The organism is bacterium (assembly GCA_022763185.1).
Taxonomy (GTDB): domain Bacteria; phylum Bdellovibrionota_G; class JALEGL01; order JALEGL01; family JALEGL01; genus JALEGL01.
In genome coordinates, this window is record JALEGL010000010.1 from 1 (window position 1) to 52652 (window position 52652).

Annotated in this window: 47 protein-coding genes and 3 tRNA genes; 28 read left to right on the forward strand and 22 right to left on the reverse strand. The window is 36.6% G+C overall.

What is annotated here, in order from left to right; all coding sequences use genetic code 11:
• The first annotated feature begins 1107 nt into the window (after window positions 1-1107).
• The 7 genes from MRY82_06615 to MRY82_06645 all read left to right on the forward strand — a co-directional run bounded on the left by MRY82_06615 (window position 1108) and on the right by MRY82_06645 (window position 6943).
• Window positions 1108-1560: a hypothetical protein gene (locus MRY82_06615; GenBank protein MCI5072594.1), complete on the forward strand. Its 453-nt coding sequence runs from the start codon at window positions 1108-1110 to the stop codon at window positions 1558-1560.
• Between the two features lie 805 nt (window positions 1561-2365).
• Complete coding sequence (locus tag MRY82_06620; protein ID MCI5072595.1) at window positions 2366-2836, forward strand: hypothetical protein; 471 nt, start codon at window positions 2366-2368, stop codon at window positions 2834-2836.
• Complete coding sequence (locus tag MRY82_06625) at window positions 2812-3558, forward strand: hypothetical protein (protein MCI5072596.1); 747 nt, start codon at window positions 2812-2814, stop codon at window positions 3556-3558. The genes MRY82_06620 and MRY82_06625 overlap by 25 nt, the downstream gene beginning before the upstream one ends.
• A 392-nt stretch (window positions 3559-3950) precedes the next feature.
• Window positions 3951-4457 (forward strand): hypothetical protein, encoded by a 507-nt coding sequence (locus MRY82_06630; GenBank protein ID MCI5072597.1) that lies wholly within the window; start codon window positions 3951-3953, stop codon window positions 4455-4457.
• A 374-nt stretch (window positions 4458-4831) separates the two neighbouring features.
• On the forward strand, window positions 4832-5476 hold the full coding sequence (locus MRY82_06635; protein MCI5072598.1) for a DUF5343 domain-containing protein: 645 nt from the start codon (window positions 4832-4834) through the stop codon (window positions 5474-5476).
• A 9-nt stretch (window positions 5477-5485) separates the two neighbouring features.
• Window positions 5486-6064 carry a Swt1 family HEPN domain-containing protein gene (locus MRY82_06640; GenBank protein ID MCI5072599.1) on the forward strand — a complete coding sequence of 193 codons (579 nt, stop codon included), beginning with the start codon at window positions 5486-5488 and terminating at the stop codon, window positions 6062-6064.
• Between the two features lie 207 nt (window positions 6065-6271).
• The gene (locus MRY82_06645; protein ID MCI5072600.1) at window positions 6272-6943 is read left to right on the forward strand and encodes a HEPN domain-containing protein; all 672 of its coding nucleotides are present in this window, start codon (window positions 6272-6274) and stop codon (window positions 6941-6943) included.
• 152 nt (window positions 6944-7095) lie between these two features.
• On the opposite strand, the gene MRY82_06650 is transcribed toward MRY82_06645, so the two are convergent.
• The 3 genes from MRY82_06650 to MRY82_06660 all read right to left on the reverse strand — a co-directional run bounded on the left by MRY82_06650 (window position 7096) and on the right by MRY82_06660 (window position 10523).
• Window positions 7096-7545 carry a hypothetical protein gene (locus tag MRY82_06650; protein MCI5072601.1) on the reverse strand — a complete coding sequence of 150 codons (450 nt, stop codon included), beginning with the start codon at window positions 7543-7545 and terminating at the stop codon, window positions 7096-7098.
• Window positions 7546-7655: 110 nt separating this feature from the next.
• Entirely contained in the window at window positions 7656-9476 is a 1821-nt protein-coding gene (gene glmS, locus MRY82_06655; GenBank protein MCI5072602.1) for a glutamine--fructose-6-phosphate transaminase (isomerizing), read from the reverse strand.
• Between the two features lie 3 nt (window positions 9477-9479).
• Window positions 9480-10523 carry an NTP transferase domain-containing protein gene (locus MRY82_06660; GenBank protein ID MCI5072603.1) on the reverse strand — a complete coding sequence of 348 codons (1044 nt, stop codon included), beginning with the start codon at window positions 10521-10523 and terminating at the stop codon, window positions 9480-9482.
• Window positions 10524-10616: 93 nt separating this feature from the next.
• Here MRY82_06660 and MRY82_06665 point away from each other — a divergent pair, with 93 nt between their 5' ends.
• The 5 genes from MRY82_06665 (at window position 10617) to MRY82_06685 (ending at window position 18869) form a co-directional block, all read left to right on the forward strand.
• Window positions 10617-12854 carry a protein kinase gene (locus MRY82_06665; protein ID MCI5072604.1) on the forward strand — a complete coding sequence of 746 codons (2238 nt, stop codon included), beginning with the start codon at window positions 10617-10619 and terminating at the stop codon, window positions 12852-12854.
• A gap of 95 nt (window positions 12855-12949) precedes the next feature.
• Window positions 12950-13873 (forward strand): hypothetical protein, encoded by a 924-nt coding sequence (locus MRY82_06670; GenBank protein ID MCI5072605.1) that lies wholly within the window; start codon window positions 12950-12952, stop codon window positions 13871-13873.
• A 91-nt stretch (window positions 13874-13964) separates the two neighbouring features.
• Window positions 13965-15272: a glycine--tRNA ligase gene (locus MRY82_06675; protein ID MCI5072606.1), complete on the forward strand. Its 1308-nt coding sequence runs from the start codon at window positions 13965-13967 to the stop codon at window positions 15270-15272.
• A gap of 61 nt (window positions 15273-15333) precedes the next feature.
• Window positions 15334-16719, forward strand: coding sequence for a serine/threonine protein kinase (locus MRY82_06680; GenBank protein MCI5072607.1), 1386 nt, complete (start codon window positions 15334-15336; stop codon window positions 16717-16719).
• Window positions 16704-18869 (forward strand): hypothetical protein, encoded by a 2166-nt coding sequence (locus tag MRY82_06685; protein MCI5072608.1) that lies wholly within the window; start codon window positions 16704-16706, stop codon window positions 18867-18869. The genes MRY82_06680 and MRY82_06685 overlap by 16 nt, the downstream gene beginning before the upstream one ends.
• Here the strand turns inward: MRY82_06685 and lspA are convergent.
• Window positions 18866-19354, reverse strand: coding sequence for a signal peptidase II (gene lspA / locus MRY82_06690; protein ID MCI5072609.1), 489 nt, complete (start codon window positions 19352-19354; stop codon window positions 18866-18868). The genes MRY82_06685 and lspA overlap by 4 nt on opposite strands.
• On the opposite strand from lspA, the gene MRY82_06695 reads away from it, so the two are divergent.
• Together MRY82_06695 and dusB are read left to right on the forward strand one after the other, a co-directional pair.
• Entirely contained in the window at window positions 19353-20081 is a 729-nt protein-coding gene (locus tag MRY82_06695; protein MCI5072610.1) for a hypothetical protein, read from the forward strand. The genes lspA and MRY82_06695 overlap by 2 nt on opposite strands.
• A 24-nt stretch (window positions 20082-20105) precedes the next feature.
• Window positions 20106-21119 carry a tRNA dihydrouridine synthase DusB gene (gene dusB / locus MRY82_06700; GenBank protein ID MCI5072611.1) on the forward strand — a complete coding sequence of 338 codons (1014 nt, stop codon included), beginning with the start codon at window positions 20106-20108 and terminating at the stop codon, window positions 21117-21119.
• Between the two features lie 70 nt (window positions 21120-21189).
• Here dusB and dnaB read toward each other — a convergent pair whose 3' ends face one another.
• From dnaB to MRY82_06730, 6 genes are all read right to left on the reverse strand, one after another.
• Window positions 21190-22515 carry a replicative DNA helicase gene (gene dnaB, locus MRY82_06705; protein MCI5072612.1) on the reverse strand — a complete coding sequence of 442 codons (1326 nt, stop codon included), beginning with the start codon at window positions 22513-22515 and terminating at the stop codon, window positions 21190-21192.
• Between the two features lie 216 nt (window positions 22516-22731).
• On the reverse strand, window positions 22732-23196 hold the full coding sequence (gene rplI / locus MRY82_06710; GenBank protein ID MCI5072613.1) for a 50S ribosomal protein L9: 465 nt from the start codon (window positions 23194-23196) through the stop codon (window positions 22732-22734).
• Window positions 23193-23837 carry a 30S ribosomal protein S18 gene (gene rpsR, locus MRY82_06715; GenBank protein MCI5072614.1) on the reverse strand — a complete coding sequence of 215 codons (645 nt, stop codon included), beginning with the start codon at window positions 23835-23837 and terminating at the stop codon, window positions 23193-23195. The genes rplI and rpsR overlap by 4 nt, the downstream gene beginning before the upstream one ends.
• 106 nt (window positions 23838-23943) lie before the next feature.
• Window positions 23944-24513, reverse strand: a complete 570-nt coding sequence (gene pth / locus MRY82_06720) for an aminoacyl-tRNA hydrolase (protein ID MCI5072615.1) — start codon at window positions 24511-24513, stop codon at window positions 23944-23946.
• A 39-nt stretch (window positions 24514-24552) separates the two neighbouring features.
• Window positions 24553-25224, reverse strand: coding sequence for a 50S ribosomal protein L25 (locus tag MRY82_06725; protein ID MCI5072616.1), 672 nt, complete (start codon window positions 25222-25224; stop codon window positions 24553-24555).
• 179 nt (window positions 25225-25403) lie between these two features.
• The gene (locus tag MRY82_06730) at window positions 25404-26339 is read right to left on the reverse strand and encodes a ribose-phosphate pyrophosphokinase (protein ID MCI5072617.1); all 936 of its coding nucleotides are present in this window, start codon (window positions 26337-26339) and stop codon (window positions 25404-25406) included.
• Window positions 26340-26469: 130 nt separating this feature from the next.
• On the opposite strand from MRY82_06730, the gene MRY82_06735 reads away from it, so the two are divergent.
• Complete coding sequence (locus MRY82_06735; protein ID MCI5072618.1) at window positions 26470-26631, forward strand: hypothetical protein; 162 nt, start codon at window positions 26470-26472, stop codon at window positions 26629-26631.
• Between the two features lie 11 nt (window positions 26632-26642).
• Here MRY82_06735 and MRY82_06740 read toward each other — a convergent pair whose 3' ends face one another.
• Together MRY82_06740 and MRY82_06745 are read right to left on the reverse strand one after the other, a co-directional pair.
• Window positions 26643-27992: a mechanosensitive ion channel gene (locus tag MRY82_06740; protein ID MCI5072619.1), complete on the reverse strand. Its 1350-nt coding sequence runs from the start codon at window positions 27990-27992 to the stop codon at window positions 26643-26645.
• 109 nt (window positions 27993-28101) lie between these two features.
• The gene (locus tag MRY82_06745) at window positions 28102-28542 is read right to left on the reverse strand and encodes a hemerythrin domain-containing protein (GenBank protein ID MCI5072620.1); all 441 of its coding nucleotides are present in this window, start codon (window positions 28540-28542) and stop codon (window positions 28102-28104) included.
• A gap of 230 nt (window positions 28543-28772) precedes the next feature.
• Between MRY82_06745 and MRY82_06750 the strand changes: the two genes are divergently transcribed.
• Window positions 28773-29828: an AI-2E family transporter gene (locus tag MRY82_06750; protein MCI5072621.1), complete on the forward strand. Its 1056-nt coding sequence runs from the start codon at window positions 28773-28775 to the stop codon at window positions 29826-29828.
• Between the two features lie 63 nt (window positions 29829-29891).
• On the opposite strand, the gene MRY82_06755 is transcribed toward MRY82_06750, so the two are convergent.
• The 4 genes from MRY82_06755 to ispE all read right to left on the reverse strand — a co-directional run bounded on the left by MRY82_06755 (window position 29892) and on the right by ispE (window position 32683).
• Window positions 29892-30602 carry a hypothetical protein gene (locus MRY82_06755; GenBank protein ID MCI5072622.1) on the reverse strand — a complete coding sequence of 237 codons (711 nt, stop codon included), beginning with the start codon at window positions 30600-30602 and terminating at the stop codon, window positions 29892-29894.
• Window positions 30603-30690: 88 nt separating this feature from the next.
• Window positions 30691-31575, reverse strand: a complete 885-nt coding sequence (locus MRY82_06760; GenBank protein ID MCI5072623.1) for a cupin-like domain-containing protein — start codon at window positions 31573-31575, stop codon at window positions 30691-30693.
• Window positions 31576-31733: 158 nt separating this feature from the next.
• Window positions 31734-31808 (reverse strand) — tRNA-Gln (locus MRY82_06765).
• 8 nt (window positions 31809-31816) lie between these two features.
• Window positions 31817-32683, reverse strand: coding sequence for a 4-(cytidine 5'-diphospho)-2-C-methyl-D-erythritol kinase (gene ispE, locus MRY82_06770; protein MCI5072624.1), 867 nt, complete (start codon window positions 32681-32683; stop codon window positions 31817-31819).
• A 120-nt stretch (window positions 32684-32803) separates the two neighbouring features.
• Between ispE and MRY82_06775 the strand changes: the two genes are divergently transcribed.
• The 4 genes from MRY82_06775 to ruvB all read left to right on the forward strand — a co-directional run bounded on the left by MRY82_06775 (window position 32804) and on the right by ruvB (window position 35812).
• Complete coding sequence (locus tag MRY82_06775; GenBank protein ID MCI5072625.1) at window positions 32804-33550, forward strand: YebC/PmpR family DNA-binding transcriptional regulator; 747 nt, start codon at window positions 32804-32806, stop codon at window positions 33548-33550.
• Window positions 33543-34094, forward strand: coding sequence for a crossover junction endodeoxyribonuclease RuvC (gene ruvC / locus MRY82_06780; protein ID MCI5072626.1), 552 nt, complete (start codon window positions 33543-33545; stop codon window positions 34092-34094). The genes MRY82_06775 and ruvC overlap by 8 nt, the downstream gene beginning before the upstream one ends.
• 63 nt (window positions 34095-34157) lie before the next feature.
• On the forward strand, window positions 34158-34769 hold the full coding sequence (gene ruvA, locus MRY82_06785) for a Holliday junction branch migration protein RuvA (GenBank protein ID MCI5072627.1): 612 nt from the start codon (window positions 34158-34160) through the stop codon (window positions 34767-34769).
• Entirely contained in the window at window positions 34745-35812 is a 1068-nt protein-coding gene (gene ruvB / locus MRY82_06790) for a Holliday junction branch migration DNA helicase RuvB (GenBank protein MCI5072628.1), read from the forward strand. The genes ruvA and ruvB overlap by 25 nt, the downstream gene beginning before the upstream one ends.
• 305 nt (window positions 35813-36117) lie before the next feature.
• On the opposite strand, the gene MRY82_06795 is transcribed toward ruvB, so the two are convergent.
• Window positions 36118-37104: a hypothetical protein gene (locus MRY82_06795; protein ID MCI5072629.1), complete on the reverse strand. Its 987-nt coding sequence runs from the start codon at window positions 37102-37104 to the stop codon at window positions 36118-36120.
• Window positions 37105-37151: 47 nt separating this feature from the next.
• A complete protein-coding gene (locus MRY82_06800; protein ID MCI5072630.1) occupies window positions 37152-38267 on the reverse strand; it encodes a cytochrome c in 1116 nt (371 codons plus the stop codon).
• A gap of 202 nt (window positions 38268-38469) precedes the next feature.
• Here MRY82_06800 and mgtE point away from each other — a divergent pair, with 202 nt between their 5' ends.
• Window positions 38470-39822, forward strand: coding sequence for a magnesium transporter (gene mgtE / locus MRY82_06805; protein ID MCI5072631.1), 1353 nt, complete (start codon window positions 38470-38472; stop codon window positions 39820-39822).
• 30 nt (window positions 39823-39852) lie between these two features.
• Window positions 39853-41430 (forward strand): N-acetylmuramic acid 6-phosphate etherase, encoded by a 1578-nt coding sequence (locus MRY82_06810; GenBank protein ID MCI5072632.1) that lies wholly within the window; start codon window positions 39853-39855, stop codon window positions 41428-41430.
• A 37-nt stretch (window positions 41431-41467) separates the two neighbouring features.
• On the opposite strand, the gene MRY82_06815 is transcribed toward MRY82_06810, so the two are convergent.
• Together MRY82_06815 and pepN are read right to left on the reverse strand one after the other, a co-directional pair.
• Window positions 41468-42910, reverse strand: a complete 1443-nt coding sequence (locus tag MRY82_06815) for an NADP-dependent isocitrate dehydrogenase (GenBank protein ID MCI5072633.1) — start codon at window positions 42908-42910, stop codon at window positions 41468-41470.
• A 357-nt stretch (window positions 42911-43267) separates the two neighbouring features.
• Entirely contained in the window at window positions 43268-45841 is a 2574-nt protein-coding gene (gene pepN / locus MRY82_06820) for an aminopeptidase N (protein MCI5072634.1), read from the reverse strand.
• Window positions 45842-46052: 211 nt separating this feature from the next.
• Between pepN and MRY82_06825 the strand changes: the two genes are divergently transcribed.
• The 5 genes from MRY82_06825 to MRY82_06845 all read left to right on the forward strand — a co-directional run bounded on the left by MRY82_06825 (window position 46053) and on the right by MRY82_06845 (window position 48081).
• Window positions 46053-46673 carry a hypothetical protein gene (locus MRY82_06825; GenBank protein ID MCI5072635.1) on the forward strand — a complete coding sequence of 207 codons (621 nt, stop codon included), beginning with the start codon at window positions 46053-46055 and terminating at the stop codon, window positions 46671-46673.
• A gap of 83 nt (window positions 46674-46756) precedes the next feature.
• Window positions 46757-46833, forward strand: a tRNA-Arg gene (locus tag MRY82_06830).
• Between the two features lie 48 nt (window positions 46834-46881).
• Window positions 46882-46957, forward strand: a tRNA-His gene (locus tag MRY82_06835).
• Window positions 46958-47158: 201 nt separating this feature from the next.
• On the forward strand, window positions 47159-47716 hold the full coding sequence (locus MRY82_06840) for a hypothetical protein (protein MCI5072636.1): 558 nt from the start codon (window positions 47159-47161) through the stop codon (window positions 47714-47716).
• 119 nt (window positions 47717-47835) lie between these two features.
• Window positions 47836-48081 carry a CPXCG motif-containing cysteine-rich protein gene (locus MRY82_06845; GenBank protein ID MCI5072637.1) on the forward strand — a complete coding sequence of 82 codons (246 nt, stop codon included), beginning with the start codon at window positions 47836-47838 and terminating at the stop codon, window positions 48079-48081.
• Between the two features lie 95 nt (window positions 48082-48176).
• On the opposite strand, the gene MRY82_06850 is transcribed toward MRY82_06845, so the two are convergent.
• Together MRY82_06850 and MRY82_06855 are read right to left on the reverse strand one after the other, a co-directional pair.
• A complete protein-coding gene (locus MRY82_06850; GenBank protein ID MCI5072638.1) occupies window positions 48177-49364 on the reverse strand; it encodes a hypothetical protein in 1188 nt (395 codons plus the stop codon).
• A 258-nt stretch (window positions 49365-49622) separates the two neighbouring features.
• Complete coding sequence (locus MRY82_06855; protein ID MCI5072639.1) at window positions 49623-50945, reverse strand: DEAD/DEAH box helicase; 1323 nt, start codon at window positions 50943-50945, stop codon at window positions 49623-49625.
• A gap of 181 nt (window positions 50946-51126) precedes the next feature.
• Here MRY82_06855 and MRY82_06860 point away from each other — a divergent pair, with 181 nt between their 5' ends.
• The gene (locus tag MRY82_06860; protein MCI5072640.1) at window positions 51127-52470 is read left to right on the forward strand and encodes a KAP family NTPase; all 1344 of its coding nucleotides are present in this window, start codon (window positions 51127-51129) and stop codon (window positions 52468-52470) included.
• Window positions 52471-52652 lie beyond the last annotated feature (182 nt).

Below are 52652 nucleotides of genomic sequence, written 5' to 3' on the forward strand. Positions count from 1 at the left end.
GCTCCAATTTGCTGGGGATCTTCTAAAAGAATAATATCTTCCATCATTTGTAATAAAACTTCGTCTCCTTCTTCCTTTGATCTATCACTATAAATTGAATTTCTGTATGGATAAGGATCCGGAACACGAATAACCCATGAGTCATCAGGAGAAAAAAATGTCTTCTTGGATCACCACTCACAGCCATCGCACCAAATGAACTACCATGATACGATCTGTAAATTCCAGTCACAATAAAGAGTGCTCCAAATAACTTCGTTGCTTTCAGTTCTCACGTTGCTAAAGGTTTAATTTTTATAAACTTCCCTAATTTTGATACCTTAGAAAACGCAGAAATATCTACATTTCAAATGGCTATTGATTTTTTCCATGAAATTGGACATCAGGTTCTCATGATTTATCTTTTATCTGATAAGATAATCACATAAGATCCTTCAATATTAGTATTTTCTGGAGCAAAAAACACACTGCGCCCATCATTTAGATCCTTGCATAGTGCTTTTGCCTTACTTTACATGTCAATAGCTGCAAGATCGCTATATGAATACTCGTACACTAACCTTAGCCAGTATTTAAAAACAGAAACTTCTTCATATTCTATAGCATTAAGAAAAAATATAGATGATATAAAGAAGAAGTGTTCATTCACTAAATTTGGTAAACTTATAATTGACGAAATAGACTACTTATGTGACGATCTATCTCATGAATAATAAAGAAAAAGACATTTTATCTAGCTTGCTTGAAAATCAAAAGATTTCTGATGAAGAATATTTACTGATTTCAATTGATACAACACCTAAACGCCCATAATAGATTTTAGTTGGATATTTTTCATCATCTTCAAGAATCTTTTTACCTAAGATCGATTTCTTCTGCGATAAAGATTGAAAAGCCTTTGTGCGCAGTAATTAATCCAGGAATATCTACCCAAAAACACTTTAATGTTGTCTTTCCTCAAAAAGACAAGCCATATAATAAAGAGATTATAGCTAGCTTTCGAGAAAAATATTTAAAAAAAATGTTGAAGGTTATTTTTATGCACTCGAATCAAAATTTGAAAAACTCGCCGATGAAGAGTTTCAGTATTTTTATGCGGAACCTTTTTTGAAAAACTTCAATGAAGAAATATCAAACCTTACTTATGAACAGTGTTATTCTGAAAGTGAATTTTCAAAAATATTAGGTGTAATTTTTTCTTTACCAAAAAATGAAGAAATAACATTTTCTAAAAAACTGGTTTCAGTGTCAAAAAAAATTCGTGTCCAACTTTTTATTGTTAAGCATAATAACAAAGTATGTGGTTGCTTTTCTTTATTTAAAACTAGAAAAAACTATTTTATTTTAGCGAATGCAGGATTAATACAATCTCACAGAAATTTAGGATTGGGTTACGAATTATTTAAAATAATCCGCTATGCATCTACACTTCCTATTGTTCTTGACTCAAAAGAACCTAAACTAACTAATACAATACTTCCAAAAAGTAATTACACCTTTTTGAGCAAAATTTACTTAGTAAGGCTTGAAAAATATTTCAATATCCTTAGCCAACTCTAAAAAATAGATTTATATTCATAAAAATATACTTTGTGATTTAAATAAATATGAATTCCGGGGACAGCTACCGTAATTCTTCTACTCACATAATACTAATTCAGTCAACTATCCCCGGAACTACCTGAATTACGAGAATATAAGGTACCTGGTTACTTTGAGAAGTTGTAAAAAATCCACATTATTTAAAATAAGCAGCTCCCTAAAAAATTATACCTAGAAAAGTTTTATTTTAAAGATTTATCTAGAAAAAACCTGCTCCCAAAAGTAACCGGGTACTTTTCACCTTTTCATTCTGTATTTTTAAGTTGGCCTTTCTTCAAGGCAACTAAATTTTTATTTGTTCTCCAGTACACCTGATCACATCATTGCATGTCTAATTTTTGTACATATATGTATCAATTCTAAACATCTGTTTGTTAACTTTCGATGTGAATGTAAATAATTTGTTGTTAATTATTTAGTTTTGTTCGTCACATATAAGCTAAAACTATGTGGTAACCCCTCTTACGTTTCAAATTACTTACCTGTAATGGTTGTTAAAACTTTGGCATATCAATTGCTTAAAGCTACCCGGTTACTTTGGGGAGTTGTAAAAAATCTACACTATTTAAGATAAGCAACTCCCTAAAAGATTATACCTACAAAAGATTTATTTTAAATATTTATCTAGAAAAATCTAGTCAATAAAGGAACAAAATTAACTATTAAGTTTGAAGAAAGGAAAGGTATGAGAAAATAATGAACATTTATCAATATGTTAAATTCAATTGCTTAACACTAACACATCGTGTTAGAAGGTGGTGATATGAGTTTAGTTATCAAAATAAATATAATATTAATATTCACAGTTCTTTTTTGCTTCATTGTATTGTCTTGTAATAAACAATCTTCTGTAAATCAAAATACTTCCACAGATGACAAAACAAAAATTAAAGATTCTGGCCAAGAAAATGATCAAATTGTGTCTGAAACTGAGGTATATGAGCTATATTCCTATACGAGAAGAGCATTAACTGCTTGTGAATGGCTTGAGGAGAAAGAGCCCGAGCTACTCAAAGCGATTAAAGATGATCCTGAAAAGGCAGATTTTACTTTTGATTTTACTCAAAAAGAGTGCATTCAAGTACAAAATAACAAAGTAGTTATGAAAAATACTAAGAATTGTGTCGATAACTATCAAGTCTTTTTAAATGTCATGTTAAATGTATATGGCATTAAGGATGCCGATAGAGAAAGCTTGATTCATTCAAAATGTATAGAACCTTTTTTCAATTAATTATATTAGCAATTATTTTATTTCAAAATCATTTATTTTCACAAATAATTATTAATGTTGGCCCTAAAGGACCAGTAAAATCAAACCTTTCTTTTGAAGAGCGAATTGAATTATTGAATGACAATGTTATCAATCATGAATATGATTCAGAAGGATATTTGATAATCCGAAATGAAAAAAAGTTAAATAAATATATAAATAGAGCTAAAAACTTTTTATTACAATGCGAGTTCTTTTTCTTTGCATATAATTATAAGTATCAATTTTTAGAAAGAAACGATCTTTTAGGCTTTATTATAAAAAAAAGGACATCTCAAATTGGGAGTGCTTATTTTGACTCTAATACATGCGGCATGTGGGATTATGAAGGTAAGCAAAATCATCTATATTTCAGTGATTACCATGCGAACAGTTTAGTTTCCGATTCTTTAGCTGTGAACTGTAAATGGGAATATCTAATTCCACACGAAGTATTGCATGCAGCCAATATTCTTCATAGAGAACAAGATAAGTTATTCGAACAAATTGGAATTAAGCTAAAAAACGATGTGTTCGATAGAATATTAAAAGAGTGTAAAATTAATCCAGCAGATAAAAATATAGAAATGTGGTGGGTAAACCCAAGATATGATGAAAAAAGACCCATACATGAGTTTGGCTATGGAGGATTGGATAAAGATATTATGCTAGAGAGCAATTTGTATAATGATATTAAATGGTAGTAGATACATGCAATGCCATAAAACAGTTACAAATCGGGTACATTATAGGGTGAATGTTTTTCTAGCTAAACTTTGAAGTCACGAGGTACCCGGTTATTTTGGGTAAGTGTAAAATATCCAAATTATTTAAGATAATTAACTTCCTAAAAAATTATACCTACAAAATATTTATTTTAAATATTGATCTAGAAATAATCTGCTGCCCAAAGTAACTGGGTACTTTTTCTTATTTTATAAATAGTATATACTGATTAGCTGTAGGGTATTAACGAATGATAAAAAATGTCTATAGCTTTAACTTTTCAGATCCAAGAACTTGTATTGGCAGCGTATTAAAATTATGCATTGCAATTCTAATAATTGCTACGCCTGTTTTTTCACAAAATCAAATAATGAATAATTACCCAAGCTGCAAGAGCCTTGAAAATGAAAACATTAAAAAATTAACTCAACATTTAAATGATATTTACGCTACAACGGATTCAAATAAAATCGTACATGCTTATGAAACATTAACTACCAATAGATTTACACCAATCTATTGCATCACCGAATGTAAGTGTTTATTTGATCAGTACACCCAGAGCATTGAATTGTTTGATGACCTTGGCTTTTATGTTTTTGAAATTAACCTTAGACAAAGTAAATATCCTAACAGAGTACAGATGACGACAGGCGAAAAAACCGTTAGCTATAATCACCACACAGCATTATTATTGTACGATCAAAATGATGCCTGTTACTTTATAATTGATCCAATATTACAGAAAATGAAAAATAATATTAAAATTCATACTGCATTAACGCCATCCAAATGGGTAAAACATTTTACAAATATTGAAAATAATCATTTTTCTATACGTCATATAAATAGTTTTTTGTGTTCAGATGAAGAATAGCCTAATTTAAACTTTTTACTTCTGACAATTAACCCTTTTATTAAAAATTAATATATGCACACATCGAAGTCTTTAATATGTTAGTTATTTAAATAATAATATCAATGCTTACCAATTTATATCCAAAATCTAGTAAAATTCAGGACACATCAGGTATTCTTAAAAATCGTCTATAGTAATTGGAATATATAGTGTGTCCCTTGATTTCATATATTTAATTCTAATTCAGTCGACTGTCCCCGGAATTTTTTAATTCTAATTCAGTCGACTGTCCCCGGAATTTGGCTACCTAAAGCACTTTGACGATACATCAAAAAAGTGTTAAATCATCAAAGATAATCAAAAAATAAATTATATAGGCTGGAGAATAAGAAATGGCTAATTTACCTTATGTAAACTCGACTGGAGCCTTGAGAAAATTACTTGAAAAAATTAAAGAAGCTCAAACTCCTCAAACTTTCACACATGATTATTTGAATACTAAACTGGGTATCTCAGAAAGAGCAATGATACCTTTACTAAAAAGAATTAATTTTTTAGACCAAAGCAGTGTTCCAACACTACTTTATAAAAACTTTAGAAATCCAAATAAAACAAAAACAAGCATGGCAGCAGCAATTAAAAAAGGATATAGCGATTTATACTCAATGAATGAGTACGTCCACAATTTATCAGACTCAAAACTAAAAGATTTAATTGTACAAGTTACTGGTAATGATCATGATTCATCTGCGACAAAAGCTACAAAAAACACTTTTTTAGCGTTAAAAGAATTTGCATCTTTTGATGAGCTTGAAAAAACTATAAACGGAAGTGCTCAAGAAAAGAATACAGTGGATGATAGTAATAAACAAATGGCCAATTACAATCCTCAATCAACTAAAAAGGAGGCCTTAGATAATCAAAGTATTGGTCTAAATTTAGGATATACTATAAATTTAAATTTACCAGAAACTACCGACATTGAAGTCTTTAATGCTATTTTTAAAAGTTTATCAGAGCACTTTTTACAAAAGTGAGAAAAATAAATGAAAAGTATTAAAGATCAAGTGAGACTTTTTGGTATGACTACCTTACAGATAGAATCTTCCAAAAAAAAAGTTGAAAAAAACTATAATTTAAGCCTAAGTCCCAAAAAAAATCTTCGTAAAGATAATACTTATTATCCACAATTTGACGAAGTAATTCGAAATAAGGCTAAAATAATGTCTGAGCATTATGAAGTGTTTTATTGTTTAGAAAATTCAATTAGGCAAATTATTAGAGAAGTTATGACTAAAAATTTCGGAAATGCATGGTGGGAAAATGCTGTTGATCAAAATATAAAACAGGAAGTTCAGAAGAGAATCCAAAAAGACCAAGATTCTGGTTTTACTTTGAGATCTGAAGATAATTTAGATTTTTCTAACTTTGGAGAACTTTCTTCAATTATTGAAAAGCAGTGGCAATTATTTGATGATATATTTACAACAAAAAATGCGATGAAAAAGGTAATGGCATCACTCAATACTCTTAGAGGACCAATTGCTCACTGTTGTGACCTTGCAGAAGATGAAATATTGAGGCTTCAATTAACTATAAAAGATTGGTTTCGATTAATGAGCTAACCTTTTAATTCCAGGGACAGTCGACTGAATTATAATTAAATTACAAAAATCAAAAACAAAAGGCATTCTCATCCAAAACCCTGGTGGTGGTCGAAGTACAAGCCACAGACTTACAAACAAGCTTTAGTAATTCAGTCGACTTAATTGTAATTATGCAAATGGGAGAATTACGGTGGCTGTCCCCGGAATTTATTGTATAATTCCAAAATGGAAAAATTAGAAAAAATTAAAAAGAAGTTTAGTGACTTAATTATTACAGGCAATAAATTCTTAGATAACTGTGGACTGGAAAGGGATAATGGTATCCCAATAAGAAGACCTAGCAATGTTGATTATCTTCAATTTAGAACTGAGGCAACAAATTTAGTCAAAAGAGTTTGTGGAGAAGAATCTGTACACTATTATGAATTAAAAAAAATATCAGACGATAAGACAAAAGCCCATAACAGCTATTACTTTAAGGAATGTCTCGGCATTGTCAAAGCTGCTCTATCTGATTACGAAGATGGATTTTTATTTGACCTTAAATCTTTAGTTCAAGCAGAGCTACTTGGTGACTTTATAGATCAGTGTGAAGAACTTTTTGAAAGTAATTATATAAGTGCTGCAGCATCATTATGTGGAGCAGTTTTAGAGGATTCGTTACGTAAATTAAGTTTAAAAAATAATATTAAGATTGATGATAAAACTAAAATAAGTGTATTAAACGCTAACTTAGCAAAAAAAAATATTTATAGTAAACTTGTAAGTAAGCAAATTATTGCTCTAGCTGACATAAGAAATAACGCTGATCACGGACATCACAAGGAGTTTACAGATGATGATGTCAAAAACATGATCAAATATACAAAGCGATTTCTCGTAGACTTTTTAGGTTAATTCATTTGAATCCATTTCTCATTGGAGAGTTTAAAATCAACTTTATTTTTTTGAAAAGGCGCTTTGCTATAATTATGCAGGCTTTATTGATCAATTGACTGAAGTTTGGTGAAAATCCAACTCCATTCCACAAACAATGTTATTTATTTTCATTATTCTTTTTCTGAGTAACATGTCACTGATATTCCCAACATCTTACCTCTCGATTTATATATGAAGTTATTTGCATCATACACGGGATCTTTACTATAAACAGATTTAGAACATCCTACTGCATTATTGCTTACTATTACGTCACCAACTCTGCATTCAACCCATATTCTTTCTGAGTTTGTTATTCCTAATTTACTTTGCTCCTTAGAGATTTTATCAATGTCATATTGAAACTGACATGAAGTATTTATCTCTTTATTATTTACACCATTTTGAATTAATTTATTTATATTACTATTAGTATATGAAGATTTTTTTCTATTTATAGGTTGCCCATAGACTTTTTCAATATCAATTTTCCATTGAATTACATTTGACGAACTATTGGCAAATAGATTAAAAACAAATACGAATAAAGAGAATATAAGGAAAATTTGATAACGTTTCATAATATAAATTATACATAGAATTAATACTTTTGGTAATTTTCAATTAAAAATTTTATTCACTATAAAAATAAAAATCTCTAGTTACTACTTGGGATAATCCACTCTCTCCCCTACTCCACCGTAACAGCCTTAGCCAAATTTCTGGGCTGATCCACATCCAAGCCCTTTTGATCCGCTACATGATACGCAAAGAGCTGCAGCGGAATGTTTTCTAGAATGGGCCTGATTAAGGTGTGGCATTCTGGGATGCGTAAACAATCATAGTTTTGATCCAGCTTTAAATCTTGTACCTGTTTTTCAGTACATACAATCAAGACTTTGGCATCCCTGGATTTAACCTCTTCTATGTTGGATAAAGTTTTTTCTTGATGAATACCCTCACCCAAAATGGCCATGACTGGCATGTTTTGATCTATCAGTGCAATGGGACCGTGCTTCATTTCTCCGGCGGCATAGGCTTCTGCGTGAATGTAAGAAATTTCTTTAAGCTTTAAAGCACCTTCAAGGGCTATGGCATAAGCATCTCCACGGCCTAAAAATAAAAAACTAGAATACTGCATGTACTGCTGCGCCATGGAAGCCAAATTAAGGTTTAAATCTATGCACTGCTGTACGGCTTCTGGCAGATGCAAAATAGCATGCACCAGCTCACTGACCTTGTCTTTACTCTTAGCCTGTAACATATGCACACACAGCATGGCCAGAACCGACAGTTGCGTTGAAAAAGCTTTGGTAGACGCCACACCAATTTCTGGACCGGCTTGCGTGTACAAGACATAATCAGCGGCTCTGGCAATGGAGCTGTCCATGTTATTGCAAATGGCCAAGCAAGTTGCATTTTTATCTTTGGCTTCATGCAATGCGGCCAAGGTGTCTGCGGTTTCTCCAGACTGGGATATGCCCACCCATAAGGTTTTATCATCTAAGATGGGGTCATTGTATCTAAACTCAGAAGCCAACTCCACATCACAAGGAATTCTTAAGTACCGCTCAAACCATTGTTTGGCCAATAGGCCAGAGTGGTAGGATGTTCCGCAAGCACAAAAAACTATTTTGTTGAATTCTTCTGTATCTAAGCCATCCAACTCAGACAAGCTGACTTTGGCTTCTTGCTCACTGATGCGTGAGCGCATGCTGTCAGCAATGGCTCTGGGTTGCTCTAAAATTTCTTTGTACATGAAGTGCTTGTGGCCATCTTTTTCTGCGGCTATGCGTGACCAGGTGATTTTTTTTACTTGGTAGTCTAATTCATTATTATTAAAGTCTTTAAGCGTCAGCTGGTCTTTTTCTATGATGGCCATTTGATGATCTTCTAAAATCACCACATCTTGCGTGTATTCTAATAAAGCGGGGATATCTGAGGCCAAAAACATTTCATTGTTGCCCACTCCCACTATTAAAGGACTGGCATTTTTAGCCACCAAAATTTTTTCTGGCTCAGTGGTAGACATGGCGGCAAAAGCAAATGAACCTCTGAGTTGCGCAATACTAGTTAATACTGCCTGCTCAAAATCCAGGCCATTGTGTTTCATGTTGCACTCTATCAACAGTGGAATGATTTCTGTGTCTGTCTCTGAGCTAAACTGTGCGCCCTTGTTGATTAAGTTTTGTTTGATCTCTAAATGGTTTTCTATGATGCCGTTATGCACCACCACCACATGCTCTGCCCGGTGTGGATGGGCGTTTTCATCACTGGGCTTGCCATGCGTGGCCCAGCGGGTATGGCCTATGCCCACATGACCGGGGGCAGATTCATGTTCCAGTTTTTTTTCTAGCTCTACCAACTTACCCTTGGCCCGAATCACCGAGATATCTTGATCTAAAACCGCAATTCCCGTTGAGTCATAGCCCCGGTATTCTAGTTTTTTTAAATTGTTGATGACAATATCTTTGGCGTTTTGCTCACCAATGTAACCGGCAATTCCACACATGGCCTATTCTTCTCCTAAAACTGTGTTGGCCCCTAGCTTTACACCCTCACCCAGATTTGCATGATACACACTGCAATTGTTGGCAACCTTGACATGATCACCCAATTGGCTGTTAATGATGCAAGTGCCTGAAGCAATGTGGTTGTTTTTACCCAGCTCGCTTTGCCCTCTCACAATAACCTCGCCCTGCAAAGCAGAATCTTGGCCAATTTTAACTTCTGATTCAAGCGTGATGCTGGCTGGATCTTCTAAATGAACGCCGTTATCCAGAAAATAAGAGGCTTTTTCATCCAAAAAGAAACGAGTGACATCAGCCAAGGCGCTTCTGTCATTGACGCCCATGATTTCTAAAGACTCTTTTAAAACCATGCGTCCCACGCGTAAATTTTGGCTGCGGGCCATTTCTACCAAATCGGTCAAATACAGCTCATTTTGTTTGTTGGCTGGCTTAAGCTGCGTGATATTCTCCCATAAAAATTTGGAATCATAGATACCTATGCCGGTATTGATTTCACAAATTTCACGTTCATAGGCTGTGGCATCACGGTGTTCTACTATTTTGGATACGCTGCCATCGGCATTGACAATCACCCGACCATAGCCATCAGGATCGTCCATTTCAGCGGTAAGAATGGTTAAGGCATGCTTGGCAGATTCATGCATCATCCACAAACGGCGCAAAGTTTCCACTCTAATCCCAGGGATATCCCCATACAAAACCACAATGGGCCCAGAAAAATCAGCAAAGCTGTCTTTGGCTCTGGCCACAGCATCGCCTGTGCCTTTGGGATTATCTTGCATCACCCAATCAATGTTTTTTTCAGCCTTGAAATAATTTTGCACTTGATCGGCCTGATGGCCAATAACAACGGCTGTTTTTGATGCTTGCAATTGTTGCGCAGTGCGAATAACATAGTGAAGCATGGGTTTTCCTGCTATTTTGTGCAATACTTTTGCAATATTGGAGTCCATGCGAGTTCCCTTGCCGGCGGCAAGGATAATGGCAGCCAATGGGTGCTCAGGATGTTGGTGCTGTGGTGATGTCATAATGAATATGCGTTATAAACTGAAGTTAGGCAGTAGACAAGGAATAAAAATTGCGCACACAACTAGAAAAAAGCGAGGAAAAACAAAAGCTTAATGTCTTATAGATATCCGATAAAATTTGGTAAATACCTGCTTACCCGTAGAATTGCCGTTGGCGGTATGGCTGAAGTCTTTAAAGCCAAACTCTATGGCCCCAGAGGCTTTGAAAAAACCTTGGCCATCAAGCGTATTTTGCCAGAATTCAGTGAAGATGAAGATTTTGTGGCCATGTTTGTGGATGAAGCCAGAATTTCATCCAAGCTTCATCATGGAAACATTGTTCAAGTCTTTGATTTTGGTCAAGTTGAAGATGCTTATTATCTGGCCATGGAGTTTGTTGATGGCAGCAATCTTAAAAATCTATACAGAAAAACCTTAAAATCTCAGAATCTGTTTCCAAGACATCTGGCTATATATATTGCCTTACAGGTTGCTAAAGCCTTGGAATATGCCCATCAAATCAAGCAAGATGATGATGACAATACGCTTGAGTTGGTTCACAGAGATATCAGCCCACAAAATATTTTAATAGCACACGATGGCCAAGTCAAACTCACTGATTTTGGCATAGCCAAAGCCAGCATTAAACTGTCCAAAACTCAACCGGGCAAGGTTCAGGGTAAGTTAAGTTATATGTCACCTGAGCAAGCCATGGGCAAAAACCTGGATAGACGGTCAGATATCTTTTCTTTAGGCATCATTCTTTATGAATTAATTTCTGGTGAAAAAGTCTACAGCTCTGAAGACACCCGTGAACGTTACAAACGCATCCGCAAAGCCCAAATTGAGCCTTTAAAATCCCTAGCACCTGATATTTCTGACTACCTCAATCAAAGCATCATGCAGCTCTTGGAAAAAGACCCGTGGGCACGCCCCAATAACTGTTCAGAAGTGATTCAAAAACTATCTGAATCTATTAAAAAATACAGCATGGATGAGCTGGCTTCAGAGCTATCGACATTAATGCACAGCCAGTTTCCCAAAGAAAGCAGCACTGAGTCCAGCCAGCTCAACAAAACCCCTTCTTTATTGGATGTACCCGGCCATTTAATTGAAGAGATCTCAGCTCAAACAGAAGTGCGCCCCGATGATTTAAGCTCTATTGATCACGAAGTAGAGCAACAAAACGTTAAAAAAGAGCCCCTACTCTTACACAAAATCAAAGAGTGGTTTCAAATGGCCTCTATATATTTGTTTGAGGGCCAAAGAAAAAAATACACTTTTGGACTGCTCATTATTATGCTCTTTATCAGTGTTGCCAGTTCTTTTTTTCTTAACACCTTTAATTCTGCAAAACCTAAGCGTGCAGCCATTGAAAAGCCCGCAAGCCCTAATCAAGAACCAAAAAATCCGATTGTAAACGATCAAACTCAAGAAGATCAAAATAGACCAAGCCCAGATCAAGACCTTGAAGAACTGAGTTCCATTACACAAAAAGATCCCCCTAATCTTGATGAAAGCCAAAGCAACTTTTCTGACAATGAACAACCTCGTTCTGTTGGCTCTGGCAATGATGTTAAAACCATAGTCCAACTCAAACAAAGACAAGAAAAAATCCACCAAGACCTGGAAGCTGAACAAACCATTCAAGAACTGCAAAAAGACCTTGCCAGCCTTAAGCAAGAAAACCAAGAAAAAGCCCAAGCTTTAGAGCAAGCCCTGGATGAACTGGAATCGCTAAAAAAAGGGACTCAACAAGAAGTGGTCAAGCAGTGTCCTTCTGGCATGAAAAAAGTTCAAGGAGGTTCTTTTGAGTATGGTTCTGATGAAAATGATCCTGATCGCAATGACCTAACCGAGCCCTTAGCCAAAGAAAGCAAAGTTAAAACCTTTTGCATGGATCAATTTGAGTACAGCACTCAAAAAAACTCTCTGCCCAGAGTCAATGTTTCTTGGCAAAGAGCCTTAGAGTCCTGTCAGCAGCAGAAGAAAAGGCTGTGTACGGCAGTTGAGTGGGAATATGCATGCAAATCTTTAGAAGATAGCAAGTACGGTTTTTCAACATCTTTTGAACAAAGCCAATGTGCCATTCAAAATGACACATTTGAAACCCAAACACTGCAAAACAATTCAAGCAAGAGTGCCTGCAAAAACAGTTTGGATATTTATAACCTCAGCGGCAATGTTCTTGAGTGGACACAAAGCTCAGGGAAACATAGCCCCAATAGCTATGTTGCTAAGGGTGGTTCAATGCAAAGGCCTCTATACCAAGCCCGTTGCTCTGCACAAATTGAACTGGACGCCGACCTACAAGAGCCTGACTTGGGCTTTAGGTGTTGCAAAAACTTCTAAGGGGCCATATTCTTAAGGCCTCAAGCAAAAAATGAATCGCAGAACTGCACTATCTGTTTGCAAGCTTGCGCATAAACAGACATAATAGAAGTTATATGTTTTATCAACGTTACTTTTTATTGCTCGTTTTCTCTTTACTCTCTGTGATTCATGCTGGCAGTATTGTTGTCATCCAAGGCAATCACACGGCCTTTGGTCAGAAATATTTTGCTGGCTTCTCTTCTTTGGTGAAGCACAAGGTCTCTGCTTATAAATACAGTCCTGACAGCGAGCTGTCCCTGATGGGTAAAATTCATAGTATCAGACCAGATTTAATCATGACCATAGGTGCTGTCCCCTTGCAAAAGCTCCTTAAAAAGTTTTCAACCACGCCCATCATTGCTGCTGACTACTACGATGGCACATTAAAAGCCAAAGCCAATTTAGTCATGCTTGGCCAAGCGCAACCCATTGAACATGCCTTTGATATTGTGGACATGGTTTTTAAAACACCCATCACCTGGGGTGTTATTTATGATCCAAAGTATTCTCAAGCCGATTACGATGCTATCACCGCTCTGGCAAAAAAAAAGAACATTAAAGTTTTGGCGGTAAAAGCCGATAAAATTATTGATATCAAATCTGCTCTACCGGCATTTAAAGGAAAAATTCAGGCTTTTCTTCAACTCAGAGATATTACACTCAATCACCCCGATGCCAATGAAGCCATTGGTAGCTTTTGCCAACAAAATGGCATTGCCTGGGTATCTTTAAACCCCTACAATGCCACGCAATACACGCCACTTTTTAGTGCCAGCATAGACCCCATTGTTTTAGGAGAAAAGGCCCACCGTTTGGCTGATAATATTATCAGCACCAATACCCTTTCAAAATACACCACGCCCAAAGAAACCCATTCTGAAATCATCAGCACTTTATCCATGAGTACTTTATCAAAGCTGGGTGTTTCTAATGATCACATCTTAAATGTCCTCAACAGCATAACCAATCAAGGTATCCGTGTTCTTCTGGTCAAGTAAAGCTTTCTACAACTTTGCAATTTAAATAATCTCTGGTAAGAGCAAGCTTTGCCTTTGTAAATTTGTTTTAAAGAAAAGAGCTCTAAGATTTATGACCCAAAAACCTGCAAAAAAAGACACCTCCATGGAAAAAATTGTTTCCTTATGCAAAAGAAGAGGCTTTATTTACCCTTCCAGTGAAATTTATGGTGGCCTCAACAGCTGCTATGATTATGGTCCCTTAGGCATTGAATTAAAAAAACGCATCAAGGATTACTGGTGGAACTCCATGGTGAGAAGCCAACAAAACATTGAAGGCCTGGACAGCTCTATCTTAATGCATCCTACCATTTGGCAAGCCTCTGGCCATGTAGAAAATTTTACTGACCCTATGGTAGATTGTAAAAATTGCAAAAGCCGTTATCGTGCTGATCAGCTTGAAAATCCAGACCAATGTCCCAATTGTAAAAAAAATGAACTGACTGAAGCTCGTCAATTTAATCTGATGTTCAAAACGTTTATGGGTCCTGTTGAAGACAGTGCCAATGTTGTATTTTTACGTCCAGAAACTGCCCAGGGTATTTATGTTAATTACCAAAATGTTTTAACCACTTCCAGACAGAAATTGCCTTTTGGCATAGCACAAATTGGTAAAGCGTTTCGCAATGAAATTACGCCTGGCAATTTCACCTTTAGAACCCGTGAGTTTGAACAAATGGAAATGCAATATTTTGTTAAGCCCGGACAAGATGATCAAGAACTTGAAGCCTGGAAAGAAAAACGTTGGCAGTGGTATTTAAGCCTTGGCATAAATCCAAAAAAATTACGCTTTCATCAACACACCGAAAATGAATTGGCTCACTATGCCAAGGGCGCGTTTGATATTGAGTATGAATTTCCTTTTGGTTGGCATGAGCTTGAAGGCATCCATAACCGCACAGATTTTGATTTAAAACGTCATGAAGAATATTCCAAAAAAAATCTGCACTACTATGATGAAGCCAGTAAAGAAAAATACCTTCCTTACATTATTGAAACTTCCGCAGGTTGTGATCGCAGTATCTTATCTGTTTTATGTGATGCCTATCATGAAGAAGAAGAGCGGGTGGTTATGAAATTTTCGCCTAAGCTTGCGCCCATTCAGATAGCTCTGTTGCCTTTGGTTAAAAAAGACGGTTTACCTGAAAAAGCCAAAGCTGCTCAAGCCAATATTGATTCACAGTGGGTCAGCTTCTATGATGAAAGCGGTTCCATTGGTAAACGTTACCGCCGTCAAGATGAAATTGGCACACCCTTTTGTGCTACCTTTGATCACGACAGCAATGAAAAAAATACGGTGACTGTTCGTCATAGAGATAGCATGCAGCAAGAGAGTGTTCATATTGATCAACTGAACCAATTTCTAGCGGATCATATATAAGCAATAAATCACAATGAACTTGGGTGAATATCACATAGTGGCAAAAATTGGCCAAGGTGGTATGGCCGAAGTTTTCAAAGCAAGCAAAGCAGGGGCAAAGGGATTTAAAAAAACCTTTGCCTTAAAGAGAATTTTACCCCCTTTCTCAGACAAAAAACATTTTACCAACATGCTTTTTGATGAGGCTCACCTTCAAGCACAACTCAATCATCCCAATTTAGTTCAAGTCTATGACTTTGCTCATGATCAAGAGCAGTATTATTTAATTATGGAATATGTTGATGGTATTTCTCTAAGAGATCTAAGTCGTCAACTTTGGGCTAGGCATGAAAAGATCCCCTGGCAGGTTAGTCTTTATACCATCAGCCAAATGTTAAAAGCTTTGCAGTATATTCATCACAAAAAAAATGAATCTGAATCACTGAATATTGTTCATCGTGATGTGAGTCCACAAAACATTTTATTGGCCCGCAATGGTCAAGTCAAACTGGCTGACTTTGGCATTGCTTGGTCAACACTAAAACAAGAGCAAACGCGATCCGGTGTACTCAAAGGCAAAACATCCTATTTGTCACCTCAACAATTAAACAATACGCCCATCACTGCTTTTACAGATATTTTTGCTACTGCTATCATTCTTTATGAGCTGATCTGTCAACGCAATCCCTTTCTTGGCCAAAGCGATTATGCAACCATGAAAAATATTGAAGATCTCAATTATATTAACTCAAAACAACTTGCACCCGATGTTCCACAAAATATCCATCAACTTCTCAACAGTATTTTAAGTTGTAATGACCTTGATTTATCTGCACAAGACATGCTCATGCAAATAAACGCCATTCAAGAAAATGACTGGCTGTTAAATGGTGATATTTTATTTACAACTTGGCTAGAGCAACAAAGCCTCATCACTGAAGACAGCAAACATGAAGCCTTAGATAAAACAATTTTTTTAACGCACCCTCATACGCAAACCCATAAAACAAAAATCTCTAAAAAAACACCCTACTTTGTACTCTTCTTTACAACTTCATTGCTTGTGATTGTATTGTGGCATCAAGGCTACTTTCAAGAGAAGCTACAGCATAAAACACCTCAACAGGTTTTAGACAAAAAGAAACCACCTAATACAGCGAAACAATCAAGCACTCCTGTTGCTGTAGCAAAGCCTGTAGCTAAAAACAATAAAAAGAAACCGCAAGACTTTTTAAAAAAAAGGCCTCTGCCATCATCTAAAAAGCTATCCAAAGTAAATTTTATAGGGCCAGAGGGATCAACCATTGTAATCAACGGTGAACATAAACAGATTTTACCTGCGCATGCCCTTAAACTAGAGGCTGGAACTTATCTTGTACAATGGACTTTAAAAACTGGGCAGAACAAGATTAAACGCATACAATTAAAAGAAGACAGCACAAAAATATTGCTATGGCATTCTTTTTAAAACATAAAGTTCTTCTCTTTTTTTATACAATCCTTGCTGCTTTTTTATATTATATTGGCCAAAGTAGTTTTTTATTTAATTTTGATTATGAATTTTTCTTTATACTCAATGTTTTTTTGTCTTTTCATATTCTTGTTTTGCATTTACGCAAACCCGGTCAGGCTAATGTTAAACATATTTTACTGAGCTTTGCTATTGCTATAGCGGTATGCTTTACAGTCAATTTAATCAATCACTCCATATGCAGCTTTCAAGACAGCTTATACTGGTTTACTGTCCAAAGCCTAAGTGCTTTGCTGGCTAACCTTGCCCTTTTTAAAGTCTGCCAATATCTTTTTCCAAATCAAACACTAAGACGATGTTTAACACACATACTGTTTATCATTTTACTCAGTCTACCTGTTGTTTATGATTTAATATTCAGTCCACAGTTATCTTTTTTTCATATTGTATTTGGCTATTACCATGGTCCTATTTACGATGCATATATTCCAAAATTAGCCTCATTTTTATTGTTCCGAACATGGACCAGCATTATTGCCCTTTATGTTATTTGTTTTTTTTCTTACCAAAAACTACGCCTGTTTAATCCAAAATTTAAAACTGCATTGATGCTGATACTTGTGGGCTTACTCATAATTCCTCTTACTCTAAGGCATTCTCTTGGCTGGGTTCAAAGTTATACAAGCATACAAAAAACCTTAAACCAACATCTTGGCCTTGGCCCTGTTCATCTCTATTACAGTCCAACAAGCTATACACCCCAACAAGCAAAGGTTTTATTAAAAAGTTTGCATTTTGAATACATGTTTTTGGCAAATACCTTAGGGCTTAAAAAGGAAGTCTTAAGCTCAGTCAATGTTTACATTTATCCTGATCAATACACCAAAAAAAAACTCATAGGCAGTGGCTTAACCCTTATTGGAAACGCCATGCAAAACAGCATGCACGCTCTTCCTATTAGCCCTGACAATTCAATTTTACGGCATGAACTTGCTCATATTATTTTAAGACCCTATGGTTTTTATGGTTTATCTACATCCCCCGCTCTTATTGAAGGCTTTGCTACCAGCTTAGAATATGAGCGGCATGGTTTATCGGTTCATGAATGGAGCAAAGTTATAGCAGAAAAAAAATTAGTCCCATCTCTGCAAACTCTTTTTTCCCCAAGTGGTTTTTGGTCTCGCAACAGCTATGTCAGCTACCTTTATACCGGTTCTTTTATGCGCTGGCTTTTACAGAACTTTCCCAAAGATAAAGTTTTGGCCAGTTATGCTGGAGGGAACTTTAAAAAGCATCTTAAGCAAAGTCTTTTAGATCTTGAACAACAGTGGCTCAAATTTATTGCATCCATTGATATTTCCAAACAAGCTCAAGAAAAAGCCTTGTTTTTTTTACAACAAAAACCCATCACTCAAAAAAAGTGCCCGCATCAGGTAGCCTGTATCCAAAAACAACAAAAAAGCTGTGCTGATCTAAACTGTAAAACAACATATCAAAAAACCATCATTCTATATTCAAAAAACGGTGCCATTCGTCCTCAATTAAAATTACTCCGCTACTATCTAACACAGGGAAAATTGGCCTTGGCAAAGCCGCTGATTAAAAAATTAAATTATGAAACGCTTAACCGTCAACAAAGATATTATCTGGATTTAATGCATACAGACTATTACCTTTTAAATGGGAATAAACTTGCAAGCCAAGCCCTGCTCCTTGAACTCCAAGAACAGCTCACTGAGGATATTGAAAATAATTTAAACCTTTTTATTATACATCAACATCTCTTATTTAGATTAGACAACCTAAGCTCAAGTGCTTTACCTGCTTGGCTAAAATCTTATTATCAGAAAAAATCAGTACCTGACTTGGCTTGGGAAGACTTAAAGGCAAATCCCATGTTTTATTTGGTTTTGATGTTTCAATATCAAGATTTTTCAGCCTACCCAGAATACCGGCAACAGATCAAATCTATTCAAGCCCAACAGCAACTATTTTTATTAAGGCTTCAAGCTCAAGCTAGCAGTTCACTTTTTAATTGGGATGAGGCTATAGCTGCTTATACTCAATTATTGAATCATCACAGTTATACAAATGGAGAACGATTTTACTATCAGCAACAATTAAATCGTATCAAAAGCCTACGCTAATTGCTGGCTTTGTTAAAAAACAAAGTATCAATGGCAAAAAGAATGGCACCAATGGTAATGGCAGAGTCTGCTACATTGAATGCTGGCCAATGATGTTTGCCAATAAAAACATCTAAAAAGTCAATCACATAGCCCAAACGTATACGATCAATAATATTGCCCATAGCGCCTGCAAAAATCAATGTGGCTGCCCACTTGACCCAAGCACTTTTTCTTTCCATGCTATAAAACATATAAAATAATACGCCTAAAGCTAGAAAACTACTCAGATGAAATACCCAGCGCGGCCAATTGTGCCCTATACTGAACGCAGCCGCTGGATTATGCACCAGGGTAAAATGAAAAAAACCTTTAATCACTGGCCAAGACTCTCCCAATTGCATATTTTTTGCAAAGTAAGCCTTGCTTATGGCATCTAAAATCAATACCAATACAAAAACCAAAATATACTTTAAAGATTCTTTATTCAGCAGATTCGTTTTCATGCGCTCCTTTTATGTTAATTTTAGCCAATTCACCAGTAAGATCCATGCATTTTATGAAAAATATTGCCTGGTTTCCTTACAATACCTAATTCCTTTTCATTGTATTTTTTGCCAGCGCCCCATTCAATATAAAAAAGACAGTTTAATGCTGTGTGATTTATGCACAATTCAGTACCATCAACCGTCTTATCAAATCACACTCCTTAAAAAACCTTTGCAGTACTTTCATCACATCAATCTTTTTCTTTATGACCATCAATGTCGTCAGAGTCTCATCCGAGCAAAATTTAAACATTCTTACCCTGATATTAAAGTATTCATTACTGCAGCAAAACGCTACTTAAAACAAAACCTGATTTGTGACCAAGACGCTCAATCTTCTATTTATATCTGTACTGTTCCTGGTGTAAAACAAAGGCTTATTAAAAGAAAGTTTGATCTGCTGTATTATATAGGTAAGCAATTGGCCAAACACATGTCTGTTGCGTATAAACCGAGTCTCATCAAGCGTATAAAAAACACACCTGCTCAGAAAAATCTTAGTTTGGCCCAGAGGCAAAAAAATCTGCAAGGTAGCTGTAAAATCACACAAAATTTGCGCAATAAACATATTATCTTAATTGATGACATCTATACCAGTGGCTCAACGGTATCGTATATCAGTCATATTTTACTCAAGGCTGGCGCTCAACAGGTTTATGTTCTCAGCTTGGCTATAAAACCTTAAATCTGTATTGATCATTGGCTCAATATGGGTTATGCAAGCTGGATGAATTTTGGTTTTGATGAGCAAAAAGGTAAAAGACCTATCTTATTTATGGCGCCCATGGAAGGCATTACAGATATTCCTTTCAGGCGCCTGGTCAAAAACCATGGTTGCGATATTATTTGTACCCAAATGATTCATGCTCAAGGTTTGTTGCGGGGTGAACAAGCCAGAATGCAAGAAGCAACGGCTTTAGACCCGGATGAAAAGCCTGTTGGCTTTCAGTTGTGTGGCAGCAATCCTGACTATCTATCTGAAGCTGCCAAAAAAGTGGAAGACATGGGTTTTGCTTTTATTGATTTTAATATGGGCTGCCCAGCCAAAAATGTTGTTAAAAGAGGCTCTGGCGCAGCTTTACTCAAAGATCCACCAAAAGCAGAAAAAGCCATTTTAGCCCTCACTCAATCTGTGAAACACATTCCCATTACTGTTAAGATTCGTGTGGGTTGGGACAACGATTACCACGGCGGTATGGACATTGCTAAACTTGCTCAAGATGCAGGCGCACAGCTGGTATCGGTCCATGCCAGAACCCGCTCACAAAAATTTAAGGGTCAAGCGGACTGGAACTTAATCAAAGAGCTCAAAGAAAAAATAAGCATTCCGGTTGTAGGCAATGGTGATATTTTTGAGCCTGACGATGTTGAAAAAATGTATGCTCAAACTGGTGCAGACGGAGTCATGGTTGCTCGCGGTGCCTTGGGCAATCCATGGATTTTTTCAGGTAAACGCCCAAGTATTGGAGAAATTTATCAAGTTCTCATGCAACACTTTGAAGAGCATTTAAGCTTTTACCCTAAACAGCGTACAGCCATGATCACTTTTAGAAAGCATATTGTCTGGTACACCAAAGGCATGCGCAATGCCACAGATTTCAGGGTTAAAGTTTTTAAAGAAAATGATTTAGACAAAGTCAAACAAATGCTGCATGATTACTTTGGTCAATTTGATCCCAATGAATATCCTGACCAGCATGAAGATCAATTCAAACGCAAATAATCAACTCTATGGTACCCAAAGGTAGCCGGTACCTTTGGGTACCAAGAAAACATAAGTAACTTTTAAAATATCAATCAAACTCAATGGCCAGGTTTTCAAAACGCGTACATTCATTTAAGAACGCCAGACGTACTTTACCTACTGGGCCATGCCTGTGCTTTACAATGTTAAATTCAGCAATACCTTTGTCTTCAGTATCTTCATTGTAAACTTCATCCCGATAAATAAAACCCACCATATCTGCATCTTGTTCAATGGCTCCAGATTCACGCAAATCCGACAACATAGGTCTTTTGTCATTTCTGGACTCAACAGCACGATTCAACTGAGATAGAGCAATCACAGGCACATCCAATTCCTTGGCCATGGCTTTAAGAGATCTGGATATCTCGGATATTTCTCTCTCGCGACTTTCACTTTTGCCTTTAACTGTCATCAATTGCAGGTAGTCAACAATAATCAAAGAAAGATCGGTTTGAGCTTTCATTCTACGCGCTCTAGCCCTTAACTCAAAACTACTTAAAGAGGGTGTGTCATCGATATAAACTCCTGACTCTGACAAAGGCCCAGCAACATGCGTTAAACGCTGCCACTCCTCTTCATTGAGCATACCTGTTTTAAGCTTTGAAGCGTCAATTCTAGCAGCAGAACAGAGCATCCGCATCACCAACTGTTTCTTTGACATCTCCAAAGAAAAAACCGCAACGCCTTTTTTTTCACCCAAAGCCACATTTTCTGCAATATTCATACACAATGAAGTTTTACCCATGGCAGGTCTTCCAGCTATAATAATCAAATCTGAAGCCTGTAAACCCGCAGTCATTTTATCGATTTCTTTAAAGCCACTGGATAAACCGGTTACCGCTTCTTTGCGCTCAAAATTTTGCTCAATCTGGATAAAAGATTCTTTAATGATAGGCGCAATGGGCGTCAATTGACTGTTATTTTGATTTTGAGCAACTTCAAAAATCACCTTTTCTGCTTGATCCAAGTAAGCCGCAACATCGGTGCCTTCATCATAGCCTTTGGTGACAATATCCGTTGCTGCCGTAATCACACCGCGCAAAATACTTTTATCTCTAACAATTTTTGCGTAATGCAAAACATTGGCTGCTGTAGGCACAGCTTCAACCAATGACGCTAAATAAACTGCCCCACCAATGGTATCGAGTAAATTTCTTTCCGTTAATGCGTTGGTTAAGGTAACAAGATCTGCGGGCTGCCTTTTTTCTAATAATTCTGTAACAATTGTATAAATGTCTGCATGGCTTTTTTGATAAAAATCTTGGGGTGACAAAACCTCTAAGACTTCAGAAGCAGAGTCATTATCAAGCAAAATGGCCCCTAAAACAGACTTCTCGGCATCAATGTTTTGCGGTGGTACACGCGAACTCATGGCAATGTCATACTATTGCTGCAATAAATTAACAAGACTTTACTACAATTGGCTATGTTAAAACTTAAAGCTATTGAGTCCAATAAATCCATTTTATCTTTTAATTTGAAAAGCATCTATAGAGATAATATTCAATATTGATCTAGACTAATAAAAAAAGCTCCTCAGCCACAAAGTGGCATAAGGAGCTTTTCATTTTCATGGATCCTGAAATTTTTATTCAGTTTCGTCTTCTACTGAAATGCCGTTCACCACCAAGTGGGCTTTGGCCATCAAATCACCGTCCAATTTAATATCTAAATCGTACTCACCGACTTCTTTAATAGGCGTATCCAATAAGATAGACTTGCGGCTAACCACGTGACCTTTTTCTTCCAAAAATTTCTGCACATCAATGGATGTCACTGAACCAAAAAGCTTATCATTTTCACCCGCTTTTTTGCTAATTGTGATTTTTTCAGACTCAATGTATTCTTTGGTTTTTTGCGCAACTGACTTGGCTTTTTCAATTTTGCTGGCCAACATTTTCTTTTGGTGCTCAATTTGTCTTATATTTTGAGCATCAGCCAAAACTGCTTTATTTTGTGGAAACAAATAGTTGCGAGCATAGCCAGGTTTCACATTCACCACTTGGCCAACATTACCCAAGCTACCCACGGTTTCAATCAATACAACCTTCATGATGCCTTCCTTTCACTTTTGGCAGCCGCATCTCTTTTTTCATAACGATTTTCTGATTTTGCTGCAGCGTCTCTTTTTTCATAACGGTCTTTGTCTGCTTTATCGCTGATATAGTTAGATGTATAAGAAAGCAAAGCCATTTGTCTTGCACGTTTGATTTCACGTGTGATTAAGTTTTGCATTTGTGCACTTACGCCAGACATACGCGCAGGGATAATTTTACCTTTTTCAGTGATGTATTTGGCTAAACTTAGTGGCTCACGAAAGTCTACTGGAACCTTTATACCCTTTTCATTACCAGCAGCTTCATTTTTAGCATTTTTGCGTTCAATTTCTACTTGAGCTCGCTTTTTCTTATCAAAAGCAAAGGTCGCATATCTTAAAAGATCTTCTTCAAAGCGAAGTTGCTCATCCATTTGTTTTGGAGCGCCAGAGGCTTGCTCATAAACCCAAGAAACATATTTACCTTGTCTCTCTTTTTTTATTTCATAGCTAAGACGTTTGGTTCCCCAGTCTTTTCTATTGATAAATTTGCCTGGCTTTTTACCGGCTGTTTTTTCTAATTTTTTACTGATTTTGTTGATGTAATCATCTGAAGCATCTGCTTTGAAGATAACTATTGTTTCGTACTGTTTGGTCACTTAGACTCCTCCTGGTTTAACAGCTTAACGCTACTATTGCGTAAGCGAGGTTATTTCCTTATAAGCTGCTGTCAGTAGCAGACATCCTTAAAAAATGCAAATGGATTTACGTATTCTGATTGACTTGATTCATGGCCAATTTAGGTCCTTTTTCTAGAATCAATTTAAGGTCATCCAGTCCAGGATCAATAAATTTGAGCAGTTTATCATTGGGCCAGCGCGATAAAACATATTTGGCAGTATCTTGCCTTGGGTCTTTATCTACACCCACTCTAAAACGCCAAAAATCTTTGCCCCAAGACTGAAAAATAGAGCGCAAGCCATTATGGCCACCGGCTCCGCCAGAAAATTTTAATTTACAACTGCCCAATGGCAAGTCCACTTCATCATGAATAACCAAGGTCTCTTGCGGTGTTATTTTATAAAAATGCGCAAAGTTTTGAATGACGGGTCCACTGCGGTTCATGTAGTTTTGTGGTTTAAGGAAAAAGTAATCTTGTCCCAAATAATGACCTTTGCCAAATACAGCATGCCCTTTTTCTTTCCAATCAGAAAACTGTGAAACACTCTCATCTGTAAAATGATCTAAAAGTAAAAACCCCGCGTTATGCGGGGTTTGAATATATTGCTGTCCTGGATTACCTAAACCAACAATCAGTTTAATTTGTGTTTCCATCTTCTACAAACCAATCCTATGATTTAGGCTGATACACAATTACTCAGCTTTTTTAGCTTCACCTTCTTCACCGCCATCTGCTGCAGCGGCTTCTTCACCAGCAACTCCTGGTGCTGCTTGTTCATCTGTATCCGGTGTTAGATCTTTCTCTTCAGGAATCACAACAGACGCAATCGTTACATTGGCATCCCCAAGAATGCTGACCCCTTCAGGCAAAGTAATATCATTAATGTGAAGAATATCACCCACATTCATATCACTGACATCAATTTTCAATTGGGTTGGAATATCTTTCGGCAAACATTTAATTTCAATACTTCTTCTGATTTGTTGTAGTTTACCACCTTCAGCAACGCCTTTTGGTTTTCCTTCTAGAACAATAGGAAGCGTAAGTTTAAAAGTTTCACCGGCTTTAACTTCAAACAAATCAAAGTGTAGACGATTCTCTGTCACTGGGTGCAGTTGCACTTCTTTAAGTAGCGCCATTTTTCCAGTTAGATCTTTATGCTCAGATTCAATTTTTAAAATAGAGTTTACACGTGCTTGCTTGTGGACCTTGGCAAATTCCAAAGTATTAGCCGTAACATTTAAAGGGGTTTTCATACCAGGGCCATAAAAAACGCCGGGTAATTCTTTGTTGGCACGGGTTTTACGCGCAGCGCCTTTGCCAATTTCTTCTCTTAAATTTAATTTTAAATCAATTGTTTTCATCGTAATTTTACTCCATTCCCTTCTGGGTACTTAGTCATCTGTTGTTTCTTTTCAATGGGGGATCTTCCCCCCTTCTTAAACGAAAACGCGGTTTTCGTTTAATTCATCCCACCCAGTCGGCTGCGATATAAAATCTCGTCTCCAAGGGGGCTCCTCTTACCAAGTTTATATAACTTATTTTATATAAACAATGAACTCACTGAGTCTTCGTTGTGAATTCTTTTCATCGCTTCACCAATTAACTCAGCAACCGATAAAACTTTTATTTTTCCGCACTTTTTCCCTTCTTCACTTAAGGGAATGCTGTCAGAAACCACCACAGCTTCTAATTCAGAATCGCAAATTCTATCAATGGCAGGGCCTGACAATACCGGATGAACTGCACCTGCATACACTTTTTTTGCGCCATGTTCAAGTAGAACCGGAACAGCTTGCGTCATGGTTCCGGCAGTATCAATCATGTCATCTAAAATAATAGCCGTCATCCCTTTAACTTCACCAATCAAGTTCATGACTTTGGAAACATTGGCTTTTTCTCGACGTTTGTCAATAATTGCTAATGAAGCGCCAAGGTGTTTAGCATAAGCACGTGCTCTTTCCACACCACCGGCATCAGGAGACACTATCACCAGAGGGTCTTCTTCTTGCTTAAGTTTTTCAAAATAATTCACCAACACGGGTTTTGCATAGAGGTGGTCAAAAGGAATATTAAAAAAGCCTTGAATTTGTGCAGCATGCAAGTCCATAGACAACACTCTGTCTGCTCCAGCAGCTTCTAAAAGATCTGCAACCAACTTAGATGAGATGGGTGTCCTGGGAGCTACTTTACGATCTTGGCGAGCATAACCATAGTAAGGGATAACTGCAGTAATTCTTTTTGCTGAAGCTCGCTTTAGCGCATCAATTAGCACTAAAAGCTCCATTAAATTATCATTGGCTGGATTGCAGGTGGATTGAACAATAAAGACATCTTCCCCACGCACATTTTCTTTAACTTCAACCCAGGTTTCACCGTCGCTAAAAGAGGTTACCGTGGCATCACCAAGACTTACGCCTAAATACTCACAGATGTTGACAGCTAATTTTTGATTGGAATTGCCGGTAAATACTTTCATAAATGCTCTTGACATAAATGAAATCATGCAGAATGACAAGGGGTTTTTATTGAAAACAAACTAAGGTATGTTAACACAGGAAATAAGGTGAATACAAAAGTATCTTAAACTTAATACGCACAAGGACATCATGCATATTCATAAAAAAGACAATCAAGCCATAAAGAAGAAAAAGAAACCAGAAGACCCTGGCCAAGAAAAAATTGAAGATCCAAAAAAGCCCAATCAAGACAATAAAGAAATTCGTTTACCCTCAGACACACCTAAGCCTAAAAAGAAAAAGCTCAATTGACGGTTTATACCTTATTGTAAAAGATTATCTTCTTCGTTATTGATATCACTTTTGTTGGCTTGTTCTTGCAGTTCTCGTGTTTCTGTATCTAAACTGCTTTCTTTCTGCGTTGCTGCCTCACTTACAGATTGAGATGACTGCTTCTGCTCTAGATTAGATTTTTTACTCTCCACCTTAAGCTGTTTTGCGTTGGAGTCAAGCATCTTAACATCGAGAGCATTAGCAAAAACCACCTCTCTTGCATCATCAGGCATGGATACGTTTTCACTCATTAAACGTTGTTTTATGTTTTGCGTAATCGCCGATTTAATTTTAACCGGGCTTGTCTGCCGCATATCAATCCAATAATAAACAGATAAATTTACCGTTGCGGAACCCAGTTCGCTCACTAAAACACTGGGTTTTGGATCACTTAAAATTCTTTCACCAAATTTATGCAATTCGCTAAAGATCAATGTTTTCACCAGCTCAATCGAGTCATCAAAACCAATCCCCACTTTTATCACATCACGCATTTTAGGGTTGGTTGAAAAGTTTTTGATGACTTCAGTAAACACTTTTGAATTGGGTATGATAATGTGATTGCCATCATAGTCAATCAATGTTGTCCCCGATGTAGTGACACTATGAACAATGCCTTTTTGGCTACCTATTTCTACAATGTCTCCTTTGGAAAATAATTTTTTTAAGCTGATCATTAAACTTGAGATATAATTTTCTAAAGAGCTTTTTAAAGAAAGTCCTAAAATCAGTCCTAAAGCCCCTGTACCTCCTAAAACTGTTGCCGCCAGTGCATTAAGACCACTGATTTTGATCATAAAATAAATCCCAAGCAAGATCAGAGGTGCTGACAATATTTTTGCTAGTGCATTAATAAACAGTGGGCTATCTAATTTTCTATACAGTGTTTTTTTTAGGATCGTATGAAAGACCACGCTTAAGATAAAAAACAAAATGAAGACCATCAGTGCTGACGCAAAATAAGGCAACATCCTAGAAAATTTAGTTTTAAGGGTATTAACTTCTTTAATTGCCGGCCTTAGGTCAATTTTTTCTGAGCTTTTAACCGTAATGCTATTGATGCTTGCAACAATACCCGGTGTTTTATTAATTAACTCTGAGGCAAGGGTTTTATGCGAAACTTCTTGGACAGAACCTGAGAGGAAAACAATTCCATTTTTTACCTTAATTTTAACGTCTTGATACCAGCCAATGGTTTCAAAAATTTCCAGTAATTTTTTTTCAATAATAAGATCTTTGGGTTGATCATTGATTTGAATATCTTTACTGTTAAGCCTTAAGTTTGCCCTATCATTATTTGGATTTGGTAAATCTTGACCATTCAGTTTAAAGCAAATCAAAAAAAATAGTACTACTAGAAATCTAGTTATTATCATTGCTGTTAAATACCATAGACATTTATAATTGAATACAGCTTTGTTAAAGCTTAAAGCTCACTTTTAAATAACTTTACATGGTTGATGATTGTTTCATCATTTCTTCATATTTCTGGGACAGGTTTTGTTTTTCTGATTCATTTAAGACAATGCCTGCTTGTTGAAAAATTTCATGCTCTTCTTCTTCTAAATGGTGAAGCAAACGATCTTTTAGATTTTTAAGCGTTACTAACCACGATGAAGAGCTCATATCAGTCTTCTCCAGTTGCTCGATAAAATCATCCAATTCTTTATGTTCAGATATGCTGTGTCTAGACAAGTCTTGAGTCCTATCGTATTCAATCAGAGGTTTATAAAAAAACCTTTCTTCACATTTTGCATGGCGTGATAACTCCAGTTTTAATTGAGAAAATATTTTTTTTCTTACCTCTGTATCTCCTGATGTTTCGGCAAGCTGATTGATTAACTTTCTTTGTAAATCATGATCTTTTCTAAGAGATTCAAATATTGTCATCGTTGATTCCTTTCTTTTTTACCCTTAAATTAAGCATTTCAACATTTAAGTATGTTATAGACTTTAGACCGGTATCAACACTACTTACTTTTGATAGCTAAAATAAGACCAAAGTTAGGTTTCATCCACTCTAATTATGCTAGACAATAGTGTGTTTTTTTATATTAAGAATATTGAAAAACCTGTATTGTAACTTCATGAATTTATCCCAGAAAGACTACAACTAAAAAATGACTTCAAAAAAAAACCCCTCGTTGATAGAATCTAAACATATACTTCTTGCATCTGGCACTCTGCTATTGGCTATTTATGCTCAGACCATTATGTTACCTATTGCTTTGGGTACACTTTTTGCCCTAATTATTGTTCCCATTATTAAATTTTTTGAGAGCAAAGGTTTTTCAACTGTATGGTCAAAAACATTAAGTATTATTTGTTTCGCTCTATTTATTATTGTATTTTTATCCGGTGTTGCTCTGCAAGCTTCTATTGTCTCTTCACAATGGTCTGAGATTGAGAAAAAAATAGAAAAAACTCATGAAAGCTATTCAGAAAGCCAAGCATCCAAAACTATAAACTCTCTTTCCTCAGATAAAAATGGTTATTTTAAACCAACTTTACAAAGTGCTTTTAAAGCTTTTCAATCAGCCCTTGTCGGTCTGGTTGGGTCTTTTGTATCTATGTTGATTCATTTGAGTTCTGCATTCTTATTTATGATTTTAATCATCATTGAAAAGGAAAGAATAAAAAACTTTTTTGAAAAGATGTATCCTAAAAAAAAATACGCGAAAATTTTTGATGCAATTGGAGAGAGTGTAACAACGATTAACAGTTATATCTGGGGACGTCTATTGCTCACGGGTATTCTCTCTGTTGTTTATGGTATTTTCTTTAGCCTTATTGGTTTGAAGTTTGCTATTCCTGTTGCCATTCTAGTAGCTTTACTTAATATCATTCCCTATTTAGGTAATTTAATCAGTATTGTTTTTCTAATGCTGATTTCGCTGTTGTCTGAAGATACTTTGTTTGTTGCTTCAATGACCATCTCTATCATTGTGGTTTATCAATTTATTGAAGGCAATATACTAGAACCTTGGATTTTGGGTGGAAGTGTTAATATTAACCCTCTTACCACCATTCTTGCCTTAACCCTGTTTACACTTATTTGGGGAGTCTTTGGTACCTTAATGGCTGTTCCCGCTACAGCTGTGGTTCGTGTATTTCTATCTCACTCAGATCATTATAAACCTTTGGCTTATCTGATGAGTGATAGCGAGGAATCATAACAATAAAACGCTGTGTCTTTAAGCGTCACGTTTTATTGTTATTGTATTTTGAGTTTTTTAAGCTTAGTCATTACCCCACTCTTTTAAGATATCCCATTGACTTGGCGTTAGAGGGTATCTTAACTCATTAATAAAGCTATTGCCCTCATTGCTAATTAATTGCGCAGGAATCGCATTTTCAGCTTGCTTAAAACCAAATCTGCTATCTTCAAGGTAAGCCCAACACTCCAAGCGATACTGAATTTGCACTATGCTTGGCTCCCATGCACCTACTTTTTCCATGTATCGATACTTAATTAAATTTAAATCTGTATAGCCTTGATAGTACAGCCAGTTTTCACCGTTCACTTCTTTAACGGCAAGACTACTAATTAAATCAAGATTTTTAGTATTGCTTGCTTGACCTTCACTAAAAAATTCACTGTAGGGTTTAACAATAATGGGAAGACTTAAATCTAGTGAATAAAATGCTTTGGTGGTATCATAATTTGCGTTGCTTGCTGGTACAAACGCACAAAATGCTTTGTCTTCTCCAATACTTGGTTTTTGGGGCATAACTTCGTAGTTACCCTTCTTAAAAACAATAGACGGCAAATCTTGTTTCTCTTTTGTCACTTCCTGAGTCAGTGGAATTGGAGCTCCTGATTTCAACCTCATCATGGCCATACGAGATAATTGGCTGTTTTTCATTGCCTTATCAAGTAACGCTTCTTGTGCTTGAACATCAAAAAATGCCACAATAGCACTAACCATTAAAACAACTTTTAACTTCATAATTTCCCCCAAAAACTTAAATAAAAAATACGACTCTTCGTATCATAAAAACATATACCAAAACAAGCCTGTTTTTTTTAGGTTTAAGTTAAGACACCCTATCGTAGCCCATCAATTCTAAGCGTTTCATTTCACGATGCGCTACTTTAAAGGACTTTTTTTGTTTCCAGTCCTTCCACTGCTCACCAAGAAACCTATTGCAAGGTAAGTCAATGGCGGCATGACATATAATACGCTGTAAACCTTTGATTTGATTAAGCCATTGATCATGCGCACGGAGAGAAACACCAAAGGCGCCACTTAAGTATTCTACATGATGGAAAAAACCTGAAGGAATATACAAAGTATCTCCTGGATCAAGCGTTACATCGTAGCCTTTAACATACCGTGAGGCTGGAAACTTTTTATAATTGGGTTGAGTTGGATCAACCATGGCTTGAACTGTAAAAGGTGTGTGGTAAAGCAGTGCTGCTTGCTCGTTTGAAACCAAAAAAAATCGTTTTTTTCCTTCTATTTGGGTGTGAAATACGGAGCCAAGATCGATATCATAGTGAAAAGGGACTCGCGATCCTTTGCCACCAAAAAATGTATAAATAAAGCGTTCATTAAACCCATCCATAAGATCAGGGTACACAATATCTTTTTTTAATTCTGGAGCATGCTGAGCAATATTATAAAGAAACATTCTTAATGTGCTTGGCTGGGTTTCAATCAATGTAAGGTATTCGTTAAACGACATCATTTGCACATCACGTACTTGGTAATTTTTTCCAGCGTTTCTAATCCTGTCATCACAGAGTGGAATGGTTAAATGACCATAATTTTTCTTCAACCAATCAAAAGTCCACTTTTGGCTTGCCGGCCAGGTATGAGCCAAGTTTTTTATCAACAAAGGTTTTTGATATTGATGATAATTGTGTTGAAAATCTTGTCTTGTAATATTCTCAACGATATCAACAGCTTTTAAATCCATGCATGAATCTTAACATTTGAATTGATTGATTTGCAAAAAACAAAACTTTTCTGCTTGATTGATCGCTATTATTTTAGATGTACTCACAATAACGTTAAACAGGGGGAACCCTTCAAACAAAAAACCCAGGCCCCTTAAAAAAAGAGGCCTGGGTTTTTTGGCTGGGGATGGAGGATTCGAACCTCCGAATGCTGGTACCAAAAACCAGTGGCTTACCGCTTGCCGAATCCCCAACGATTATTCAAAGCCTATTAAAACATGATGACGTTCCTGTCCATGTAAAAATGATTTTTCCTACATTTTTTAATGCTGGGGCTGAAGCCCGAGCATGAGCTTCATCATTAAACAAGCCCCATACAGTGGCACCGCTACCACTCATTTGAGCATGCTGGCAGCCTGCTTGCTGCTCCATGATACTGAGGATATCCTGTATTTTTGGACATAAAGCAATGGCTTTATCCTGCATATCATTGCCCTGCAGCATAATTTTATCAAGATCTTGCCAGCCTGATACTGGGAAATACCTTTCTTTGGCCATTACTTCCTGCCCACGATTCAAAGCCTGATATATCTTAGCCGTGGATACTTCTTGCATGGGATTAACCAGCACAATAGGCTTTTTTTCAACGCTTGCTTCAGCTTTGCAATTAACCCCTCTGCCCTCAACATACATTAAGTCTTGATCAAACAAAAAGAAAGGAACATCAGACCCAAGTTGTTTGCCCAAATTTAACAACTCCTCAAATGTATAGGCCTTAAAATATTCATTAAGTGCTAACAAACATGTTGCGGCATTGGAACTGCCGCCTGCCAAACCTGCTGCTAGAAAAATATTCTTTTTTATATTGATAACAATAGAAGACTTGATTTGAGTGTGTTGACAATAAAGCATGGCCGCCTGAAAAACAATATTATTAGGTCCATCCAGGCGTGAATCGTTTTCTACTTTAACCTCAAGACTGAGCTCTGAATTAGGTTTAAACTCAAAGTTCATTTCGTCATACAAAGAGACTTTCTGCATATAGCTTTGCATGGCATGATAGCCATTGGCCATTTTTTCATACACTTTAAGATTATAATTGATCTTGGCATAAGATTTTTTATACATGTTTTATCTTCATACGCAGGTTCTTCACACTTGTCACGACTCCAAGTTTGTCTGTTATACTTTTAAAAAACTCGTTAAAAAACTAGCTGCATCCGCGTCTTTTCTGGTAGTAAGGCTTTTATGGCTGGACATTCAAAATGGAGTAAAATCAAACGTAAAAAAGGTGCCAATGATGCAAAACGTGGCAAAATATTCACTAAACTTATTCGGGAGATTACAGTAGCCGCTAAAAACGGTAATGACCCAGATGCCAACCCACGTTTACGCCAAGCCATTGCCACGGCAAAAGCACAAAGCATGCCCAATGACAATATTGATCGCGCCATCAAAAAAGGCAGTGGTGACGCTGGCGACGTTAATTATGAAGAAATTTGCTATGAAGGTTATGGCCCTGCTGGAACCGCCATATTGGTAGACACTTTAACCGACAACAAAATAAGAACGGTTGCTGAGGTACGCCATATATTCAGCAAAAATGGTGGAAGCCTGGGAGAGCCCGGATCCGTTGCTTGGAACTTTGATTCTAAAGGCATGATTGTCATCACGGGCACAGAAAAATCTGAAGAAGAGTTATTTGAACTGGCCATTAACGCTGGCGCCGATGATATTAGCCCTACTGCTGATGGCTTTGAAATCACCACCGCCCCAGATGCCTTGTATGAAGTCAAACAAACTTTAGAACAAGATAATTTAACGATTGAAAGCGCTGAGTTGGTTAAAATTGCTAAAAACCTGGTTCAAGTGGATCAAGAAAATGCAGAAAAAGTTTTAAAATTGGTGGACATGTTGGAAGACAACGATGATGTGCAAAACGTTTATACCAATTCTGATATTGATGACGCCATACTAGAAGCCTTGGATGCTTGAAACGCTTAAAACACAAGAAAAAGTTTTAGGCATTGACCCTGGTTCCCTGCATACCGGCTACGGTGTTATTAGCCAGCAAGGTAGTCGTTTAATTTACATTGACAGTGGCGTTGTTTCTCCCAATAAAAGCTTAAGCTTTGAACAACGCTTGAATTTTATTTATGAAACTTTAAAAACAGTTGTTCTTCAACATCATGTTAGCAGCGTCGCTGTAGAGTCTATATTTTATGGTAAAAATGTTAAATCAGCCTTGATTCTTGCCCAAGCTAGGGCCATGGCATTGCTTCTGGCAGCTCAACACAATCTTAAAGTTTATGAGTATTCACCCACTGAAGTTAAAATTGCCTGCACGGGCTATGGTAGAGCCAGTAAAGAGCAAGTAGCCAGCATGATTCAGCATCTTTTTCCCAAGTTTGCCCATAAAGAAACCAGCAAGGCTGATGAAAGTGATGCTTTATCGGTTGCTCTATGTCACCTCAACACGCATCCTACAATGTATAAAAAAACTCAGCGCAAGCCTCTAAAAAACAGTTCTCCAAAATAAAGCAAAATTTCCGTTACAGATTTCAAGCTTGCTAAAATAGGGATGAAAAGATAAGAATAAAGCATGATTGGCTTGCTTAATGGCACAATACTTTCTGTAGAGGATTCAACGGTTACCATAGACTGTCAAGGCGTGGGATATGAGGTGAATATTTCACCCAAACTGCAACAAGGCTTGAATCAACTTATTGGACAAAAAAGTACACTTTTTATCTATACCCATGTCAGAGAAGACCAAATCAGTTTATTTGGTTTTGCTGAAAAAAAAGAAAAATCCCTGTTCTTAAAACTTCTTTCTGTATCCGGAGTTGGTGCCAAAACCGCTTTAAACATGCTGGCAACCTTATCTTACGACAGCTTGATCAATGCCATTATTCATAAAGATGTTAAAACCATTGCCAGTTGTCCGGGTATTGGTAAAAAATCAGCTCAACGCATTGCTGTTGAACTCAATGACAGACTCAGCCACCTGATTTTTGAGCACAAAGGCATGCACGGCGCCAGCCTAGATCAACAGGCCATTTCTTCTGAGCCCTCAGAAGAAATTATTTCTGCTTTAGCCAATTTAGGTTACAAACGAGAACACATTATCAATGCGCTTAGCAGCATAAATCAAGAGCAACCTCTAAGTTTTGAAAGGACCTTCAAAGAATGTCTGAAAATTCTTTCACAATAGACCCGCAAGCGCGTGAACTTGACCCGCAAACAACTGGCGTTATAGATCATGATGAATACTCTTTGCGACCACAAAATTTAGGTGAATATGTTGGTCAAAGGAAACTGATCAATAAAATATCTATTTTTTTAAAAGCCGCGTCTCAACGTAATGAAGCCATGGATCACACTTTGTTAAGTGGTCCTCCAGGATTAGGGAAAACCACTTTGGCTATGATTATTGCCAAAGAACTTGGTGTTCAACTTAAATCAACTTCTGGACCAGCCATTGAAAAAGCAGGCGACTTGGCGGCAATTCTCACCAATTTAGAACCGCGTGATGTTTTATTTATTGATGAAATTCACCGTATGAATCGTTCGATTGAAGAAATTTTATACCAGGCCATGGAAGACTATCAACTAGATATTATTATTGGCCAAGGGCCTTCTGCCAGAACCGTAAAAATTGATTTATCACCTTTTACTCTAGTCGGTGCAACAACACGCTCTGGCTTACTCACCTCACCTCTTAGAGATCGTTTTGGTGTAGTAGAACGCTTAGAGTTCTATGATGATCATGAATTACAAAAAATTGTGACCCGGTCAGCAAAACTACTTAATATAGACATTATACCACAGGCGGCTTTAGAAATAGCCACACGTTCACGTGGAACCCCAAGAATTGCCAATAGACTGTTAAAAAGAGTTCGTGATTTCTCCCAAGTTAGTGGTAACCACAACATTGACCTTAAGAATGCGCAAAACGCCCTGCAACTACTCGAAGTTGATCAAAAAGGCTTTGATGCAATGGATAGAACGATACTTTTAGCCATTATTGAAAGATTTAATGGTGGCCCTGTTGGTCTGGACACTTTATCTTCTGCCATCAGTGAAGAACGTCATACCTTAGAAGAAGTGTATGAACCGTTTTTAATTAGAAAAGGTTTTATTCAAAGAACACCAAGGGGAAGAGTTGTCACTTTAACAGCTTACGAACATCTAGGGAAAAAACCACCCCAAACATCTTATATCCATCAACAAAATACCCTGTTTAAAGCTGAATAATAATATTTTTTTGGCTTATAAAACTCAATGGATGACTTAAAACTTTGTTAAGATTAAATAACTTAGCACTCCAAGTACACAAAGAAAAAAACTAAGCTTCCAATACGAAGGTTTAAGTTTTGTATGACTATACTTCCCAAATTTATATAAAACTTCACCGTCCTGCGCTTTAAAAATCTCAAAGCCGTTTTTCTTATCGACTGAGCCGTCATAATATAAAGAAATATCTTTCAAAAACAGTTTTTGATTACTATCTTCCATTGCATAGCTGTACTCTGACACATCATTTCTAACATATAACCACATTAAGGATACTCCGTAATCTCAGCATCTGCATACTTTATCAACTGACCATAACGTTTTTCTTCTAATGCTTTAATTTTAAAATATTGATTTTCTTGTGCCTTGATTTTTTTAAACATCCGATCAAGGTTACTTGATAAACTTAACATTATATTTTTTTTAACTTTAAGCACATTGTATTTTTTTTGTATCATCGCTACTCTTTGGTAATCTTTTGCATCTGGCTTGGGTAAAGTTAAAAAATCTTCCAAATACTCTTTTATAGCTAAAACATCCAAGTCATATTCTGTTTTTGCTGGCGCATGATCTATATATACATTTTTAACACCCCATTTTTTTTCTTCACTTCGCTCACGTTGCAATTTAAAATAAAGTGAATTTTTTTTTGTTTTTAAAATGGTTTGCGGAATAGTTAGCTTTTGCTCTTTGCCCCATGAAGCTCGACCAGAGTTTTGAGCATAACCAATCAACTGATCATTAACAAACACAGCCAATAAATCACTCTCTTCAATATTGCCCACACTAAAATGTAAATAAGTATTCGTCTGCACAGACAATGGATTTTGATTAAAATAAAATTTTAACTTTGTTTTTGCTTGAGATTTATCATCAAAAACACCCTGAGCTGACTTTAAGGGTAAAAAAACGGCGTGCTGCTTTGGTATTTGCTGCAGTCTATCCTTAAAGTTAATTCTGTATAAAGAATAAGCAATGCTTGCAGAAAAAAAAACACAGAAAATATAAAAAAAACGACTGTATTCTACACTGACAAAAAACTTGCCACTCGTATCTTGTGGTAATTTTGAACAATCTTTAATGGTGTATTTTAGATCAAGCCTTTGAATTGTTTTCCAAAATAAAGGAATCTTTTTATCTAAAATCACCAGGTCATTTTTGATGGATCGGCCAATACTGTATTTTTTTTTATACAATATTTTTCTGTACTGGATATTTTTTGCCCTATCATTAATTTGTAAATCAAATAACATGCTTTTGCTAATTGCAAACCATAGGCCATACATTAGGTGTAGATATACTAAGCTTTTTTAATTAAGCTTTTGGATAAGCTTTGAATATGATTGATAATTTCATTTAAAAGATCAACTTGGTTTAACTCTTTTTTAGAAAATGAAGACGTAAAATTGAACATTTGTGTTTCAAAATCAGTCACTTCTTGAGCATAGCCTTCTTTAATAAGCCAAGGCTCAACTTTTTTAAAATAATCAAAATACGCTTTCAAAGCAATTTGCCTGGCTTCTCTTTGCTGATCTTTTTCAATCAGCATACGGGTTTTAACAAACAACAACTCAGTTTGGTACAAGCGATTCAACGGCCTTTGTAATTTTTTATTTTGATACATTTCTAATGAACGAATATAACTTACACTGGCATTAAGTGCCGAAGGAACAACACCCAAACGCTGAATTCTTTTTTTCAACTCTCCATTGGTTAAATTCATGGTTTTATACCAGGGTACGTACACTGACTTTTTTGCTGTGCCTCCAGAATTTTCTTTGGATGCTAAAAACAAAATATAATTGGCCACTGCCCAACGTTCCTGCTCGTTTATTCCTGCAAAAGAAGGCATATTGGTTGCTTCTACACCATCTTTGATGGTGTTGGCCATCTGAAAGGGAGACAAGCGGTCAACAATATTAGGGTCAGAAAAAGCTGTCGGTTTAACTTTAAAGGTCTGAGATACCGCTGTATTAGCATCTCCTCGATCACCGTGGCATTGTGCACATATGGTTGCATACACCTTTTTACCTTTTTCCAAACTCGGAACTTTTTTGGGAGCGGTGTTTAAATCAAATTTTTTAATTAGATCATTTCTAATATGTTCAATGTTGCTTTCTAATTGGCTAGGCTTGGAAATATTTTTAAAATCAGTCACAATTTGCTCAATATAAGCCAACTCTGGACTAACAGGGTTGGACAAGCATTTTTGAGCTTGTTGCATGGCATTTTTGAGCACTCTTTCCACAATTTTATACTTATCCATTGAGATAACTTTGATGGGTTGCTCTGAAACAGCATAACGATAATGCCGATAAACATAGTCTAATTTTGATACTAGAATACGTTTGTCTTCTTGATTACAAACCAAACCTGCTGTTGCCAAAGGTCCAGCAAACAATGTTGAAAACGACAAGCTTACAACAAAACAAAACAACAATGCATATGTAGAAAAATACCTGATTACTTTATTATAACCATTAATGAAAAAAAGAAAAGCACCCTAAATTTTTTTTAAGTTTTCATTAAAGCTAAAATACAAAAAAACTCGCTAAATTGATAACTTATGGATTAATTTCATTTTTCATTGCTCAACAATGTGTTACATTGGCCCACGTATGCAAGTTTCAAAACTCTTATTACCTGAGATTGTTGCGGCAATTGAAAACGACGATCTTCAAAGCCTAAAAACGGTTTTTCAAGATTTGCACCCCAGTGATATTGCCGAAGTGGTCAACCAACTCTCCAGTGAACATGTTGCTGCAATTATTCGCCTTTTACGTTTTCCAAGTGGTATTCATGTTTTTGAGCAACTGGACTTACAAACTCAGGCCAATGTTCTTAACCACTTGGGGAGAACCGAAACGGTTAATATTTTAGAAGAACTCTCTTCGGATGACCGGGTAGACTTGGTTCAAAAACTCCCTGAACAAACTGTAAAATCCTTGTTACCTTTCATCGCAAAAACCGAACGCGATGAAATAAAAAAGCTTTTGCAATATCAAGAAGATTCTGCTGGTGCATTGATGACCACAGAATATGTCAATATCCCGGTTGACATGAATGTTAAAACGGCTCTTGCTCACATCAAAAAAGTCGCTTTAGAAAAAGAAACCATTTATTATGTTTATGTTGTTGATGCACAGCGCAAGCTTATTGGTACTGTTTCCTTGCGTGACTTGGTTTTGGCTGATGATGAATGTCAAATTAGCACAATTTTATCCAAAGATCCTATTGCCTTATCTGTGGATGCTGACCTTGAAGAGGTGGTTAAAACATTTGAAAAGTATGACTTCTTGGCTGTGCCGGTGGTTGATCATGAGCTAAAACTGATTGGTATCATCACACATGATGACGCTTTTGATACCGTCATTGAAGAGCATACAGAAGATGCACACAGAATGGGGGCCATGCAACCCCTTGAAGACCCCTATTTTCAATCAAAAATATCAGATATTGTTAAAAAACGTGGATTTTGGCTGATGTTGCTGTTTTTAGGGCAGTTTTTTACTTTTTCTGCTTTGCAATACTTTGAATCCACCATGCAAAAAGCGGTTATGCTGATGTTTTTTGTGCCTCTCATCATATCTTCTGGTGGAAACTCTGGCTCACAATCGGTAACACTGATTACCCGTGGTTTGGCTGTAGGAGACGTAAACAGTAAAGATTTTTTCAAAGTTCTACGCAGAGAAACCTTAGTGGGTTTGCTGCTGGGCTTATTTTTGTGCATGATTGGCATTGTATGGGCTCATTTTATATGGGGAGCAGAGTTCTATTTATGCATTGCCGTGGGTATTTCCTTGATCAGTGTGGTGACCTTTGGTGCTTTGGTTGGATCACTGCTACCCATTATTTTTAAACACTTAGGCCAAGATCCGGCTATCATGTCTTCTCCGTTTGTTGCTTCTATTGTTGATGTGATTGGGATTGTTATTTATTTTTCAGTGGCCAAAACTTTATTGAATTTGTAATCCATAGCCATTCCCTATAAAGCAGCTCTTATGAATGAGAAAAATCAGCATCCGCTTCCACTCACAGAACAAGCTTTGGCCAATTCTTTGGATATCGATGCGCGCAGTACCAGCCAAATAATTGATATTATTCAAAATAATGATCAGGATCTACCTCATCTCTTAAAACAAGTGCAATCACAATTGACTTTGTTGGTCAATACAGCTGTTTCTCAAATAGAGCAAGGTGGGCGGATTATCTATGTTGGTGCCGGTACCAGTGGTCGTTTGGGTTATTTAGATGCTGTTGAGTGTCTTCCTACCTACAACCAGGGAGAAGAAACCATTATAGCGCTTATTGCTGGGGGTAAACAGGCTTTGCACACCGCCGTTGAGGGGGCAGAAGATGATACAGAACTTGCGGTATCTGACTTAAAAAATATCCAACTTAAAAATAAAGATATTGTCATTGGTCTATCTGCCAGTGGCACCACGCCTTATGTTTTATCTGCTTTGGATTTTGCCAAACAGCAAGACTGCTCAACTTGGATAGTCAGCAATAACCCTTTACAACAATCAGACTTTGCGCATCATTATGTTTACCTTGCTACCGGTCCAGAAGTGGTGACCGGCTCAACGCGTATGAAAGCCGGAACGGCCTTAAAAATGTTTCTCAACTGCTTTTCCAGTGCATGCATGATTAAACTGGGACACACTTTTGGTAACTTGATGGTGGATATGAAAGCCACCAACACCAAGTTATCCAAAAGGACTTTAAGAATTACAGACAGTTTATTGCTTAAAGCACCGCAAGAACCGTTTACTCAAGGACTTAAACATTATATTTTGCAAGAAAAAACCCAAACATCCTATGCGGACAGTGAAAAATATTTAAGCAGACACAAAGGTCACCTTAAACAAGCCTTAAGCCAAGACTTAAAATTAGAATTAAACAACTACTCTGCGCTTATTCTTGATATGGATGGCAGCATGCTGCGCTATCATTTGCCTGTTGGTTTTTCTACCTGGGCAGCTCTAGGATGGGCATACACTATCTATGACCAAATGGAGCAGTGGATAGAGCAATACAAACAAGAAAAAATAGCTTATGCTGATATTTGGAGTCTTTGCGCGCAAGCCTTAAAAAACAAGCCCATTGATCTGGCTCAGCAAAATTTATTTTGTAGTGCTGGAACTGCCCCTTACAATAGAGGCTTACAAATAGCACTGCCTTTATTTAAACAACACCTAAAAGTAGGGATTCTCAGCAGTGGTTTAAGCATGGTAGCTGAATCCATTCAAAGACAATTTGGTTTGGATTTTTCCATGTCCAATACCTTCAATCACAATGGTCATGTTTTTGATGGGACCGTTACTTTAGATGTACCTTATATTGATAAATACGACTGTTATCGTAAACTTATTCAAGAGCACAATCTAAAGTCAAAAAACATTATTTACGTTGGCGATTCATCCAATGATTTTAGCATTCTTGATGAGGTGGGCTTCCCTATTTTTTACATTACGCCCCACAACCATCATTTAAAAAATATGGCCAAAGAGCACAAGTGGCATCTGGTCAGTGATTACTATGATATCTTAAGATTATTTGCGACAGGAAAAAATTAAAAGACTCTTTGTTTTTTAAAAAGAGTCTTTTATTCTTTTATTGACCTTGCCCTAAAGAATAACCTCTCTCTTCACCAAAACGGTATAAATTTTCAGTCTTAATGACTTCTAAATTTGCCTCTAAAATCTTTTGCTGAAGTTCAATAAGCTCTTGATGCGTAACCTTTTTTTCATCGTCTTGATGCATAAATCTGCAACGCCAGTGATCGGTACAAAATGTGTGCGGATTGCCTTTTGGAAAAACTTTTACGCCGCGGTTGGTGATCATGACCAGTTTAAGATCGGTTGCTTGCGCTACTGCAATCAGTTTTTCTCCTAGAACATCAGGACGTCTGTCATCACAATCAATAAAAACATCCATGCCTTCTAATTTTTTCTCTACTTTAGGCTTTTCTTTTAAATGAATACTGATTTTTTGTGAAGTCTCACCGTACTCAACCGCTTTAAGCGTTTGAGGCTTACTGCCCAAACGTTCAATCACTGCTTTAGAAAAGTCTTGCGTGCTGACTTTTTCCTTGCTGTTTTGGTCATAAATATCTCCAGTATGAATCCCTTCCTCAATGGTTGTCAACCATGCATTTTCTATTTTCTCTGCAACGCTGCTTTGCCCAATATAGTTTAACATTTGAACAGCACCCATAAGTAAACCACTGGGGTTGGCAATGTTTTGTCCTGCTATGGTTGGAGCTGAACCATGAATGGCTTCAAACATAGCGCACTTTGCACCAATGTTTGCAGAGCCAGCCATACCCACAGAGCCTGTGATTTGGGCGGCAATATCTGAAACAATATCGCCATAGAGGTTAGGAACAACAATAACATCAAAGTCTTCAGGACTATCGGCGATTTTCGCAGCACCAATGTCTATAATCCAGTGATCCACATCCATTTCAGGATAATCTTTGGCCACTTCATCAAAGGTTTTATGAAAAAGACCATCTGTTAACTTCATGATGTTATCTTTGGTCATGCATGTAATTTTCTTACGCTTGACACTTTTGGCATATTCAAAAGCAAATCGAATAATTTTTTCACTTCCAGGGGCACTGATCAACTTCAAACATTGATAAACTTCTTGAGTTTGACGGTGTTCAATCCCTGCATATAAATCTTCTTCATTTTCTCGTACAATCACCATATCCATTTTAGGATGTTTGGTTTGCACAAAAGGATGAAGTGACTTGACTGGACGAATATTGGCATACAAACCCAAAGTCTTACGAATGGTCACATTTAAGCTTTTATAACCACCTCCTTGGGGTGTCGTAATGGGTGATTTTAAAAAAATGTGGTTTTTGACCAAGGTATCCCAATCTTGCTCAGAAATTCCGGAGGTGTGACCTTTTTTATAAACGTTCTCACCAATTTCAATGACTTCATAGTTTAAATCTGCGCCAGATTTTTTAAGAATACTTAGGCAGGCTTCCATTATTTCTGGTCCAATACCATCACCATAGGCTATTGTAATTTTTTGGCTCATTGTTTAATGCTCTCCTTGTAGCGCTTCAAATTCTGTATTTTAAACATTATTACGATTGTGCACCGTCATTGTTTTTACTTTCAATCCAAAACATAAAATTCTGCCTCAGATTTAAAAGTATTTGTATGCTTATCTATATGATTTCGGCTTATAACAGAGAACGATCGGCAAATCACTAATAAGTTAATATTTTTTCTTATAAAATGAATGCCTGTTTGGGTGCGATTAATAGCAATTTTCAGAAAAAAGTCTTTTTCTTCTCGGCCTAGAGCATTGTTTGGTAAGACCTAGAAAACTGGCAGAAGAAAAAACCCGTTATTTTTCTTCTACCTTAGTCAATAAGCTCAAACAACCGTACTATAGTTTATTGAACTGACGAATCTTTACACAAGTTTCATAAGATTCATGCATAATCAACAAGTTCTTTTTGACAATGGGCAAAAAGCTTTTTTGATTCTTTTTAATAAACTTACCCAATCGCTCAACGGAGGCTGAGTCACAGCTCACTGGAGCTAAGCCAATGGTGAAACGAGTCAATAACTCCAAGTCACCCTCTTTATTCTTTTCTAGAATAGCCTCAAACAAACGATCATAAAAATCTGGCTTGAATTGCTCTTGATCATTCGGGAGCAAATTCCCAATGACCACTGCTTTTTTGGCTAGGGAATCCAGCTCATTGTTCATGAGTGTGTTGTACCATTCATTTTTAGAAGATGCGTCTGGATATATCACTTTACACGCTATGGCTGATTTAACCCCACCCGATGATTTATCTTTTTCTTGTTCAGCTTTAAGCAGATCTTTGGCTTTAGGGTGAGCTAAACTATTAAGCGTCTTAATGGCTCCCCATCGCTTATCTTGATCTATAATGAGGCCTTTAATTTTTGTTTGGCCGTTAAGTAAAGACAAAAGTTGTTCTTGAGCCTGTTGGCTTTCTAAACTGTTGACATATGCGCCATACCACAGCGACTGAAAATCACTTTCGGCTTTGGCTGCATTAAGCTTTTTCCAAAAGAAATCTTCATATTTTTTTTGTAAGACTGTGTGTTTATCTTTTTGATTTTTCACATAATATAAGACTGCGTGATGACTTCCTCTCCTACCAATGATGGTATTGGTGATTTGACCAGCAACATCAACATTGTCTTCTTGATCTAAATGCGCATCCACAATAGACAAATAAGCATCTACACTTAATTTTTGATCTTGAACCATGTCCCATAGGCTGCGCCAAATCATAGAGCGATGGTGCGCTGATTCAAACAGGTTTAAGTTTTCTTTTAAAAACTGTACAGACGCTTCATCAAAAACCACTTTTACAAAGTCATGATCGGCTTCATTGACAAAAACAAAAGCTGGACAATCTTTACCTTCAAACTGATTCAGTACAGTTTTTTCAGCTTCATACTGGGCAACGGTTTTAGCATAAGCTTTGAGTTGGCCGTCTTCAAGTTTATACAACACAACATTTACCTTATGTGCACGCATGACTGCATCTCCAGAAGCAACGCCTTGAATAAGCTCAAAATGTTTTATTTTCTCTCCAGCTTTGCACCCATCTAAATCGGCCTTAATTGTATTTAAACCTTTGTTTCTCAACCAGTCTCCTACCCATTCTTGCAAGGGTTTTTGTGCACCCTTTTCCAAAGAGCCAACAAAGTCACTCAATTGGGTGTTTTTATAAGCATAGGTTTTAAAGTAATGGCGCATGCCTTTTTTAAATTCATCTGCCCCAACATAATAGGCCAACTGCTTTAAAGACGATGCCCCTTTGCCGTAGGTGATGCCATCAAAGTTAGCAAAAGCTTGGTCGGTACTTTCAATTGTGGCTTCAATAGGATGGGTGGTCACTCTCTGATCTTCTGTATAGGCCCACACTTTTATATCAGCATAAAAGTTATGCCATGCTTCTTTAAATTGTGTGTTTTCAGCTATGGCCAAGTAAGACATGTAAGTGGCAAAACTTTCATTGAGCCACAAGTCATTCCACCACTGCATGGTCACCAAATTACCAAACCACATGTGCGCCATTTCGTGCAAAATCACTTCAGCAATATTCATTTCATTAGAGCGCGTGTATTTACCTTTTTTGATGTAACGCTCAGAAAAAGTAATGGCCGCTGTATTTTCCATGGCTCCAGCATTAAAGTCTGGAACAATCACCTGGTCATACTTGCCAAAAGGATAATCATAATCAAAGTAAGCATTGAAAAATTCAAAACCTTTTTTTGTGATATCAAACCAAAACTCTTGATTGACATATTTGGCCAAAGATTTACGGGCATAAAGCTTTAAAGTCATACCATTATGCTCTGATGTCCAGGACGTATAGTCGCCAGCATGCAGTGAAAAAATATAGGTGCTAAAGCGTTTGGTTTTAGGAAAATGCCAGTGTTTTAAATCGCCTTCGGTTTTAACATCAGACTCTTTTGCAGCAGAAATCACCTGCCAATTTTTTGGGGCCGTTACCTTCATTTCATAGCTGGCTTTTAAATCGGGTTGATCAAAGCAGGGAAACATTCTGTTGGCATCAAAAGGCTCAAAATTGCTATAAATATAGCTGGTGTTATCTTCAGTATCTTCAAAACGATAAAGGCCAGCTCCATCATTGCTGTAAGCATGTTCAAAGGCTATTTCCAAAGTGTTTTTGCCTTCCTTAAGTTGTGTTGGATCAATGCTTAAAAAATTGCCGTTATAATTGGCTTGATAGCCTTCATCATTAACCTTGAGTGATTTCACTGTCCCACCAATAAAGTCTACGGTTAAGGGTTGGCTCTGGGCTTTGTAATCAAAGTGAATGATTGAAACGCCACTGAACTTTTCTTCTCCGTGACTTAAATCAAATGATAAGTTGTAGGATACATTCGCAATATGCTTAGACCTAAATTCAGCATAGCTTTGACTTAAATTAGGTTTGTTTTCTCGATTCATCAAAGTATCTTTCCTTTTTATGTGTTTAGAACAGGCCAAATTTAACATTGTCAATGACACAAAAAGCGCTAGGCCAAAAAAATTTTTTCTCATATTTCAGGATTTATGCATGAACACTGCAAATTGCAAATTATTCATATGCTATTGGCATAAAAAGTGAATAAAACCACATTAAAAACAATATAAATACAAACACATCATGAGGTTTTTTATGCTCAGCCACTACATTCAACAAGGATTTAAGTATTACTTAACATGGTTCAAACACATCGTTAGTTTTTTTGTCCATTATCAGAACAACTTTGCTGTTCAGTTTTCGCACAGATCACATGCAGATAATGCAAGTTTATACATTTTGACGAGCACTCTATTTTTAATTGCTCAACTGACACACAGTGCTTATTGGCCACTTAGCTTTGTTTTATTGTCAAGCATTGCTTTTGCTATTTATTTGCCTGTTTTTTTGGTAATTACTGCCTTGATCAGCCAAGCCATAATCAATTACTTTAAGCTTGAACCTAAGTTAGATTTAACTTTAACATGGCAATCTTGGCTTAACTTTTATCTTTTTTGGTTACCTCTATTGGGACTGAATATATTCCTATCGCAAATACATTTTTTACTCAGTCCCTGTTTCATATTGGTATTTTTATTCGTCTTGTACAGACTATTTTTACATGTGCTGGGAATCAATCAACATCTGTCACGTAAAATCATCTTCTATGCCGGGATAGTCCCTTTAGGCTTGATTTTACTCAATCTACTGCTTAAACATTGGCTTTTTATGAGTCGTTATCAATCTATCAATACTCTGCTCAATACAATGTATTGATGCTTGCGTCAGTTTAATTTTTCAAGATAATTCTACAAATAGGATTTACTTTTGAGTAAAATTGACCTATACAAGTGAATCTTGCGCCTGTAGCTCAGCTGGATAGAGCAACGGCCTTCTAAGCCGTAGGTCAGAGGTTCGAATCCTCTCAGGCGTGCCATTTTCATGGACAAATGCCACAGTCTATGAAAAGAAAAACCCTAAGATGGTGGGTATAGCTCAGTTGGTAGAGCGCTAGGTTGTGGTCCTGGATGTCGCGGGTTCGAGTCCCGTTACTCACCCCATATCTTTCAACTTCAAAATTCATTTATTTTTCTCCCCCACATAACCAGATACGTTTATTTGTTATCTTTTTAGGATAATTTTTCATTTGAATAAGATGGTGTTAATCTTTCAATTCAGTAAAGTTTTTGATGAAGTAACTTAAAGTTAGATTATCTTCTTATCAAATATACATTTAATTTTAAATCAGAGAGGTTCATGCCATGCGTTTAAAACTGTTTCTTTTAACCATTTTAAGCTTACTTATTCTTCAATGCAGTGGGGATAATGTTGAAGAAGAACCCTTACTCAACGCATGTTCAAATAATCCCTGCAGTACAGTGGATACGGCAGCACAATGTTCATTAACTGATACACCCTTAGGTTACAGTTGTGAATGTTCCACTGGATTTTTAGATACAGGAACCACTTGTAACGCTTGTGCCTTCAACGATGGTCAAACTACCGTTGACAGCACTTCTGGAAACACTCTTTTTTATGTCTCAGGCAGCTGGGGAGTTAGACAAGAAGACTCTTACATCTATGATGATACCAACAGTACCGCTTATATTGTTGTGAACGTGCCTGAGCCAGGCGAGTGTGATAATAACCTCTGTGACTACCTAAGCTCTATTTACGCTTGCAATCAAAGTACCGGCGTTAAAGGTGCTTATCAAAGCGCAAGTGGCTTAGCAGGGCATAGCATTATTTTCTTTGATAGCTTTTCTGATTTACAAAATTACAGAGACCTTAGCCAACCTTTATGCGAAAGCGGTAACTAACTTGTTGTGACAGGTTTTAATATTCTAAGCTTTTTAAATATAGCCTGAGTAACTAGGCCTGTTCACAGATACTCAGGTAAATTTGACAATCCCATCTCAACTTGGGCATATAGACACAGATGTTAGATTGGATTCAGTACCAAAACATACAGTGCCCCTACTGTGCTGAGTATTTTGAAATTGAAATTGATACCAGTGCCGGTGCGGATGTCTATGAACTCAATGCAGGCAGCGCAGCAGACACTCTACAAGACCATCAGTACATAGAAGACTGTTACGTGTGTTGCAGACCCATTAAAATCATGATTGCTCAAGACCCAGAGTCTGGCCAAGTATCCACTAAGGTTAAACGCCTAGACGAGTAAAAGCTAAGTTTGTTTAAGTGCCAGGCGTGTTATTTGGATGCACGCCTTCAATATTACGCGCTGCATCCGAAAAAGATGCCTGGCACCTTAACTTATTAAAGACTTAACAAGGCATCTGCCATGGTCACGTCAAAGCACTGCACTTGATCAAAACCAAAAGCAAGCATATGGCCATAAATCAAATACATGTTACTGACGTTGCCCTCAGCATAATCTTTATTCTCATTGTAATCCACCATGGCATCCAGACCTTGATTCATTAATTCTGGAGTTAAGCTATTATCTTGCGAGAGCCCTAGGCTGTTCAAACGGTAGTAACCTCCGTATTTTAAAACCGAACCTACACCAATAACCGTTGTTATTGGGTTTTGTTCAATCCAGCTCAATGCATTGATGCCCTGGTAAGATATGTCTTCTGCTGCTTTCTTAGACAATTCAATCACACGCTCTTTTTCACCCTCAATTGATCCAATGGGGTTAGGATTACCAGGTTGTGATTTACCATTATCAAAAGAGTGTTCCCAACCCTCTGGCTTTTGCTCAACAACTTGACGTCTAAAGTCCACTGAAGCCACGTTGCCTAAACCAATGACCTGGACCTCACCCTGATGATTGGCTGCAATCAACTGTGTGCTGGCTCCGCCAATATCCCACACCAAAGTGTTTTTTGGATCTTCAACGCCTTTAGCTACAAGAGCAGAAATAAAACCAAGCGCGGCTTCTTGTTCTTGACTGATGATGCTTACTTCATCAAAGCCAAGATTTTTTATTTGTTTAACAGCGCGTTTGGCTGCTTTTGGTGCATTTTTTTCAAAGGTTCTAAACGCTGATGTTGCCACAGCCACATATTTATCCTCATAGGCAATGCCAGGGTTTTTCATTTGATAGGCGTGTTTTTCAAGCTTAGCATACTGCAAAAATATTTTTATTGCATTAAGACCTTTGTTTAAAGTTTTTGCATCAATCATTCCATCGGGGATGTCGTCAGAGTTTAAGTCTTGCTCTAAGGCTTCAGCATAATCAACTTTAATGCTGTCAGAATAATTTGTACCATCAAACTGCGCTTCTAAATCAACTTTTTCAATGCTGCTGTAAACTTTGATGTCTTGCCCTGCTACAGAAAGGTTAAAGGCATCACTTTGACAAACATTACGACGACCAATTGACATTTTTGTAGAACCTGAACCAATATCCAAAGCCACAATTCGCTCAAAGCAGCGATCTTTAGCCCAACTTAATGTTAATGAACACGCAATTAAAATTAAAAAATATTTTCTAAGCACAGCCCCTCCTTAAAAGACAATTACACTTTAATATAACGCGACGCATATGTTGTTAATAACAATCTGTCAAATGTTTTTAAGAATTATTGCCTAAAGGTTACGGCTCTTCAATGACTGGCATCTGTAAGAGAAGGAACCATTGATTTATTTTCATTCTTTGGAGTCTAGAGAGATTAACATTCCAAGCCTCAGAACTGTTGTTTCAAAAATTCATGAAACAAAGCACAAGCTATGCCTCATATAAACATGGAAGATAAGTTAGGTCTTAGGCTTGCTTTTTTTATTAACTGGCTTCTTTGAAGACGAAGTTTTTTTTACCGTGCCTTTGCGTTTAAAAGGTTTCTTTTTCCAGCGGCCTCTGCTTTTACTGGCATCAATCTTGGCTTTGGCTTTACCGGGCTTGACCACCGCTGCATTTTGCGCCAGATCAGAGTGAAAAGGCTGCTCTTTGACTACTGCAATGCTTTGTTGGGTTTTCTTTTCTATATTTTTTAAATAAGACTTTTCATCTGCGGTGACCAAAGAAATGGCCTTGCCCTTTTTACCGGCTCTGGCTGTTCTGCCAATGCGGTGCACATAGCTTTCAGCTTCATTGGGTAAGTCATAGTTGATGACATGCGTAACATCATCAATATCAATGCCTCTGGCCGCAATGTCCGTGGCCACCAAGACCCTCACTTTATTGTTTGAAAAATCCTTGATGGCTTTTTGCCGAGCCGCTTGCGATTTATTGCCGTGGATGGCGGCGGCAGATATTTTATTTTTGTGCAAACGCTCCACCACTTTGTTGGCCAAGTGTTTCATGCCCACAAAAATCAAAATCTTTTTAAATGACTTGTCTTTAAACAAATGCAAGAGCAGCCCTACTTTTTCTTTTTTCTCAACAAACATCACCGTTTGCTCAATGGACTCAACGGTCGTGGACTCCGGAGTGACTTCAATTTTTTTGGGATTGACCAAGATTTTTTGCGCCAGAGCATTGATTTCTTTGGGCATGGTGGCAGAAAAAAAGACATTGCGTCTTTGCTTGGGCAGCATTGGAATGATTTTTTTAATGTCCCTAATAAAGCCCATATCCAGCATACGGTCCGCTTCATCCAAAACAAACACAGAGAGTTTCTGCAAAGAAAGATGCTTTTGCTCAATCAAATCCAAAAGCCTGCCCGGTGTAGCCACCAAGACATCCACACCGCTTTTTAAGGCTTTGACTTGCCGTGTTTGATTGACGCCACCAAAGATCACGGCATAGCTTTGCTTGAGGTACTTGCCATACTCCACAAGGTTATCATAGATCTGAATGGCCAACTCACGCGTGGGCGTTAAAATAAGCACATGCGTATGTTTTGGAATCAAGCCCAGGTTTTTTTGCTCCAGTTCATGCAAAATAGGAAGACAAAAAGAAGCGGTTTTGCCGGTGCCGGTTTGAGCAATGCCAAGCACATCATGCCCGGCCAAAAGCATGGGAATGGCCTGCTCCTGAATGGGTGTGGGTGTTACATAAGAAATATCATGCAAGGCTTTTAACAACTTTGCATTTAAAGGATAGTCAGCAAATACTTTGCCAGATTTAGTTTGAGTCACGCGCCCCTTAAAACACATTCACGCCACATAAACTAGTTTAATTTGATTTAACGTTAGAATGAAAAAAATACTTTGTTTTTTTATTCAGTCGACTGTCCCTGGGATTAAAAATTTTTTAATTTTTACCTTTATACTGATAAATCATAGCTTAATGCATAACTAATGTATAGAACGTTATATTATGAATGAAAAAATTGAAGGTTTGGTAGAAATACCTGAACATAAAAACATCATAAATAATTTAATACAATATTTTGAATATGAAAAACAATACTCACCTTTCATGATTACTGGTAGTTGGGGATGTGGTAAATCAACTTTTGTTAAAAGAATAGCTCAAGAAGTTAAAAATCAGCACAATGAAAAATATGATATTAGAATAATTGATTCATATAAATATGACCACACCGGAGAAGCTTTATTAGTTCTTCTTTCATATATTATTGATGAAAATTTTAGCAGTGAAGATGAAGTTGTAAATAATATTAAATCAATTTCGAAAATTATAGGTAAAGGAGCATTAAATGTTGGAGTTTCTTTACTTTCAAATGGTTTAATTGAACCTACAGATATTAAAAAGGCTATTGGAAACATTATTGATCTCAATGAAGAACAGTATATTAAAAAAAAATTGAATAAAATTAAAGGTCTTCAAGAAGATATTCAAAAGATTAAAGAGTTAATAACTAAAAATTATGAAAAAAGTAAAAAAAAGAAAATATTAGTTATAGATGAACTCGATCGATGTAAACCACAATTTTCCATGGAAACAATCGAGATAGTAAAGCATATTTTTGATACTGAAGGTTGTTTTGTAATATTTGTAACAAATTATGATTATACAAAAAAAATAATTACAAGCATGTATGGCCTTGATTCTTTCAGCGATGATTATCTTAAAAAGTTCTATAAATATAAGATTCAAATTACTGAATACTCTACACAAGCAGGCAAATTTTTAAAATTAGGAACTAAAAGACTTCAAAATCTTTTAATCCAGAATCAAAAAATCAATACATCAAATATTTTTAATAAACAAAACACATATCTGGTAAAAATTTTTAATGATAAGTCCATAAGCTTTCGGGAAGCTGAGCAAATATACATAAAGATAGATATTATTTGTAAAAGATATTCAAAAGATCTAACCAATTGGAAAAATACTTTTATAGCAGTATTAGCTTCATATATAGACTATTTTTATCCTGATAAAGTCGATGCTATTATTCAATCAAAACTGACAACAGAACAGTTTCTAAATTTGATAAAATACAATATACCAGAAATTTTAAAGGATATTTTTGGCAAAAGTCTTAATGATGAAAAAAAACTCTCAAGTAAAAAACTTAAACCTTCTGACTTACTTATACTTGATTTACTTCGCGATTACGAAAAGACTTTATTATATCCTGAAGAGACTAAGTATGAAATTGATAGTTTTATTGATTATATTCGGGATTTTCCGCATTTTGATTGTTTAATAAATAAGTTAATAATTTATTTGAAATCTATTCATCTAAGTTAAGTAGAAATACTCATGGGCAATTAATGTAACTGTACTCTACTTCTTTTTCAGATGAAGAGTTCTAAAATCTAAAATTCTGAAATTCTAAATTCTGGGGACAGTCGACTGAATTATAATTTAAGGAGTAAACATACCTATCATATTTTTCAAATGAAGTGTTCTAAAATGATTTATAAAACACA

Bases quoted from the DNA above. Each gene is read 5' to 3' on its own strand.
- MRY82_06620 (MCI5072595.1), top strand. From the start codon at position 2,366: ATGAGTTTAGTTATCAAAATAAATATAATATTAATATTCACAGTTCTT.
- MRY82_06625 (MCI5072596.1), top strand. From the start codon at position 2,812: ATGTATAGAACCTTTTTTCAATTAATTATATTAGCAATTATTTTATTT.
- MRY82_06630 (MCI5072597.1), top strand. From the start codon at position 3,951: ATGAATAATTACCCAAGCTGCAAGAGCCTTGAAAATGAAAACATTAAA.
- MRY82_06635 (MCI5072598.1), top strand. From the start codon at position 4,832: ATGGCTAATTTACCTTATGTAAACTCGACTGGAGCCTTGAGAAAATTA.
- MRY82_06640 (MCI5072599.1), top strand. From the start codon at position 5,486: ATGAAAAGTATTAAAGATCAAGTGAGACTTTTTGGTATGACTACCTTA.
- MRY82_06645 (MCI5072600.1), top strand. From the start codon at position 6,272: ATGGAAAAATTAGAAAAAATTAAAAAGAAGTTTAGTGACTTAATTATT.
- MRY82_06650 (MCI5072601.1), bottom strand. From the start codon at position 7,545: ATGAAACGTTATCAAATTTTCCTTATATTCTCTTTATTCGTATTTGTT.
- glmS (MCI5072602.1), bottom strand. From the start codon at position 9,476: ATGTGTGGAATTGCCGGTTACATTGGTGAGCAAAACGCCAAAGATATT.
- MRY82_06660 (MCI5072603.1), bottom strand. From the start codon at position 10,523: ATGACATCACCACAGCACCAACATCCTGAGCACCCATTGGCTGCCATT.
- MRY82_06665 (MCI5072604.1), top strand. From the start codon at position 10,617: ATGTCTTATAGATATCCGATAAAATTTGGTAAATACCTGCTTACCCGT.
- MRY82_06670 (MCI5072605.1), top strand. From the start codon at position 12,950: ATGTTTTATCAACGTTACTTTTTATTGCTCGTTTTCTCTTTACTCTCT.
- MRY82_06675 (MCI5072606.1), top strand. From the start codon at position 13,965: ATGACCCAAAAACCTGCAAAAAAAGACACCTCCATGGAAAAAATTGTT.
- MRY82_06680 (MCI5072607.1), top strand. From the start codon at position 15,334: ATGGCCGAAGTTTTCAAAGCAAGCAAAGCAGGGGCAAAGGGATTTAAA.
- MRY82_06685 (MCI5072608.1), top strand. From the start codon at position 16,704: ATGGCATTCTTTTTAAAACATAAAGTTCTTCTCTTTTTTTATACAATC.
- MRY82_06695 (MCI5072610.1), top strand. From the start codon at position 19,353: ATGCGCTCCTTTTATGTTAATTTTAGCCAATTCACCAGTAAGATCCAT.
- lspA (MCI5072609.1), bottom strand. From the start codon at position 19,354: ATGAAAACGAATCTGCTGAATAAAGAATCTTTAAAGTATATTTTGGTT.
- dusB (MCI5072611.1), top strand. From the start codon at position 20,106: ATGGGTTATGCAAGCTGGATGAATTTTGGTTTTGATGAGCAAAAAGGT.
- dnaB (MCI5072612.1), bottom strand. From the start codon at position 22,515: ATGAGTTCGCGTGTACCACCGCAAAACATTGATGCCGAGAAGTCTGTT.
- rplI (MCI5072613.1), bottom strand. From the start codon at position 23,196: ATGAAGGTTGTATTGATTGAAACCGTGGGTAGCTTGGGTAATGTTGGC.
- pth (MCI5072615.1), bottom strand. From the start codon at position 24,513: ATGGAAACACAAATTAAACTGATTGTTGGTTTAGGTAATCCAGGACAG.
- MRY82_06725 (MCI5072616.1), bottom strand. From the start codon at position 25,224: ATGAAAACAATTGATTTAAAATTAAATTTAAGAGAAGAAATTGGCAAA.
- MRY82_06730 (MCI5072617.1), bottom strand. From the start codon at position 26,339: ATGAAAGTATTTACCGGCAATTCCAATCAAAAATTAGCTGTCAACATC.
- MRY82_06735 (MCI5072618.1), top strand. From the start codon at position 26,470: ATGCATATTCATAAAAAAGACAATCAAGCCATAAAGAAGAAAAAGAAA.
- MRY82_06745 (MCI5072620.1), bottom strand. From the start codon at position 28,542: ATGACAATATTTGAATCTCTTAGAAAAGATCATGATTTACAAAGAAAG.
- MRY82_06750 (MCI5072621.1), top strand. From the start codon at position 28,773: ATGACTTCAAAAAAAAACCCCTCGTTGATAGAATCTAAACATATACTT.
- MRY82_06755 (MCI5072622.1), bottom strand. From the start codon at position 30,602: ATGAAGTTAAAAGTTGTTTTAATGGTTAGTGCTATTGTGGCATTTTTT.
- MRY82_06760 (MCI5072623.1), bottom strand. From the start codon at position 31,575: ATGGATTTAAAAGCTGTTGATATCGTTGAGAATATTACAAGACAAGAT.
- ispE (MCI5072624.1), bottom strand. From the start codon at position 32,683: ATGTATAAAAAATCTTATGCCAAGATCAATTATAATCTTAAAGTGTAT.
- MRY82_06775 (MCI5072625.1), top strand. From the start codon at position 32,804: ATGGCTGGACATTCAAAATGGAGTAAAATCAAACGTAAAAAAGGTGCC.
- ruvC (MCI5072626.1), top strand. From the start codon at position 33,543: ATGCTTGAAACGCTTAAAACACAAGAAAAAGTTTTAGGCATTGACCCT.
- ruvA (MCI5072627.1), top strand. From the start codon at position 34,158: ATGATTGGCTTGCTTAATGGCACAATACTTTCTGTAGAGGATTCAACG.
- ruvB (MCI5072628.1), top strand. From the start codon at position 34,745: ATGTCTGAAAATTCTTTCACAATAGACCCGCAAGCGCGTGAACTTGAC.
- MRY82_06795 (MCI5072629.1), bottom strand. From the start codon at position 37,104: ATGTTATTTGATTTACAAATTAATGATAGGGCAAAAAATATCCAGTAC.
- mgtE (MCI5072631.1), top strand. From the start codon at position 38,470: ATGCAAGTTTCAAAACTCTTATTACCTGAGATTGTTGCGGCAATTGAA.
- MRY82_06810 (MCI5072632.1), top strand. From the start codon at position 39,853: ATGAATGAGAAAAATCAGCATCCGCTTCCACTCACAGAACAAGCTTTG.
- MRY82_06815 (MCI5072633.1), bottom strand. From the start codon at position 42,910: ATGAGCCAAAAAATTACAATAGCCTATGGTGATGGTATTGGACCAGAA.
- pepN (MCI5072634.1), bottom strand. From the start codon at position 45,841: ATGAATCGAGAAAACAAACCTAATTTAAGTCAAAGCTATGCTGAATTT.
- MRY82_06825 (MCI5072635.1), top strand. From the start codon at position 46,053: ATGCTCAGCCACTACATTCAACAAGGATTTAAGTATTACTTAACATGG.
- MRY82_06840 (MCI5072636.1), top strand. From the start codon at position 47,159: ATGCGTTTAAAACTGTTTCTTTTAACCATTTTAAGCTTACTTATTCTT.
- MRY82_06845 (MCI5072637.1), top strand. From the start codon at position 47,836: ATGTTAGATTGGATTCAGTACCAAAACATACAGTGCCCCTACTGTGCT.
- MRY82_06860 (MCI5072640.1), top strand. From the start codon at position 51,127: ATGAATGAAAAAATTGAAGGTTTGGTAGAAATACCTGAACATAAAAAC.